The 46,670-nt window shown below is 65.4% G+C and carries 44 protein-coding genes and 1 pseudogene; 25 read left to right on the top strand and 20 right to left on the bottom strand.

Going from position 1 to position 46,670, the window contains the following annotated elements; all coding sequences use genetic code 11:
- Window positions 1-523 precede the first annotated feature (523 nt).
- Complete coding sequence (locus ACO6VM_RS21165; protein WP_110992890.1) at window positions 524-2,017, bottom strand: CoA-acylating methylmalonate-semialdehyde dehydrogenase; 1,494 nt, start codon at window positions 2,015-2,017, stop codon at window positions 524-526.
- A 71-nt stretch (window positions 2,018-2,088) separates the two neighbouring features.
- Window positions 2,089-3,435 (bottom strand): aspartate aminotransferase family protein, encoded by a 1,347-nt coding sequence (locus ACO6VM_RS21160; protein ID WP_401060156.1) that lies wholly within the window; start codon window positions 3,433-3,435, stop codon window positions 2,089-2,091.
- Window positions 3,436-3,553: 118 nt separating this feature from the next.
- Here ACO6VM_RS21160 and ACO6VM_RS21155 point away from each other — a divergent pair, with 118 nt between their 5' ends.
- The 5 genes from ACO6VM_RS21155 (at window position 3,554) to ACO6VM_RS21135 (ending at window position 7,977) form a co-directional block, all read left to right on the top strand.
- The gene (locus ACO6VM_RS21155) at window positions 3,554-4,471 is read left to right on the top strand and encodes a LysR family transcriptional regulator (protein ID WP_347150791.1); all 918 of its coding nucleotides are present in this window, start codon (window positions 3,554-3,556) and stop codon (window positions 4,469-4,471) included.
- Between the two features lie 85 nt (window positions 4,472-4,556).
- Window positions 4,557-5,219: a TetR/AcrR family transcriptional regulator gene (locus ACO6VM_RS21150; protein WP_125465651.1), complete on the top strand. Its 663-nt coding sequence runs from the start codon at window positions 4,557-4,559 to the stop codon at window positions 5,217-5,219.
- 9 nt (window positions 5,220-5,228) lie between these two features.
- Window positions 5,229-5,813 carry an IMPACT family protein gene (locus ACO6VM_RS21145; RefSeq protein WP_125860503.1) on the top strand — a complete coding sequence of 195 codons (585 nt, stop codon included), beginning with the start codon at window positions 5,229-5,231 and terminating at the stop codon, window positions 5,811-5,813.
- A gap of 438 nt (window positions 5,814-6,251) precedes the next feature.
- On the top strand, window positions 6,252-6,938 hold the full coding sequence (locus tag ACO6VM_RS21140; RefSeq protein WP_401060158.1) for an SDR family oxidoreductase: 687 nt from the start codon (window positions 6,252-6,254) through the stop codon (window positions 6,936-6,938).
- A gap of 88 nt (window positions 6,939-7,026) precedes the next feature.
- A complete protein-coding gene (locus tag ACO6VM_RS21135; protein WP_401060160.1) occupies window positions 7,027-7,977 on the top strand; it encodes an adenosine deaminase in 951 nt (316 codons plus the stop codon).
- On the opposite strand, the gene ACO6VM_RS21130 is transcribed toward ACO6VM_RS21135, so the two are convergent.
- Window positions 7,974-8,684 carry an ArsR/SmtB family transcription factor gene (locus tag ACO6VM_RS21130; RefSeq protein WP_401060162.1) on the bottom strand — a complete coding sequence of 237 codons (711 nt, stop codon included), beginning with the start codon at window positions 8,682-8,684 and terminating at the stop codon, window positions 7,974-7,976. The two genes, ACO6VM_RS21135 and ACO6VM_RS21130, sit on opposite strands and share 4 nt — an antisense overlap.
- 509 nt (window positions 8,685-9,193) lie before the next feature.
- Here ACO6VM_RS21130 and ACO6VM_RS21125 point away from each other — a divergent pair.
- Window positions 9,194-9,391, top strand: coding sequence for a hypothetical protein (locus ACO6VM_RS21125; protein ID WP_256671306.1), 198 nt, complete (start codon window positions 9,194-9,196; stop codon window positions 9,389-9,391).
- Here ACO6VM_RS21125 and ACO6VM_RS21120 read toward each other — a convergent pair.
- The gene (locus tag ACO6VM_RS21120; RefSeq protein WP_401060164.1) at window positions 9,342-10,523 is read right to left on the bottom strand and encodes a multidrug effflux MFS transporter; all 1,182 of its coding nucleotides are present in this window, start codon (window positions 10,521-10,523) and stop codon (window positions 9,342-9,344) included. The genes ACO6VM_RS21125 and ACO6VM_RS21120 overlap by 50 nt on opposite strands.
- A 246-nt stretch (window positions 10,524-10,769) precedes the next feature.
- On the opposite strand from ACO6VM_RS21120, the gene ACO6VM_RS21115 reads away from it, so the two are divergent.
- Window positions 10,770-12,542 carry a hypothetical protein gene (locus ACO6VM_RS21115; RefSeq protein ID WP_401060166.1) on the top strand — a complete coding sequence of 591 codons (1,773 nt, stop codon included), beginning with the start codon at window positions 10,770-10,772 and terminating at the stop codon, window positions 12,540-12,542.
- A gap of 51 nt (window positions 12,543-12,593) precedes the next feature.
- Here ACO6VM_RS21115 and ACO6VM_RS21110 read toward each other — a convergent pair whose 3' ends face one another.
- Window positions 12,594-12,791, bottom strand: a complete 198-nt coding sequence (locus tag ACO6VM_RS21110) for a cation transporter (protein ID WP_125860512.1) — start codon at window positions 12,789-12,791, stop codon at window positions 12,594-12,596.
- Between the two features lie 146 nt (window positions 12,792-12,937).
- Here ACO6VM_RS21110 and ACO6VM_RS21105 point away from each other — a divergent pair, with 146 nt between their 5' ends.
- The 5 genes and pseudogenes from ACO6VM_RS21105 to ACO6VM_RS21085 all read left to right on the top strand — a co-directional run bounded on the left by ACO6VM_RS21105 (window position 12,938) and on the right by ACO6VM_RS21085 (window position 18,404).
- Window positions 12,938-13,324 (top strand): hypothetical protein, encoded by a 387-nt coding sequence (locus ACO6VM_RS21105; RefSeq protein WP_125465659.1) that lies wholly within the window; start codon window positions 12,938-12,940, stop codon window positions 13,322-13,324.
- Window positions 13,325-13,378: 54 nt separating this feature from the next.
- Window positions 13,379-15,778, top strand: coding sequence for a heavy metal translocating P-type ATPase (locus ACO6VM_RS21100; protein ID WP_401060168.1), 2,400 nt, complete (start codon window positions 13,379-13,381; stop codon window positions 15,776-15,778).
- Complete coding sequence (cueR, locus tag ACO6VM_RS21095) at window positions 15,775-16,173, top strand: Cu(I)-responsive transcriptional regulator (protein ID WP_347150781.1); 399 nt, start codon at window positions 15,775-15,777, stop codon at window positions 16,171-16,173. The genes ACO6VM_RS21100 and cueR overlap by 4 nt, the downstream gene beginning before the upstream one ends.
- 287 nt (window positions 16,174-16,460) lie before the next feature.
- Window positions 16,461-17,546 (top strand): annotated as a pseudogene (locus tag ACO6VM_RS21090) (HAMP domain-containing protein); the annotation flags it as partial.
- 90 nt (window positions 17,547-17,636) lie between these two features.
- Window positions 17,637-18,404 carry a methyl-accepting chemotaxis protein gene (locus ACO6VM_RS21085; RefSeq protein WP_371923660.1) on the top strand — a complete coding sequence of 256 codons (768 nt, stop codon included), beginning with the start codon at window positions 17,637-17,639 and terminating at the stop codon, window positions 18,402-18,404.
- Window positions 18,405-18,565: 161 nt separating this feature from the next.
- On the opposite strand, the gene ACO6VM_RS21080 is transcribed toward ACO6VM_RS21085, so the two are convergent.
- Together ACO6VM_RS21080 and ACO6VM_RS21075 are read right to left on the bottom strand one after the other, a co-directional pair.
- Entirely contained in the window at window positions 18,566-19,354 is a 789-nt protein-coding gene (locus tag ACO6VM_RS21080; RefSeq protein ID WP_401060170.1) for an AraC family transcriptional regulator, read from the bottom strand.
- A 50-nt stretch (window positions 19,355-19,404) separates the two neighbouring features.
- Complete coding sequence (locus tag ACO6VM_RS21075; RefSeq protein WP_401060172.1) at window positions 19,405-20,682, bottom strand: acetyl-CoA C-acetyltransferase; 1,278 nt, start codon at window positions 20,680-20,682, stop codon at window positions 19,405-19,407.
- Between the two features lie 114 nt (window positions 20,683-20,796).
- Here ACO6VM_RS21075 and ACO6VM_RS21070 point away from each other — a divergent pair, with 114 nt between their 5' ends.
- The 7 genes from ACO6VM_RS21070 to ACO6VM_RS21040 all read left to right on the top strand — a co-directional run bounded on the left by ACO6VM_RS21070 (window position 20,797) and on the right by ACO6VM_RS21040 (window position 27,631).
- Window positions 20,797-22,149: a 3-oxoacyl-ACP reductase gene (locus ACO6VM_RS21070; RefSeq protein WP_422403772.1), complete on the top strand. Its 1,353-nt coding sequence runs from the start codon at window positions 20,797-20,799 to the stop codon at window positions 22,147-22,149.
- Between the two features lies 1 nt (window position 22,150).
- Entirely contained in the window at window positions 22,151-23,002 is an 852-nt protein-coding gene (locus ACO6VM_RS21065) for a MaoC family dehydratase (protein ID WP_401060176.1), read from the top strand.
- Window positions 23,003-23,210: 208 nt separating this feature from the next.
- A complete protein-coding gene (locus tag ACO6VM_RS21060; protein ID WP_125465667.1) occupies window positions 23,211-23,516 on the top strand; it encodes a MazG-like family protein in 306 nt (101 codons plus the stop codon).
- A complete protein-coding gene (locus ACO6VM_RS21055) occupies window positions 23,513-24,262 on the top strand; it encodes a methyltransferase domain-containing protein (protein ID WP_125465668.1) in 750 nt (249 codons plus the stop codon). Before ACO6VM_RS21060 ends, ACO6VM_RS21055 begins: the two co-directional genes overlap by 4 nt.
- 21 nt (window positions 24,263-24,283) lie before the next feature.
- Window positions 24,284-24,919 carry a DUF4136 domain-containing protein gene (locus ACO6VM_RS21050; protein WP_422403771.1) on the top strand — a complete coding sequence of 212 codons (636 nt, stop codon included), beginning with the start codon at window positions 24,284-24,286 and terminating at the stop codon, window positions 24,917-24,919.
- Between the two features lie 20 nt (window positions 24,920-24,939).
- Entirely contained in the window at window positions 24,940-25,500 is a 561-nt protein-coding gene (locus tag ACO6VM_RS21045) for a DUF4136 domain-containing protein (RefSeq protein WP_125860526.1), read from the top strand.
- A gap of 214 nt (window positions 25,501-25,714) precedes the next feature.
- Entirely contained in the window at window positions 25,715-27,631 is a 1,917-nt protein-coding gene (locus tag ACO6VM_RS21040; protein WP_401060180.1) for a pilus assembly protein TadG-related protein, read from the top strand.
- Here ACO6VM_RS21040 and ACO6VM_RS21035 read toward each other — a convergent pair.
- On the bottom strand, window positions 27,616-30,222 hold the full coding sequence (locus tag ACO6VM_RS21035) for an ATP-binding protein (protein ID WP_422403770.1): 2,607 nt from the start codon (window positions 30,220-30,222) through the stop codon (window positions 27,616-27,618). The two genes, ACO6VM_RS21040 and ACO6VM_RS21035, sit on opposite strands and share 16 nt — an antisense overlap.
- Before the next feature lie 26 nt (window positions 30,223-30,248).
- Window positions 30,249-30,692, bottom strand: a complete 444-nt coding sequence (locus ACO6VM_RS21030; protein ID WP_401060184.1) for a TadE/TadG family type IV pilus assembly protein — start codon at window positions 30,690-30,692, stop codon at window positions 30,249-30,251.
- Between the two features lie 75 nt (window positions 30,693-30,767).
- Here ACO6VM_RS21030 and ACO6VM_RS21025 point away from each other — a divergent pair, with 75 nt between their 5' ends.
- Complete coding sequence (locus ACO6VM_RS21025) at window positions 30,768-31,238, top strand: A24 family peptidase (RefSeq protein WP_390966046.1); 471 nt, start codon at window positions 30,768-30,770, stop codon at window positions 31,236-31,238.
- Window positions 31,239-31,348: 110 nt separating this feature from the next.
- A complete protein-coding gene (locus ACO6VM_RS21020) occupies window positions 31,349-32,131 on the top strand; it encodes a response regulator (protein ID WP_401060186.1) in 783 nt (260 codons plus the stop codon).
- Between the two features lie 6 nt (window positions 32,132-32,137).
- Here ACO6VM_RS21020 and ACO6VM_RS21015 read toward each other — a convergent pair whose 3' ends face one another.
- From ACO6VM_RS21015 to cpaB, 8 genes are all read right to left on the bottom strand, one after another.
- The gene (locus tag ACO6VM_RS21015) at window positions 32,138-32,404 is read right to left on the bottom strand and encodes a DUF3613 domain-containing protein (RefSeq protein ID WP_401060188.1); all 267 of its coding nucleotides are present in this window, start codon (window positions 32,402-32,404) and stop codon (window positions 32,138-32,140) included.
- 13 nt (window positions 32,405-32,417) lie between these two features.
- A complete protein-coding gene (locus ACO6VM_RS21010; RefSeq protein ID WP_401060190.1) occupies window positions 32,418-33,119 on the bottom strand; it encodes a tetratricopeptide repeat protein in 702 nt (233 codons plus the stop codon).
- Window positions 33,120-33,130: 11 nt separating this feature from the next.
- Window positions 33,131-34,024, bottom strand: coding sequence for a type II secretion system F family protein (locus tag ACO6VM_RS21005; protein WP_401060191.1), 894 nt, complete (start codon window positions 34,022-34,024; stop codon window positions 33,131-33,133).
- Window positions 34,021-34,902 carry a type II secretion system F family protein gene (locus tag ACO6VM_RS21000; RefSeq protein ID WP_422403769.1) on the bottom strand — a complete coding sequence of 294 codons (882 nt, stop codon included), beginning with the start codon at window positions 34,900-34,902 and terminating at the stop codon, window positions 34,021-34,023. Before ACO6VM_RS21000 ends, ACO6VM_RS21005 begins: the two co-directional genes overlap by 4 nt.
- Entirely contained in the window at window positions 34,899-36,155 is a 1,257-nt protein-coding gene (locus ACO6VM_RS20995; RefSeq protein ID WP_422403768.1) for a CpaF family protein, read from the bottom strand. The genes ACO6VM_RS21000 and ACO6VM_RS20995 overlap by 4 nt, the downstream gene beginning before the upstream one ends.
- Window positions 36,152-37,342 (bottom strand): pilus assembly protein, encoded by a 1,191-nt coding sequence (locus ACO6VM_RS20990; protein ID WP_401060195.1) that lies wholly within the window; start codon window positions 37,340-37,342, stop codon window positions 36,152-36,154. Before ACO6VM_RS20990 ends, ACO6VM_RS20995 begins: the two co-directional genes overlap by 4 nt.
- The gene (locus ACO6VM_RS20985; protein WP_422403773.1) at window positions 37,339-38,559 is read right to left on the bottom strand and encodes a type II and III secretion system protein family protein; all 1,221 of its coding nucleotides are present in this window, start codon (window positions 38,557-38,559) and stop codon (window positions 37,339-37,341) included. Before ACO6VM_RS20985 ends, ACO6VM_RS20990 begins: the two co-directional genes overlap by 4 nt.
- Window positions 38,560-38,668: 109 nt before the next feature.
- Window positions 38,669-39,619, bottom strand: coding sequence for a Flp pilus assembly protein CpaB (cpaB, locus tag ACO6VM_RS20980; protein ID WP_125465680.1), 951 nt, complete (start codon window positions 39,617-39,619; stop codon window positions 38,669-38,671).
- 287 nt (window positions 39,620-39,906) lie between these two features.
- On the opposite strand from cpaB, the gene ACO6VM_RS20975 reads away from it, so the two are divergent.
- The 3 genes from ACO6VM_RS20975 (at window position 39,907) to ACO6VM_RS20965 (ending at window position 41,312) form a co-directional block, all read left to right on the top strand.
- Window positions 39,907-40,089, top strand: coding sequence for a Flp family type IVb pilin (locus tag ACO6VM_RS20975; RefSeq protein ID WP_110992923.1), 183 nt, complete (start codon window positions 39,907-39,909; stop codon window positions 40,087-40,089).
- A gap of 47 nt (window positions 40,090-40,136) precedes the next feature.
- Window positions 40,137-40,544, top strand: coding sequence for a response regulator (locus ACO6VM_RS20970; RefSeq protein ID WP_390966033.1), 408 nt, complete (start codon window positions 40,137-40,139; stop codon window positions 40,542-40,544).
- A 120-nt stretch (window positions 40,545-40,664) separates the two neighbouring features.
- Window positions 40,665-41,312 (top strand): RES family NAD+ phosphorylase, encoded by a 648-nt coding sequence (locus ACO6VM_RS20965; protein ID WP_422403767.1) that lies wholly within the window; start codon window positions 40,665-40,667, stop codon window positions 41,310-41,312.
- Between the two features lie 24 nt (window positions 41,313-41,336).
- Here the strand turns inward: ACO6VM_RS20965 and ACO6VM_RS20960 are convergent, their stop codons facing one another.
- The 3 genes from ACO6VM_RS20960 to pbpC form a co-directional block, all read right to left on the bottom strand.
- Window positions 41,337-41,975, bottom strand: a complete 639-nt coding sequence (locus ACO6VM_RS20960; protein ID WP_401060201.1) for a hypothetical protein — start codon at window positions 41,973-41,975, stop codon at window positions 41,337-41,339.
- A 90-nt stretch (window positions 41,976-42,065) separates the two neighbouring features.
- Window positions 42,066-43,733: a ShlB/FhaC/HecB family hemolysin secretion/activation protein gene (locus ACO6VM_RS20955; protein WP_422403766.1), complete on the bottom strand. Its 1,668-nt coding sequence runs from the start codon at window positions 43,731-43,733 to the stop codon at window positions 42,066-42,068.
- 108 nt (window positions 43,734-43,841) lie between these two features.
- Window positions 43,842-46,190, bottom strand: a complete 2,349-nt coding sequence (pbpC, locus tag ACO6VM_RS20950; RefSeq protein WP_422403765.1) for a peptidoglycan glycosyltransferase PbpC — start codon at window positions 46,188-46,190, stop codon at window positions 43,842-43,844.
- Window positions 46,191-46,258: 68 nt separating this feature from the next.
- Here pbpC and ACO6VM_RS20945 point away from each other — a divergent pair, with 68 nt between their 5' ends.
- Window positions 46,259-46,552, top strand: coding sequence for a hypothetical protein (locus ACO6VM_RS20945; RefSeq protein WP_110735938.1), 294 nt, complete (start codon window positions 46,259-46,261; stop codon window positions 46,550-46,552).
- Window positions 46,553-46,670 lie beyond the last annotated feature (118 nt).

Below are 46,670 nucleotides of genomic sequence, written 5' to 3'. Positions count from 1 at the left end.
GCAATCTCAAATGACTATGTGATTTCTCGCATGGCCACTTGTGATGCTGATAATCTTTTTGACTATCAGTCCGTACTCACAAGCACCCACACGAATTGCTTGATTCAATTTGTTAAAGAGCGTTTGGTTAAGAGCTTTTCGTCTCAACCGAGGCGCGCATTCTACGCTTTCCTCATTTGCTGTCAAGCGTTTATTTTGAAGTTCTTTCCGAGAAACTCGTTTAGCTTCAACCGCTTAACTCGCTGCGATCTCTCGTAGCGGGAGGCGAATCATACAGCGTTACAACCTGCTGTCAACCACCTTTTTCACCGCTGCCGATCGTGAGACCGAAACGCTTCCGGAGCTTTCGAATCGCTTAACTCGTTGAATCTCAAGGAGTTTTGCGTTCTGTTGTCGCTGGAAGTGGGGCGCATTATAAGGGGATCTGAAACCCCGTCAACCTTTAATTTCAAGAAAGCTTCATTTGCCTGAAAACAAAGCGGGGAGGCCTGTCGGCCTCCCCGCTTTTATATAGCAACCGCGCTTACAGGCTCGGGAACGCAAACTGCGAAGCCTCATGGCTGGCCCGCTGCGGCCAACGCTGAGTGATCGCCTTGCGACGGGTATAGAAGCGCACACCATCCGGACCGTAAGCATGCAGGTCACCAAACAGCGAACGTTTCCAACCACCAAAGCTGTGGTAAGCCACCGGCACCGGCAGCGGCACGTTGACCCCGACCATGCCCACTTCGATCTCGTCGCAGAACAGCCGCGCTGCCTCACCGTCACGGGTGAAGATACAGGTCCCGTTGCCATACTCATGATCGTTGATCAGTTGCATGGCCTGCTCCAGGCTGTTCACCCGCACCACGCACAGTACCGGCCCGAAGATCTCTTCCTTATAGATGCGCATCTCGGGGGTGACCTTGTCGAACAGGGTGCCACCGACGAAATAACCATCTTCGTTACCCGCCACACGCAAGCCACGGCCATCGACCACCAGCCGGGCGCCAGCGGCGACGCCGTCGTCGATGTAACCCAACACTTTGTCACGCGCTGCAGCCGTCACCAACGGGCCCATGTCCAGGCCACAGGACGTACCGGCACCGATCTTCAGCGCCTTGATCTGTGGTTCGAGCTTGGCAATCAGGGCATCGGCCACCTGATCACCCACACACACCGCCACCGAAATGGCCATGCAGCGCTCGCCACAGGAACCATAGGCAGCCCCCATCAGCGCGCTGACCGCGTTGTCGAGGTCGGCATCCGGCATCAACACGGCGTGGTTCTTCGCACCGCCCAAGGCCTGGACGCGCTTGCCGCGCTTGGTGCCCTCGGCATAGATGTACTCGGCGATCGGGGTCGAACCGACGAAGCTCAGGGCTTTCACCTCCGGCGCCTCGATCAGCGCATCGACCGCTTCCTTGTCGCCATGCACGACATTGAGGATGCCCTTGGGCAGGCCGGCCTCCAGCAGCAGCTGGGCGATATAGAGGGTAGAGCTCGGGTCACGCTCGGACGGCTTGAGGATGAATGCGTTGCCGCAGGCAATGGCCAACGGGTACATCCACAGCGGCACCATTGCCGGGAAGTTGAACGGGGTGATACCAGCCACCACGCCAAGCGGCTGGAAGTCGGACCATGCATCGATGTTCGGGCCAACGTTGCGGCTGTACTCACCCTTCAGTACTTCTGGCGCAGCGCAGGCGAACTCGACGTTCTCGATACCGCGCTTCAGTTCGCCAGCAGCGTCTTCCAGCGTCTTGCCGTGCTCCTCGCTGATCATCTGCGAGATCTTCGCTTCGTTCTGCTCAAGCAGTTGCTTGAAACGGAACATCACCTGGGCGCGCTTGGCGGGCGGGGTGTTGCGCCAGGCCGGGAAAGCGGCCTTGGCCGAATCGATGGCTTCCTGGACAGTGGCGCGGCTGGCCAGCTCGACCTTGCGCACGGCCTGGCCGGTGGACGGGTTGAAGACATCGGCGGTGCGCTCGCCCTTGGTAACCAGCTCGCCGTGGATCAGGTGCTGAACAATGCTCATGCAGAACTCCAGATAAAGAAGGGAGTGCCAGGCGCGTGACGTTCACGCGCCTGGCATCAGAATCAGAAAGATCAGTCGACTTTGTTGAGGGCTTCGCCCACCGCGTCGAACAGGCGGTCCAGCTCCTGCGGCTGGGTATTGAAGGTTGGCCCGAACTGCAGGGTGTCGCCCCCGAAGCGCACATAGAAGCCGGCTTGCCACAGCTTCATCGCGGCCTCGTAAGGGCGGACGATGGCATCACCGTCACGCGCGGCAATCTGGATCGCGCCGGCCAGGCCGTAGTTGCGGATGTCCACGATGTTCTTGGTGCCCTTCACGCCGTGCAGCAGCTTCTCGAAGTGCGGCGCCAGTTCGGCGGCGGACTGCACCAGGTTCTCTTTCTGCAGCAGGTCCAGCGCGGCGATACCGGCGGCGCAGGCGACCGGGTGCGCCGAGTAGGTGTAGCCGTGGGGGAATTCCACCGCGTACTCAGGGGTCGGCTGGTTCATGAAGGTCTGGTAGATCTCGCCAGTGGCGATCACCGCGCCCATCGGGATGGCGCCGTTGGTGACCTGCTTGGCGATGCACATCAGGTCCGGGGTCACGCCGAAGGCCTCGGCACCGGTCATGGCGCCCATGCGGCCGAAGCCGGTGATGACTTCGTCGAAGATCAGCAGGATGTTGTGCTGCGTGCAGATCTCACGCAGACGCTTCAGGTAACCCTTCGGCGGCGGCAGCACGCCGGCGGAACCGGCCAGTGGCTCGACGATCACCGCGGCGATGTTCGAGGCATCGTGCAGTTCGATCAGCTTGAGCATCTCGTCGGCCAGGGCGATACCGCCCTCCTCCGGCATGCCCTTGCTGAAGGCGTTGACCGGCAGCACGGTATGAGGCAGGTGGTCGACGTCCAGCAGTTGGCCGAACATCTTGCGGTTGCCGTTGACGCCGCCCAGGCTGGTGCCGGCGATGTTCACACCGTGGTAGCCACGGGCACGGCCGATGATCTTGGTCTTGGTGGCCTGGCCTTTCAGGCGCCAGTAGGCACGGACCATCTTCAGCGCGGTGTCGGCGCATTCGGAGCCGGAGTTGGTGTAGAACACGTGGTTCAGGTCACCTGGCACCAGGTTGGCAATTTTCTCGGCCAGCTGGAACGACAGCGGGTGACCGAACTGGAAGGCCGGGGAGTAGTCGAGCGTGGCCACCTGGCGGGCCACCGCTTCGCTGATTTCCTTGCGGGTATGCCCGGCGCCGCAGGTCCATAGCCCCGACAAAGCGTCGAAGATCTTGCGCCCCTTGTCATCGACCAGGTAGTTGCCTTCTGCCGCCACGATCAGCCGCGGGTCGCGGTGGAAGTTGCGGTTGGCGGTGTAGGGCATCCAGTGGGCATCCAGCTTGAGCTGGCTGGCCAGGCCGGAATGGGCGGTTTCGGGCATGTTCATCGGCGGTTCCTCGGAAGACGATTAGGCAACGATGGATGTTGTTGCAGCTAAATTCGCACGGGAATAAAGTCCGGAAAACCCAACATTTCTAATCTTCAGTCAGCAGATAACTAAACATATGAGCCGACGCCCCGATCCCCTCGCCCAAGTCAGTGATTTCGATATTCGTTTGCTGAAGATCTACCGCAGCGTGGTGGAATGCGGCGGTTTCTCCGCGGCAGAGAACGTGCTGGGTATCGGCCGCTCGGCGATCAGCCAGCAGATGAACGACCTCGAGCAGCGCCTGGGCCTGCGTCTCTGCCAGCGCGGGCGCGCCGGCTTCTCGCTCACCGAAGAGGGCCGTGAGGTCTACCACTCGGCCTTGCAGTTGCTCAGCGCCCTGGAATCGTTCCGCACCGAGGTCAACGGCCTGCACCAGCATTTGCGCGGCGAGCTGAACATCGGCCTCACCGACAACCTGGTGACCTTGCCGCACATGCGCATTACCCACGCCCTGGCCGAACTGAAGGACCGCGGCCCCGACGTGCGCATCCAGATCCGCATGATCGCCCCCAGCCAGGTCGAACAAGGCGTGCTCGACGGCAGCCTGCATGTCGGCGTGGTGCCGCAGACCAGCCCGCTGTCGGGGCTCGAGTACCAGCCGCTGTACAGTGAGCGTTCACTGCTGTACTGCGCCGTCGGCCACCCGCTGTTCTACGCCGACGATCAACAGGTCGACGACCAACGCCTCAACAGCCAGGACGCCATCGCCCCGACGTTCCGCCTGCCCGCCGATATCCAGGCGCATTACCAGGCACTGCACTGCACCGCCAGCGCCTCGGACCGCGAAGGCATGGCCTTCCTGATCCTCACCGGGCGCTTCATCGGTTACCTGCCCGACCACTACGCCAGCTTCTGGGTGCAGCAAGGCCGACTGCGCGCGCTCAAGCCAGCGCAACGCTTCTACGACCTGGGCCTGAGCTGGGTTACGCGCAAAGGCCGGCGTCCCAACCTGGTACTGGAAAGCTTCCTCGAGAGCCTGGCTGCGACACGTTGATACTTATCCAGGCCGCAAATGCTTGTCACTTCGGCACAGGCAGGTAATCTGTCGAACATTCGTAACGACCCGTCCGGAATCGTCCATGACCCTAGAAGTCCCTGCGCATCGCTCCCCCGCCTCGGGCAAGCCCGCCGGCCGCATCCGCCAGAAGAACGAGCAGGCCATCATCCAGGCCGCCGAAGACGAATTCGCCCGCCACGGCTACAAGGGCACGAGCATGAACACCATCGCGCTCAAGGCCGGGCTGCCCAAGGCCAACCTGCACTACTACTTCACCAACAAGCTGGGCCTGTACATCGCGGTGCTGAGCAACATCATCGAGCTGTGGGACAGCACCTTCAACGCCTTGAGCGTCGACGACGACCCCGGCGAAGCACTGAGCCAGTACATCCGCACCAAGATGGAGTTCTCCCGGCGCAACCCGCAGGCCTCGCGGATCTTCGCCATGGAAGTGATCAGCGGCGGCGAGTGCCTCACCGAATACTTCAGCGCCGACTACCGTGAATGGTTCCGTGGCCGCGCCGCGGTGTTCCAGGCCTGGATGGAGGCCGGCAAGATGGACCGGGTCGACCCCGTGCACCTGATCTTCCTGCTGTGGGGCAGCACCCAGCACTACGCCGACTTCGCCACCCAGATCTGCCAGGTCACCGGCCGCAGCCGCTTGACCAAGCAGGACATGGAAGACGCGAGCAACAATCTTATCCACATCATTCTCAAAGGCTGCGGCATCAACACGCCCGCCTGACCCGGACCTATGCCTTCTACCCTGCTCGACCTCTGCGAGTTCCGCGAGGAAATCCGCAAGAGCCGTTTCATCACCCTGGCCGGCCCGATCGCCAGCCCCGCCGAGGCAATGGCCTTCATCGAACGCCACAGCGACCTGGCGGCCACCCACAACTGCTGGGCCTGGAAGCTCGGTGGCCAGTACCGCAGCAGTGACGACGGTGAACCCGGAGGCACCGCCGGGCGCCCTATCCTCGCCGCCATCGAGGCGCAGGATTGCGACCAGGTGGTGGTACTGGTGATCCGCTGGTACGGCGGTATCCAACTGGGCACCGGTGGCCTGGCCCGCGCTTACGGCGGCGGCGCCAACAAATGCCTGCAGCAAGCCCCCAAACGACTGCTGGTGCAGCGCAGCGAATTTACCTGCAGCTGTACCTTCAGTGAGCTGGCCCTGGTCAAGCTGCGCCTGGCGGAAGTAGACGGCCTGGTGCTGGACGAGCAATTCACCGCCAATGGCGTCGACCTGCATATCGCGCTGGGCGATACACACCAGCACACCCTGCAACAACAACTGGCCGACCTGAGCCGCGGGCGCATCCTGCTGGAACGCTGCTGAGCGTTGCCCACAACTACTGTGGGCCCGCCTGTGGATAAGCTTGGGGCATTCTTGCCCAAGCCTTGCGCTCCAAGGCCTGCAGCGCTTTGATCATATTTTGATCACAATCATGTGACGGTGAGTCAAGTCACTGAAACCCGGTGAGTTATCCCCAGCCTTGAACACCGGTATGCGCTGAAACCAGCGTTTCAGCGGCAATCTGCTTGCACACAATTACTGTGGAGCAGCCTGTGGATAACCGGTGAGCCAGTCAGCCAAAGCCCGACTCCATCGGCTTCGCAGCAAGCTGTTCATTTTTTGTACAGCCCTCATCAGCCGCACAGGCCTGCGACGCTGTACTGGGATATGCTCCTCATCCACGCCCTGCGCATATGAGGGCGCCCACCCTTTGCCATGGGGCGAGCAGCCACTCGCTTCGCCCAATCAAGGAGCATCGCAATGACCGCGAACAAGACCGCCCTGATCATCGGCGCCTCCCGAGGCCTCGGCCTGGGCCTGGTACAACGCCTGCGCGAGGATGGCTGGAACATCATCGCCACCGTACGTGATCCACAGCAGCCCGGCGCCCTCGGTGAAGTACCAGGCGTGCGTATCGAGCGCCTGGAGATGAACGACACCACCCAGCTCGATGGCCTCAAGCAACGCCTGCACGGCGAGATTTTCGACCTGGTGTTCGTCAACGCCGGCGTAATGGGCCCACTGCCGCAGGACCTGGAGAGCGTCCAGGTACCGCAGATCGGCGACCTGTTCATGACCAACGCCGTGGCCCCGATCCGCGTCGCCCGGCGCCTGGCCGGCCAAGTGCGTGAAGGCACCGGCGTGCTGGCGTTCATGAGCTCGATCCTGGGCAGCGTGACCATCCCCGACGGCGGCGAAATCTGCCTGTACAAGGCCAGCAAGGCCGCGCTCAACTCGATGATCAACAGCTTCGTGGTCGAACTGCAGCGCCCCGACCTGTGCGTGCTGGCCATGCACCCGGGCTGGGTGAAGACCGACATGGGCGGCGAGAACGCCGAGATCGACGTGCTCACCAGCACCCGTGGCATGCTTGAGCAGATCAAGGCCCAAAGCGGCAACGGCGGCCTGCGCTTCATCAACTACAAGGGCGAAGCACTTATCTGGTAAGCCCCGGGCGATACAGGCCCGGGTGGGCGCATTGCCCGACCGGGCCCTGTAGAATAGCGGCCAACCGTACCTGATCGAGATTGCACACATGTATGACTGGCTGAATGCCCTACCCAAGGCGGAACTGCACATGCACCTGGAGGGCTCGCTGGAGCCCGAACTGCTGTTCGCCCTGGCTGAACGCAACAAGATCGCCCTGCCCTGGGCGGATGTGGAAACCCTGCGTAGCGCCTACGCCTTCAACAACCTGCAGGAATTCCTCGACCTCTATTACCAGGGCGCCGACGTGCTGCGCACCGAGCAGGACTTCTATGACCTGACCTGGGCCTACCTGCAGCGCTGCAAGGCGCAGAACGTTATCCACACCGAACCCTTCTTCGACCCGCAGACCCACACCGACCGCGGCATCCCCTTCGAAGTGGTACTGCGCGGCATCGACCAGGCGCTCAAGGATGGCCGCCAACAACTGGGCATCAGCAGCGGCCTGATCCTCAGCTTCCTGCGCCACCTGAGCGAAGACGAAGCGCAGAAGACCCTCGACATGGCCCTGCCCTTCCGCGACGCCTTCATCGCCGTGGGCCTGGACAGTTCGGAGAAAGGCCACCCGCCGAGCAAGTTCCAGCGCGTGTTCGACCGCGCCCGCAGCGAAGGCTTCGTGGCCGTGGCCCATGCCGGCGAGGAAGGCCCGCCCGAATACATCTGGGAAGCCCTCGACCTGCTCAAGATCAAGCGCATCGACCATGGCGTGCGCGCCATCGAAGATGAGCGCCTGATGCAGCGCATCATCGACGAACAGATCCCGCTGACCGTCTGCCCACTGTCCAACACCAAGCTGTGCGTGTTCGACCACATGAGCCAGCACAACATCCTCGACATGCTCGAGCGCGGCGTGAAGGTCACCGTCAATTCCGACGACCCGGCTTATTTCGGTGGTTACGTCACCGAAAACTTCCACGCCCTGCACCAGCACCTGGGCATGACCCAGGACCAGGCGCGCCGCCTGGCGCAGAACAGCCTGGACGCCCGCCTGGTACGTTAACCCACCTGCCGGGCGGGAAGGCTGGCGATAGCGTTAATCTGCTGAAGGCCGAGCGGGGTGATATGCACCGCCCGGCTACCTTCCTGTTCACGTACCCAGCCCGACTGCACGAACAGTTTGAGCAGGGCCTGCCCCAGGCTACCGCCCAGGTGCGGCCCCTGATCGCTCCATTCGCTGCAATGGCAGATCACACAATCACGTGGCTGCCCCGGTGCCAACGCATCGATGTACAACCCCATCGCCTGCAGCCGTAGCCGGCCTTCCTGGCTCACGAACAGGTGCTGCTCGCTGCCTTCCAGCCATCCGGCGGCAAGCAGGCGCTGGTACAGCTCGGCGACCACCTCGCCGCCCAGGTGATCGCCGCACAGGCGCGCCTTGCGCATGGACAGTGGTATCTGCAGTGGCGTGCCGGCGCGGGCTCCGGCACGGCTCTCGAGCTGCACGCTGGCCAACGCCTCCACCGCCGCTATCACCTCCGGGTTGGCAAGGCGGTAGAAGCGTTTGCGCCCGCGAATTTCCAGCCGCAGCAAACCCGCGCCGGCCAGCAGGGTCAGGTGCGAACAGGCCGAGGAGGCGCTCAGGCTGGTCATGCTCGCCAGCTCGTCCGCCGCACGCGGAGTACCATCGATCAGTGCCCATAACATGGCACTGCGTTTGGGGTCGGCCATCAGGCCGGCGGCCTGGCTGATACTGTGGACTGCGTTCATCAACCTGAAGCTCCCTGAAAGTTCTCGTCCGAAAAACCAGAGCGAACCTGCCGGTCTCATCAAGGTGGCCCAGACGAGGGTGTCGATGAATGATCGGCGAATGGTGCGATACCCCTGCGCATCCCTGAGCGCTGGTTCGCCCTCTTGGCAGGGAAGTATCTCTGGCTGGCACTGGCTGCCGGGAGCAGTATAAGCCGCGAGAAAGCACGCGCCCTGCCACTGATGGAGCCCAGCCGTAGGGGGGGCACCTGGCTGTCACGGTCGGCGGCAGGCACCTGGCAAGGCCTTTTCCCCCGCGCAACAGCGTCCAAAGCCTGCAACGGCAATCCGCCCCAGTTGCACCGCCCGACAATACCGACAGTTCCCTACATAACTTTCGGGCATCAAACCAGAAAGCTTCCCGGTTCCTGCCCGCCATGACCGTCAGTCCGAGTACTGATATCGGTCATGGCGAGCGCCCTGGGCGGCGCTAAACTTCATCGGCGCTCGCTCACTGGAGGTGGATCGCGATGAAGATTGTCGTCTGTGCGTCGAACCGAAACCCCAATTGCCCGTGGCAGGTCCAGCTTGATCAGCACGTCGTGAGTTTTCGCAGCGAAAGCGAAGCGCGTGCCTTCGTCGCCCTGCTGGAAACGCGGCTCAATGCCCCCCACCCACTCACGCCGAGCGCCTGGCCTGCAAGCGCCGGGTCAGCACTGCGACACTGACCACCAGCGCGCCGCACAGGCTGATCACCAGCGCCATGGGCACCGCGCTGCCGTCGTGCAGCACGCCAACCAACGCCGCCGCACCGGCGGCGACGCTGAACTGCAGGCAGCCCATCAACGCCGAGGCACTGCCGGCCCGCGCACCTTGCCCGCTCATGGCGCAGGCCGAGGCGTTGGGGATGATGCACCCCAGGCTGGAAATGCACACGAACAGCGGTACCAGCAACGGCCACAGTGCGACCGGGTGCAGTGCCGCCACCACCAGCAGTACCAAGGCAGCCGCCAGGTACAACCAGACCGCGCGGGCCAGCAGGAAGGCCGGGCCACGCTTGGCCAACAAGCGGGCATTGACCTGGGCCATGAGGATGAACCCTGCGGCATTGCTACCGAACAGCCAGCCATAGTGCTCCGGCGGTACGCCGTACAGCTTGATGAAAACGAACGGCGAACCGGCGATATAGGCGAACATCCCGGCAATGGCGATGCCACCGGTCAGCGCATGGCCAACAAACGTCCGGTCAGCCAGTAACCGCAGGTATTGGCGCAAGGCGCCAGACAACGGTTGGCGCGGCATATGCGTCGGCAGGCTTTCCGGCAAGCCCAGGCCAACGGCCAACAGACACAGGCCGCTGAACAGGCTCAAGGCAAGGAAGATCGATTGCCAGCCGGCCACATTCACCAGCACGCCACCAAGCATCGGCGCCAGGATCGGCGCCAGTCCCATCACCAGCATCAATTGCGAGAACACCTTGGCCGAGGCCACCGGGTCGCACTTGTCGCTGACGATCGCCCGCGACAACACCATGCCCGCGCAGCCGCCCAGCGCCTGGACGAACCGCGCCAGTATCAAAGTGTCGAGGTTCGGCGCGAAGGCACAGGCCAGCGACGCCACGGTGAACAGGCCGACCCCGAACAACAGCGGGATGCGTCGGCCAAAGCGATCGGCCACCGGCCCATAGGCCAGCTGCCCAAGGGAGAGGCCCAGGAAATAGGCAGCCAGGGTTGTCTGGACATGTTTTTCATCGGTGGCGAACGCCTGAGCCATGGCCGGGAAGGCAGGCAGGTAGAAGTCGATCGCCAGGGGCCCGAACGCACTCAATGCGCCCAGGATCAGCACCATTCGCAGGTTCATCAGGAATCCATAGCAGGCTAAGCAAGTGCCCAGTCTACCTGTACCGCCCGTGGACGCTATCAAAACCTCGCAAAGCACGGTCGATCCGTCTCGAACAAGCACCTGGGACCTAGCAGAAATGCCAGGTTACACACTTTCGGCTGACTTCTAAGATCGCAATCAACGTCCAGCACCCCGTAAAGGCTTGCGTTACAAGCCTGCATGGCCTGTGTCCCTTTGGCCTATGTCTGACAGCAGGAGATAAACATGAACATGTCCCCCACAGGGCCAGGCACCAAAGCGGTTGCCGAACTGTACTTCACCGACCTCAATGACTCGCCCACCAACCCGCGATTGGGCATCGGCTACGAGCTGCTGAAAAGCCCGATCAGGCTGCATGCGGCAATGCCGACCACACCCCGGATCGGCGATTCGGCCGTTCTGTACTGGAACAACCAGCAGGTGGATCGCATCGATATCAACGCAGGGAACATCGGCAATCCACGGCTGGAGTTCAGCGTCCCCACCCTTTACATCCAACCGCCCCAAGGGTCGGCCTACTACGAATACACGGACACCAATGCCGGCAGCACCACGCCAAGCCCGACGCGGACCATCGCCGTCAATACCCTGGTACCCGGCGGGCCGGGACCCGACCCGGCCCCACCGTTCAACGACAACCTGCAAGCCTGTGTCGTCATCCCGAATCCTGTCACCAGCCTGGGCGCCGCAGTCACCGTACAAGTCCCCCAGTGGCTGAACAAGGAAGTGGGGGATGAACTGGTCGTCACCTGGGGAAGCATTCCGGTCCCTCACCCCAAGGTCACCAACCCTGCCGGTGGCGAGACAGTGACCATCCCGGTGGATGTGCTCATGCAGGCGGGAACACAACCCAGCCTGCCGGTGTTCTATGAAATCCGCGACAGCGTCGACAACTATTCACGCCTGGCCCGATCGACCCTGGTACGGGTGGAGTTGCCCGCGCCCCAGGTCATGGCCAATGGCAGCGTCGTCACGCTGATCGACCTGAACGGGCTCAACCAGCTTGAAGCCAGCATCTCGAACTACGGCATGCAACCAGGCGACTTGGTGACCGTCGTCTGGAACGGGGTGGTCGTGCGCCAGAAAACCGAGCCGGTCGTGGTGATCGCCCCATTACGAATCCCACTCGATCTGGCATGGGCCCAGGAAAACAAGGATCGTCAGGTAACCGTGACCTATGTGGTCACGCGCAGTGGCAGGACGATGTCGTCATCCCCAGTCACGCTCCAGGTCGTGGAGGGTGACGAAGGGCTGTTTCTGCCACCACCCACGGTCAACGACCTGCAGAACGGTGAGCTCGACTACTACTGGTTGCTGGATAACCGCGGTGGCGAGGCCACCATCGTCGTACCCGCCTACACCGGTATGAAGCCAGGCCATTCCGTGAGGGTTACCTGGGCCAACAACATCAATTGGAACACCGAAGCCAGGACCGTCGGCGCCATCGGCCCGATGGAGTTCAAGATCCGTAATACCGAGATCATCGACACCATTGGCGGGTCGGCCAACGTCAACTACACCGTGGTCACCGCCACGGGCGCTCCTCCCGTGGCGTCGACGCACACCGTATGTCGCGTCAAGGACAATCCACCCCCCTTCGAGTCGATGCCTCCGCCCACGCTGCAAGGGCTGAACCTGCGGATTCCCAAAAGCGGGCAGACTGCCTGGGCCGTCAGAGTGCGCTGGCATCACCCGGAGTCGGGCTGGCAACAGGACTCGCCAATACTCCGTTACAGTTACAACGGTCAGCCCTATCTGGATTACACGGTGCCCCAGGCATGGGTAACCGCGAACAGAGGGAGACAGGTCTATATCAGCTACTCCATGAGCGTTGGCACTGACCGAATCCGGATTTCACGCTACCTGCGCTACAACGTCGCGGCAGCGGACGAACCGGCCAGCACCGGCATTTCCCAGGGTAGCGACTCATCGACGCAGGCACTGGCCGACAGCCTGCTATCGACGCTTCAGGCACTCAAGCGTTGGCTCAACAGCTGATCGCTGCAGATGAGGGCCAAGGGTGCAACACTGCCCCTCGGCCCTCGAACTTCAGACGCTGCTTGCCTGATACCCCTCATCGCGGATCGCCGTCAGGATCTGCTCCACACCGAGCGCGCTCTCCACACGCACTTGTGCACCCGCCAGGTCCACTTCGACGCGCGCCTTCGAATCCAGCTCCTGCACCGCACGCGTCACGGCCTTCACACAGTGACCACAGGTCATGCCTTTCACATTGAACACTTGCATGGGTGTTGCCTCCTTCAGGGTTTTGCGCAGTCTCAGGGTTGCCATCGGGGTAAGGTCAAGTTTCGTCTGCAACGGCCGGGCTGGAAATCCGCGCCCCGCTCGGCCAAGCTTCGCCTCTGACGATTTTGCCAAGCAGGAGATTCTTCATGATCAGGACCGCATTGACCCTCGCCGGATTGCTCGGTGCGCTGGCCGTGGTGCCACCGGCCAGCGCCGAGGGCAACTCGGACTACAGCGTGCTGATCATTTCCCGGGAGCGCCTGGAAGTGGCCACCAATTGCGAGATCGGCATCTACCTCAACGATCAGTTGTCCGGCCGGGTATTCCAGGAGCAGTCGACCTCCTTCAACCTGCCCGCCGGCCCGATCGATGTGCGCCTGCGCCTGCTACCTGGGCAGAGCCCCGGTTGCGCCCCCGGCATCGAGGACCAACGCAGCACGCGCCTGACCTTGCAGGCGGGCCAGATCAACAAATACCGCATTGCCATGGGGCACAATGGCCTGGTGCTCAAGCGAGCCAGCCTGGGCTATTGACCTTGCCAGCATGGCAAGGTTGATGCTGCTGGCTTGTCCACGGAGGAAAGAGCCATGCCCGCATCCACCACCTTCGACCTGCCGATCGCCGGCATGACCTGCGCCAGCTGCGCAGGTCGGGTCGAGCGCGCCCTGCGCAAGGTCACCGGCGCAGAACAGGTCAGCGTCAACCTCGCCACCGAACAGGCCCGGGTCCAGGCCCCGGCCGACAGCCTGCCGGCGCTGGTCGACGCGGTGCGCGAGGCGGGTTATAGCGTGCCCACCCGCACCCTCGAACTGCAGATCGGCGGCATGACCTGCGCCAGTTGCGCGGGCCGTGTCGAGCGCGCCCTCGGCAAAGTGCCGGGGGTCGAGCAGATCAGCGTCAACCTGGCCAGCGAACGCGCCCACCTCGAAGTGCTGCAAGCCGTCGATGACGCCGCGCTGATCGCGGCGGTGGAGCATGCCGGCTACAGCGCCACCCTGCCGCGCACCGCGCACGATGACCTGGCCCTGGCGCAACGCCGCTTGCGCAACGAACGCCTGGCCGTCGGTGCCGCCCTGCTGCTGGCGCTGCCATTGGTGCTGCCGATGCTGGTGCAGCCGTTCGGCCTGCACTGGATGCTGCCGGCCTGGGCGCAGTTCCTGCTGGCCACACCAGTGCAGTTCATCCTCGGTGCACGCTTCTACGTCGCCGCCTGGAAGGCTGTGCGCGCCGGGGCCGGCAACATGGACCTGCTGGTCGCCCTGGGCACCAGCGCCGGTTACGGCCTGAGCCTGTACCAATGGGCCAACGCCCATGCCGGCATGGAGCCGCACCTGTATTTCGAAGCCTCGGCGGTGGTGATTGCCCTGGTACTGCTCGGCAAGTACCTGGAAAGCCGCGCCAAGCGCCAGACTGCCAGCGCCATCCGCGCCCTCGAAGCCCTGCGCCCGGAGCGGGCGGTGCGGGTAGTCGATGGCCATGAAGAAGACGTGGCGATCAGCCAGTTGCGCCTGGGCGACCTGGTACTGGTCAAACCTGGCGAGCGCTTCCCGGTCGACGGCGAAGTGCTCGAAGGCAGTAGCCATGCCGACGAAGCGCTGATCAGCGGCGAAAGCCTGCCCGTCCCCAAACAACCCGGCGATGCCGTCACCGGCGGCGCCATCAACGGCGAGGGCCGGCTGCTGGTGCAGACCCGGGCACTGGGTACCGAAACCGTGCTGGCGCGTATCATCCGCCTGGTCGAGGATGCCCAGGCAGCCAAGGCACCGATCCAGAAACTGGTCGACCGGGTCAGCCAGGTGTTCGTCCCCGCCGTGCTGGTGCTGGCGCTGCTCACCCTGGTGGGCTGGTGGCTGGCCGGCGCGCCGCTGGAAACCGCGCTGATCAACGCCGTTGCCGTGCTGGTGATCGCCTGCCCCTGCGCCCTCGGCCTGGCCACCCCCGCCGCGATCATGGCCGGCACCGGTGTCGCCGCCCGCCACGGCATCCTGATCAAGGACGCCGAAGCGCTGGAACGCGCCCATGCGGTCAACCGCGTGGTATTCGACAAGACCGGCACCCTCACCTCCGGCAGCCCGCGCATCGTCCACAGCCAGGCGGCCAGTGGCGACAAGGGTGAGCTGCTGCGCCTGGCCGGGGCCTTGCAACGCGGCAGCGAACACCCACTGGCCAAAGCGGTACTCGACGCCTGCAGCGAACAAGGCTTGCAAGTGCCGCAGGTAAATGACAGCCAGTCCCTGACCGGCCGCGGTATCGCCGGCCAGGTGGGCGGCCGCGACCTGGCGCTGGGCAACCGCCGCCTGCTCGACGAAAGCCAGCTGCAGCCCGCTGGGCTGGCGGCCAATGCCCAGGCCTGGGAGGCCGAAGGCCGCACCCTGTCCTGGTTGATCGAACGCGGCAGCCAACCCCGTGTGCTGGGCCTGTTCGCTTTCGGCGACAGCCTCAAGCCCGGCGCTGCCCCGGCCATCGACGCCCTGCACGCCCGTGGCATCAGCAGCCACCTGCTGACCGGCGACAACCGTGGCAGCGCCAAGGTCGTCGCCGATGCCCTGGGCATCGACGATGTGCATGCCGAAGTGTTGCCGGCCGACAAGGCCGCCACCGTTGCCAAACTCAAGCAGGATGGCGTGGTGGCCATGGTCGGCGACGGCATCAACGACGCCCCCGCCCTGGCCGCCGCCGACATCGGCATCGCCATGGGCGGTGGTACCGACGTGGCCATGCAGGCCGCCGGCATTACCCTGATGCGCGGCGACCCACGCCTGGTGCCCGCCGCACTGGAGATCAGCCGCAAGACCTACGCGAAAATCCGCCAGAACCTGTTCTGGGCCTTCATCTACAACCTGGTCGGCATCCCGCTGGCAGCCTTCGGCTACCTCAATCCGGTGCTGGCCGGCGCCGCCATGGCCCTGTCCAGCGTCAGTGTGGTGAGCAATGCCCTATGGCTGAAAACCTGGAAACCCACCGGCACCGACCAGGAGGCGCCATGAACATCGGCCAGGCCGCCCGCCACAGCGGGCTCAGCGCCAAGATGATCCGCTACTACGAGTCCATCGGCCTGCTGCGCCCGGCCAGGCGCAGCGACAGCGGTTACCGCCTCTACGGCCCGGAAGACCTGCACAGCCTGGCGTTCATCAAGCGCTCGCGTGACCTGGGCTTCTCGCTGGATGAAGTGGCAAAACTGCTGACCCTGTGGCAGGACCGCCAACGGGCCAGCGCCGACGTGAAGGCGCTGGCCACCCAGCACATCGATGCGCTCAACCGGCGAATCGAAGAGCTGGTCAGCCTGCGCGATACCCTCGGTGAGCTGGTCGCCCACTGCCAGGGCGACGACCGCCCGGATTGCCCGATCCTCAAGGACCTGGCCAACGGTTGCTGCCACTGAACCCAGCCCAGTTCGTGGGAGCGGGCTTGCCCCGCGATCGAGGTGGGCCGCGATCGGCCGCTTTGGCGCCATCGCGGGGCAAGTCGCAGCGGCGCACCGCCGCTCCCACGCTCTCTTGCCTCTCAATCGCCATGCTTGGTATGCCATATTAGCCTTGCACCGACCGAATCCCCCTCAAACACTCGTTTGATCCAATAAATACGGGCATTTCCCTTCAAGAAACCCAGACGCTGCCGATGCCCTGAGTACCTGCCTCATGTATCGAAAAAAATAATCTGGGAGCGTGGATGAACATAAAGCAAAAATTGACCTGGGCTTTCGCCGTCATTGCCGGCCTGCCCATCGTCATCGTCGCCACCCTGGTGGTAGTCAATCTGCGTGGTGAAGCCCGCGACGATTTCCTCGACAACAGCAGCCGGGAAATCCGCCAGGTCGGCAACGCCATGAACCTGTTCTTCCAGGGCATCGACCAGAACGTCAACTACATGGCTGCCCAGCCCATGGTTGCCGCCACTGGCAGCAACCTGAACAAGTACAACAGCGCCAGCCCTTCTTACACCCTGGGCGATCAGGACAAGCAAGTACTCGACTTCTTCACCCGCCTTGCCGATGCGCATCCCGCCTACGCCTACCTGTCCTATGGTGTCAGCGATGGTGGCTATGTCGGCTGGCCGGCCGGGCAGAAGTTCGTCAACTATGACCCGCGCACACGCCCCTGGTATCAGTTGGCGATGGCCAACCCCGGCAAGACCCTGCGCACCGGGGCCTACTACTGGGCAGCCGACGATGCGGTGCTGATCAGCACGGTACGTACCGTGGCCAACCAGCTCGGCAACCCAGGCGGCGTGGTCAACATCGACGTATCCCTCAAAGGCCTTACCGAGATCGTCAAAAAGATCAAGCTGGGTGAAAGCGGCTACCTGATGCTGGTCGAAAACAACGGCAACGTGATGGTCGACCCTCGCGATGCCAGCCACAACTTCAAGCAGCTCTCCAGCTTTGGCGATGGCTACGCCGAGCTGGCCAAGGCCGGCAAAGGCCTGGTCGAGGTCGAGATCAACGGCGAGCGCTTCATGGCCAACGTCTACCCTGACGAGCAACTGGGCTGGACCTTCATCGGCCTGATCCACGAAAGCGAAGTGATGCAGACCACCACCCGCCTGACCTGGCTGATCGGCGCCGTGGCGCTGATCCTCGCCGCCGTGTTCGCGGTGGTCGGCGCGGCCTTCGCCAAGCTCATCGTGCGCCCGATCAACAGCGTCACCCATGGCCTGGAAGACATCGCCCAGGGCGAAGGCGACCTGACCCGCAACCTGGAAATCCGCGGCCGCGACGAAACCGCGCAGCTGGCCAGCTGGTTCAACCAGTTCCTCGGCGCCATTCGCAGCCTGATCCAGCACATCGGCACGGCGGCCAACCAGATCCTCAGCACCTCCAGCAGCTCGACCCGGGTCTCCGCCGACATGAGCGAAGCCGCCGGGCGCCAGCGCGAAGCGGTGGACATGGTCTCGACCGCCTTCCACGAAATGGTCGCCACCGCCAACGAAGTGGCGCGTTCGTGCAGCCAGGCCGCGCAATCCGCCGACAGCGGCCAGCAGCAGGCCCGCGACGGCCAGCAGCAGATCGACGCCGCGGTGCAGAGCGTCGACCGCCTGAGCCGTGAAATCGAGCAGTCGGCGCAGTCGATCCAGCAGCTGGAACGCGACAGCAACGCCATCCAGTCGATCCTCGGCACCATCCGCTCGATCGCCGAGCAGACCAACCTGCTGGCGCTCAACGCCGCCATCGAAGCCGCCCGCGCCGGCGAGCAGGGCCGCGGTTTTGCCGTGGTCGCCGACGAAGTCCGCGCCCTGGCCAAGCGCACCGCCGACTCCACCGCCGAAATCGACGGCCTGCTGGGCAACCTGGCCAGCCGCACCGCCGAAGTGGCCGAACAGATGCACGCCAGCATCGAGGTGTCGCAGCAGTCGGTCAGCCGCATCGGCCTGGCCCGCGACAGCTTCGGCCAGATCCGCGAATCGGTCGATGTGATCCGCGACATGAACACCCAGATCGCCACCGCCGCCGAAGAGCAGCACCAGGTGGCCGAGGACATCAACCGTCACATCAGCCAGATCCATGGCGATGCGCAGCTGGTGGCCGAGCTGGCCCAGGCCGCCCGCCAGGACTCCGAGAGCCTGGCCGGGCTGTCCAACGAGCTGGATGCACTGGTGCGACGCTTCCGCACCTGACCGCATCGCGGGGCAAGTCGCATCGGCGCACCGCCGCTCCCACGCTCTGGACTGCCCCCCCAAGGGTTGGATTGGTTTCCAACTTTTTAGGGGGTAGCCACGTGGGAGCGGGCTTGCCCCGCGATGAGGCCCTCAAAGGCGACACAAGACCGGCAGGGCCCTTACAACCTCAACTCACCCGGCGTCGCCCCGAACAACTGCTTGAACGCCGCAATGAAGGCCGACGTGGAGTCATAACCACAGCCCAACGCCGCGTCCGTCACACTCTCCCCCGCCTCCAGCAGCGCCAGCGATGACAAAAGGCGCATGCGCTGACGCCAGTTACGAAAGCTCAACCCCGTCTCACGCTGGAACAGGCGCATCAAGGTCTTCTCCGACACCCCCAGTTGCACCGCCCATTGCTGCAAGGTCTGCGGCTGGTCGGGCGCGGCGATCAGCCCGTTGCACAGCGCCAGCAGGCCGGGATGGCGGGGCAACGGCAGGGAGAACGCGACTTGCGGCAAGTGGCGCAATTGGTCGAGCAGCACCGCCACCAAGCGCGCCTCGACACTGTCGCCTTCGGGGTAGTCCACGGCAAAAGTGCAGAACTGCTTGATCAGCTCCCGCGCCAGCGGCGTCACCTCCAGCACCCGGCACTCCTGCGTGGCCCAGGGGCAGGCATCGCGGCGCACGTACAGGCTGCGCATCTCGGCCTGCATCGAAGTCACCACCTCGTGCTCGGCCCCCGCCGGTATCCACACCCCCCACTGCGGCGGGGCGAAGTAGCTGCCGTCACGGGTATAAACACCAAGCACGCCGCTGATGGCGTAGGAGAATTGCACCCAGTCATGCTGGTGGCGCGTGGTCCAGGAGCCGGCACCGAGGCTTTCGGCACGGGCGTAGAGTGGCCTGGGCAACTGGTCCAGGGCGGGGATGGGGCGCGGGGCGGAGGTCTGTCCGACAGTCGACATGGCTGAGCCTGTTGTTCCTGATCGGACAAGACTAACAGCCCCGCGCCGGTTTAGCGCTCAACGATGGCCGTCACCCCCTGCCCACCCGCCGCGCAGATCGAAATCAGCCCACGCCCCTTACCGCGCCCGGCCAACAGCTTGGCCATGTTGGCCAGGATGCGCCCGCCGGTCGCCGCGAACGGATGCCCGGCGGCCAGCGAGCTGCCCTTTACATTGAGCTTGCTGCGGTCGATGGCCCCCAGCGGTGCGTCCAGCCCCAGGCGCGTGCGGCAGTAGTCAGCGTCTTCCCAGGCCTTGAGCGTGCACAGCACCTGCGCGGCGAAGGCTTCATGGATCTCGTAAAAGTCGAAGTCCTGCAGGCGCAGGCCGTTGCGCGCCAGCAGCCGTGGCACCGCATACACCGGCGCCATCAGCAGGCCCTCCTGGCCGTGGACGAAATCGACGGCGGCGTTCTCGCCATCGACCAGATACGCCAGCACCTCCAGGCCCTGGGCCTGCGCCCAGTCATCACTGCCCAGCAGTACCAGCGAGGCGCCATCGGTCAGCGGCGTGGAGTTGCCTGGCGTCAGGCTGCCCTGGCCGCTGCGGTCGAACACCGGCTCGAGCCTGGCCAGCTGTTCCAGGCTGAGATCGGGGCGCAAGTTGTTGTCGCGGGTCAGGCCCAGGTAGGGCGTCAGCAGGTCGTCGTGCCAGCCTTCAGCGTAGGCCGCGGCCAGGTGCTGGTGGCTCTGCAGCGCCAGTTCATCCTGCGCCGCCCGCTCGATGTGCCAGAGCTGCGCCATGCGTTCGCAATGCTCACCCATCGACAGCCCGGTACGCGGTTCACCGTTGCGCGGCAGTGCGGGTTTCAAATGCCGAGGGCGCAACTTCAGGAAGGGCTTGAGGCGTTCGCCCAGCGTCCGGCCACGGTGGGCCTGCAGGAGGATCTGGCGCAGGCCCTCGTTGACCGCGATCGGCGCATCGGAGGTGGTGTCGACGCCGCCGGCAATGCCACTGTCGATCTGCCCCAGGGCAATTTTGTTGGCGACCAGCAGCGCGGCCTCCAGCCCCGTGCCGCAGGCCTGCTGGATATCGTAGGCCGGGGTGCACGGCGACAGGCGCGAGCCGAGCACACATTCACGGGTCAGGTTCATGTCGTGGGAATGCTTGAGCACCGCCCCCGCCGCCACTTCACCGAGGCACAGGCCGTGCAGGCGATAACGCTCGATGAGGCCCTCCAGCGCCGCCGTCAGCATCGCCTGGTTGCTGGCCCGGGCGTAGGCGCCATTGGAGCGTGCGAAGGGAATCCGGTTACCACCCAGGATCGCGACCCGGCGAGTTGAACGCATGCCTGTAACTCCAGAAGCAAATTGATCCGTAAGCGTAGTTCTTTTCGCCTGGTCGAACGCCCCTGCCACAAACATGGTCCACACTTGCATGCTTGCCTTCAGGGAGATCCGTACATGAGTGATCGCTATCTCGGCTTTGCCAACTCCAACCTCGGCCGGCGCCTGGTCGATGCCCTCGGCCTGCCACGCCCGGCCCCGCTGGAGCGCTGGCAGCCTGGCCGCCTGCGCCCGGTGGAAGGTGCCCTGGTGCTGGGCGGCGGGCCACTGGCCAGGCAGGTGGAGAGCATTGCCCCGCGCCTGACCGGCGAATGCTACAGCTTCAATGACGACAGCCTGCAATCGCCGGCCTGGGTTGCAGGCCTTGGGCCAAAGCCCAAGGCGCTGGTGTTCGATGCCAGCGCGCTGGCCGACAGCGACCAGCTCAAGCAATTGCGCGAATTCTTCCAACCGCTGCTGCGCAGCCTGGCGCCTTGCGCCCACGTGGTGATCCTCGGCCGCCCCCCGCAGGCCACCGACGATCCGCAGGCCAGTGTTGCCCAGCGCGCCCTGGAAGGCTTCAGCCGTTCGCTGGCCAAGGAGCTGCGCAACGGCGCCACCGCCAACCTGCTGTATGTCAACGCCGATGCCGAGGACCAGCTGGAGGGTGCGCTGCGCTTCTTCCTTTCGCCCAAAAGCGCCTTCATCAGCGGCCAGGTGCTGCACCTGGGCGCCTGCAATGCCCAGGTCGGTGACTGGACCCGCCCGCTCGCCGGGCGCCGGGCCCTGGTCACCGGCGCCGCCCGTGGTATCGGCGCGGCCATCGCCGAAACCCTGGCCCGTGATGGCGCCGAGGTGACCTTGCTCGACGTGCCCCAGGCGCAAAAAGACCTCGACGCCCTCGCCGAGCGCCTGGGTGGCCGCGCCCTGGCCCTGGACATCTGCGCCGCCGACGCTGCCACGCAACTGGTCGAGGCGCTGCCCGATGGCCTCGATATCCTCGTGCACAACGCCGGCATCACCCGCGACAAGACCCTCGCCAACATGACCCCGGAATACTGGGACGCGGTGCTGGCGGCCAACCTCAAGGCGCCGCAAGTGCTCACCCAGGCGCTGTTCGAGGCCGGCAAGCTGCACGATGGCGCACGCATCACCCTGCTCGCCTCGGTCAGCGGCATCGCCGGCAACCGTGGCCAGGCCAACTACGCAGCGAGCAAGGCCGGGCTGATCGGTTTTGCCCAGGCCTGGGCTCCGACACTGGCCAAACACGGCGCCAGCATCAACGCAGTGGCCCCCGGCTTCATCGAAACCCACATGACTGCCGCCATGCCCATGGGCCTGCGCGAGGCCGGGCGGCGCCTGAGCTCGCTGGGCCAGGGCGGGCTGCCGCAGGATGTCGCCGAGGCCATCGCCTGGCTCAGCCAGCCGGGCTCGGGGGCGGTCAACGGCCAGGTCCTGCGCGTTTGCGGGCAGGCACTGATAGGAGCCTGACATGACCTTGACCTGGCACGACCTGCACAGCCCCGACGCGCGGGCCAACCTGTACCTGCGCGCCCTGCGCAAACGCAAGATCAGCGCCACGCAGCTCCCCGAGCAAGGCTTGCGCTGCTTCCTGCGGGTCGACCCGAACCACCTGGCGGCCTACCGTCGGCTCTGTCATTTCCCCGACGATGGCCGCCTGCCGGGTACCTACCCGCACATCATGGCCTTCACCCTGCAGTTGCAACTGCTGACCGCCAACGCCTTCCCCTTCCCGCTGCTGGGCATGGTGCATCTGCATAACAGCATCGAAGTGCTGCGCCCGCTCGGCGGCATCGACGGGCTGCGGTTCGCCGTGCATGCACAGAACCTGCAGGCGCACGAGAAAGGCGGCACGTTCGACCTGATCACCGAGGCCGAGGATGGCCTGGGCCTGCTCTGGCGCGAGACCAGCCGCATGCTGGTACGCGGGCTGAAACTCGACGCCAGCGCGCAGCCAGCCAGCGAAAGCGAACCCGCAGAGTTGCCCGAGGCCACCCGCTGGTACGCCGACAGCGATATCGGCCGGCGCTACGCCCGGGTGTGCGGTGACTACAACCCGATCCACCTGAGCACGGCCAGCGCACGCCTGTTCGGTTTCCCCAGGGCCATTGCCCACGGCATGTGGAGCAAAGCCATGGCACTGGCGGCGCTGCAGGGCCATCTACCGAAGGCCGGCTATGGCTTCGAAGTGGACTTCCACAAGCCGGTGCGCTTGCCGTCGGAAGTGATACTCAGCGCCAGTACGGCGGCGCCAACCGGTGAGCTGCGGTTGGATGGGCATGGCGGATTGCTGCATATGGTAGGTCGCTGGCGTTCCTGCTGATCATCGCGGGGCAAGCCCGCTCCCAGGTCAACTGTGGGAGCGGGCTTGCTCCGCGATAAGGCCACCACTGATGTCACTTAGTGGGAGGATGCTTTCCTTCTTCCGTCTGTTGGTGGGGTTCTCCTCCCCCCCCCGATAAGGCCACCACTGATGTCACTTGCTTTACCCTCGACCTCGCCGGAAGCTATGCGCCACGAGGAGAACCCCGATGAACCTGCAAGAACTGACCGAACGCCTGCACCGGATCCGCGACACCAACGACTGGCGCGGCTTCCACAGCCCGAAGAACCTGGCCATGGCCGCCAGCGTGGAAATGGCCGAGCTGGTGGAAATCTTCCAATGGTTGAGTGAAGACCAGTCACGCCAGTTGCCCCCGGAGCAACTGGCCCATGCCGGCCAGGAAGTCGGCGACATCGTCCTCTACCTGTTGCTGCTGTGCAGCGAGCTGGGCCTGGACATGAACGACGTGGTACGGGCCAAGCTGGCCGACAGCGAGAGGCGCTTCGGCAAATGAACGACCGTCACTTCGATGAACTGGCCACCCGTTTCGCCGAGAAGATCTACGGTGGCGCCAAGGGTGCGATCCGCCTGGCGGTACTCCAGGCCGACCTCGCCGACGCCCTGCCCGACCGCCCGCTGCGCATCCTCGACATCGGCGCCGGCCTCGGCCACATGGCCCTGTGGCTGGCCCAGCGCGGCCACCAGCTGACCCTGGCCGAGCCCGCCGAGCCGATGCTCGAAGGCGCCCGTACCCGCTTCGCCGAGGCCGGCGTGCAGGCCACGTTCATCCAGGCGCCGTGGCAGGACCTGCTCGGCCAGCTGACCGAGCCCTACGACCTGGTGCTGTGCCACGCGGTGCTGGAATGGTTGGCCGAACCGGAAAGCATCCTGCCGGTACTGCACCAACTGACCGCCCCCGGCGGCTGGCTGTCGCTGGCGTTCTACAACCGCGACGCGCTGGTTTACCGCAACCTGCTCAAGGGCCACTTCCGCAAGTTGCGCAGCAACCGCCTGGCCGGTGAAAAGCAGAGCCTGACCCCGCAAAAACCACTTGATCCGCGCCAATTGCGGGCGCAACTTGAACCTCTGTGGCAGGTCGAAAGCGAGAGTGGCGTGCGCGTGTTCCACGACTACATGCCCAAGGAATTCCAGGACAAGGCCGAGCTGCTCGACCTGCTGGAAATGGAACTGGCGCACCGCCGTCACCCGAGTTTCGCAGGGCTCGGCCGCTACCTGCACTGGATCTGCCGCCCGCACTGACCCCAACGGCCAGGAGGAACCATGCCGTACCGCTTGCTCTGCCTGGCCCTCTTGCCGTTCGCCCTGGCCGCCTGCCAAAGCAGCAACCCCTACGTGGCCAGTGGCAAGCCCATCCCGCCGGCCCCGCCCCAGGCCGCCAGCACCTTCGATGCCAGCGCCTACCCGACGCCACCGCGCGACTATGGCCGCTACCGCAGCTGGAGCTGGCGCGACAACCAGCAGCCCATCGGCCTGGCCAACGGCGAACCGGGGCAACTGGCCGACGCGGTGAGCAGCGCCCTCGATCAACAAGGTCTGCGCCCGGCCCGGGGTGGCGCGCCAGACTTGCTGGTCAGCGCCGACATCCGCCTGGAGCGGCGCCTGCGCCAGGTGCGCGACTACGACAGCTACGACCCCTACTACGGGCCCTATCCGTACGGCAGCGTCGGCTACGGCGGCTACCGCAACGGCTACGGCGCCTATGGCAGCGTACCGATCGTGCGCACCTACCAGGTCGAGGTCATGGTGGTGCGCATCGACCTGTTCGACGCGCGCAACGGCCAGCCGGTGTGGAGCGCCAGCGCCGAAAGCGGCAGCGACAAGGACTCGCCGCGCGAGCGCGAGAGCGCCCTGCGCGAATCGGTGAGCAAGGCACTGAGCGGCTATCCTCCCAGTTAACTTTTTAACGGAGAACCATCATGTTGCGACGTCTCGTTGTACTGTCCTTCGCGCTGCTGCTCGGTGCCTGTGCGAGCAACAACGTCCAGCAGGATTTCGATGCCAGCCGCGATTTCGCCGCCTACCGCAGCTGGGCCTGGCAGGAGCCCGGCCTGCAGTACCGGCCGGATGACCCGCGGATCAAGAGCGACCTCACCGAGCAGCGCATCCGCCAGGCCGTCGCCGGCCAGCTCGACCAGCGCGGCCTGCGCCCGGTACAGGGCAACGCCAAACCTGATGTGAAGGTGCGCGCCTACCTGATCGTCGAGGACCGCCAGCAGCAGGTCACCACCAACTACGGTGGTGCCTGGGGCGGCTATTGGGGGGGCTACTGGGGCGGCCCGATGTACAACGAGACCCGCAGCGTCGACTACAAGGTGGCGACCATCCAGGTCGACCTGTTCGATGGCCGCGACGGCAAGCTGGTCTGGCGCGGCAGCGCCGAGCAGATCATGAACAACTACCCGCCCAGCCCACAGGAGCGCAACACAGCGATCCAGAAAACCGTGACCCAGGTATTGAGCAACTACCCACCCCATTGAATGAGTGGTGGCCCCATCGCCGGCAAGCCGGCTCCCACAGGTACAGCGCCGCACTGCGGACATGCGCCACACCTGTGGGAGCCGGCTTGTCGGCGATAGGCCGTTACAGACAGTCCACGACCTATACCCCAATCAAGGCAACGTGCCACCACCTTGACTACACTCCCTGCACCGCCGCCGTGCTGCCAGGCCACTGGCCGGCAAAGGAGTGCCTGTGGTTGCCCATCCAGCAATACGCCAACGCGGCGCGATCGGCCTGATGGCCGCACTGACCCTCGGTTTGGCCCTGCTGTTCATGCTGCTCACCGTCGACAGCGGGCGCCTGTACCTGGAGCAACGCAAGCTGCAGCGCATCGCCGACATGGCCGCGCTGGAGGCCGCCGAGCATGGCGGCGTCTGCAGCGGCGCCGGCGTCCAGGCCTCGGTCCTGGCCCGCAACGCCGCCACCCGCAACGGCCATTCCGTCAACAACCCCTTGCTCGCCAGCTGTGGCTACCTGCGCACCGGCGCTGACAACCTGCGGGTATTCAACGCCGATAACAGCCGCCCTGAAGCGATCAAGGTCGAAGTCCGCGAGCAGGTGACCACCAGTGCCGCCGGCGGCCTGTTCAGCCTGATCGATGGCAATTTCTCGCGCACAACCACGCTGCATGCCAGCGCGGTGGCGGCCAAGCCCGCACCGCCACAGGCGATGCTGCGAATTCGTAGCACCCTGGCAACCCTCGACTCGCGCCACTCAACCTTGCTCAACGCCCTGCTCACCAGCCTGGGCGGCAATGTCCAGCTCAACCTGGCCGGCTGGCAGGGCATTGCCGATACCCAGATCAACCTGCTCAAGTACCTCGATCAACTGGCAATCGACCTCAAGCTCAAGGCCGGTGATTACGACAAACTGCTCAACACCGATGCCACGCTCACCGAGTTGCTGAATGCCGCCGTCCATGTCCTGCAGCAGAGCAGTTCGACACTCGGTGTTGCCACCAACCTTGGCAACGTTGCAGTCGGAACCCCCGGCGGCAAGCTGCATCTGGGCGACATCCTGAAAATCCAGAACGGCACGGCGCAGGCCGGCCTGGACAGCAATATCCAGCTGTTGCAACTGGTCCAAGGGGTGATCCAGTTGGCCGTGAGCAAGAATGCCGCCAACGTCGACCTGCCCATCAGCGTACTGGGGCTGGTCAATGGCCGGGTCCAGATGAAGGTAATCCAGCCCGAGCAGGTCTCGGCGGTAGGCAACCCCGCCACCGACGTGATCGAAGTGCATACCGCGCAGGTGCAGGCACTGGTATCGCTCGACCTGCCACTGCTCGATGGCGTGCTTGGGCTGGTGAATGCTGTGACCAGCCTGGCCGCCCCGCTGACCTCGGTGCTCAACGACCTGCTGCACTTGAACCTGGTGGGTGTGGTGCAGTCGCTGACTTGCGCGTTGGGGCTCAGTCAGTGCAAATATGTCGAGGTGAAAGTGGTGCCGGACAAAGCATCACTGCACATCGGCATCGAGGTGGCCAAGGCCGAAAGTCGGGTGACCGACTACCGTTGCCAACCCGACAAGCGCCTTACCGCCACCACTCGCAGTGCCGCGGCCATCGTGACCATCGGCAAGTACAAGGACGCGAACACCTTCTTCGTGAATGGAAGCACGGCGCTCACCCCACTACCGCTCGTTGATATCGGCATCAAGACCTGCGGCCCATTGGGCGCCGCCTGTACCCGCGCGGCTTTCGCCGGGGGTGGCCTTGGGCTCAAGGCCAACGCGCCGATCCTGCAGGCAACGGTCACCCCGCTACTGTTCCAAGGCGCTTCTGCACCACCGGACATCAACCAGCTGCCGTCCTACCTGCGCATGAGCAATCAGGATGTGGTCGGCAGCCTGACCACCACATTTGCGGGCGTAGAGATAGAAGCCTACAAGCCTGGCGTCAGCAATGTGTTCGGTGACCTGATGGCCCTGGTGGCCGGCACCCTCACTACCGTGAAAGGGATCTTGGAGCCGCTGATCAGGGGCCTGCTAAGCCCGCTGATCGACCCCTTGCTCAACGTGGTGCTCAAGACCCTGGGCATCGACCTGGCCAACGCCCAGGTCGGCGCCAACCTCAGTTGCAGCAGCGGGCACGCTCAACTGCTGCTGTGAAGCGGCAGTTCAACCCGGAAGCACGCACCCTCGTCGCTGTTGGCCACCGACAGGCTGCCGCCCATATGGCTGACGATCCCGTGGCTGACCGACAGCCCAAGGCCGGTGCCGACCCCGGCCGGCTTGGTGGTGAAGAAGGGTTCGAAGATACGTTCGAGCAGATGCGGGTCGATGCCGCCGCCGTTGTCTTCCACCAGCAGGCACAGGCGCGAGCCCAGCAAGGTCTGGCGTACACGAATCCACGGCTGCGCGCGGCGCTGTTCGAGCAAGGCGTCACGGGCGTTGACCATCAGGTTGATCAACACCTGTTCCAGTTGGTCCTGATGGCCGAATACCTGCGGTTGCTCGGCGGGCGCCTCGATGCACAGGTTCACGCCCTTGCCGCGCAGCCCCTCCTCCAGCAAGGCGCGGGCCCCTTCTACCGCGCCCCAGGCGCTGAAGCACTCACGCTCGGGCGCCGAACGCCGGCCATACACGCGCATATGCTCGACCAACCGCGCGGCGCGCTCGATCTGGGCCTCGATCCGGCGCAGCTTCTGTTCCATGTACGCAGGCTCGGCAGTGCCGTTCTCCAGGCGTTGCAGCGCATTGACCAGCGCCATGCGCATCACGTTGAGCGGCTGGTTGATCTCGTGCACCAGCCCGGTCGCCAGCTCGCCCAGCGTGACCATTTTCGCCCCCTGCAACAATTGCTGCTGGCTACGCCGCACCGCCGTGTTGTCACGGCCGACAGCCTGGATCTCCAGCAGGCGGCCCTGGGCATCGAACAGCCCGCGATCGGCCCACACCCACCAGGCCTGTTCACGGCCAGGCAGTTGCAGGCAAATTTCCGCGCTGCTCATCGGTTGCTCCGGGGTCAGCGCCTGCAAACGCTGCAGGAAATCTTCACGCTGGCTGGCGGACAGCCACTGGCCCAGGTTCGCGCCCACCAGCTGCTCCGGCGTGCAGTGCAGGTAGTCGGCCAGGGGCCGGTTGCCGAACACCAGGCTCAGGTCCGGGCGGTAGCGGCAGATCATCGCTGGCGAGTCCTCCACCAGCACGCGGTAGCGCTCCTCACTCTGGCGCGTGCGCTCAGCGGCCTCGGTCGCTTCGCTGACATCCAGCCACAGCCCGACCACCTCCCGCGGCTGGCCGAGGTCGTCGCGCAGCAGGCGCGCCTCATCGTGCATCCAGTGGTAGCCGCCAAGCTGATCGCGCAGGCGGTAACGACAGCGCACCTGGCCATCGCGCAACAGGTCGCGGGTGCGCGCCAGCCACAGCGGCCGGTCATCCGGGTGCACGGCCAGGCCAGGCTGGCGCGCCAGTTCGCCGTCGGCCGGCCAGCCCAGCAACGGCGCCAGGCTGGCGCTGAAGAACTCGCTGTGCAGCGCGCCGTCGGCGTAGCGCTGCACGTAGATCACCGCCGGCGAACTGGCGATCAGGTTCTCCAGCCGGGCACGGGCAGTGCCGGCCTGATGTTCCTGGGTCTTGAGCGCGCTGATGTCGAGCAGAAAACCGCGCAACTGCTGCCCCTGCAACTGGCCGACCCATTGGAACCAGCGCTGCGCAGCAATGCCATCGGCCTCGCCCAGGCGCAGGCTCAGGTTCAGCGTCAGCCCCTCGCGCGCCTGTTGCAGCGCTAATTGCGCGGGCTCACGGTCAGCCGGGTGCAGGCGTGCCAACCATTGCCCTTCACCGACCTGGCACGGCAACGCCAGCATCGTGGCCAGCGCCGGGTCGAGTTGCAACTGGCCGTCCAGCGGCCACTCCCACCAGCCCGCCCCCAGTTGCTGCTGGAGGTCGTCGAGGTGGCTGGCCTGGTGCTGCAACTGCTGGTGTCGATGGCGCGCCAGCAGCGGCTCGACCAAGGTCCGCGCCAACGCCAGCGCCATATCGGCCGGGGGCGTCTGCGTGGCCCCGGCGCACAGCAGCCAGGCCTCGGCATCCCGCCCTTGGCGGTAGGGCACCAGGAACAGCGAAAGCCCCCCGCAGCGCGCCAGCAGTTCGGGGTCATCGGTGACCTCGATCAAGGTCTGCGCAGGCAGTTGCCGCAGCCAGGGCTGCAGCCGGCCATCGTCCGGCCAGGGCCACTGGTCTTCGTTGCTGGCGTAATGGCGCCAGCCACCCGGCTCACGCAGCATCAGCCGCAGCGAGGAGGCCTGCCAGTGTTCGGCCAACGCCTGCAACTGCTCGCGGGTGGTCTGCAGCAAGCGCTCGGCGCCGCATTCACGCAGCGCATGGCCAATCTCCACCAGCAGTGGCCGCTGGCGGTCCCAGCGCTGCTCGCGCAGCAGGTCGCCAATATCGAACAGCTGCAGCAGCCAGGCCTCGCCGTGGCGCTGCAACCAGCCACGGGTATGCAGCGCCTGGCCCATGACGGTGTGAAAGTCCAGATCCAGCGGCTGCCCCTGCCAATCGCCGGGTTCGCCTTCGAGCACCAGCCAGCTGTGGCGTTGCAGGTAGTCGTGCACCCGCGCGGCGGAACGCCCTGGCAAGGCCAGCAAGGTCCGCAGCGGGCCCGCCAGGCGCAGCACCCGAGCCTGATCGTCGAGCCACAGTTGCAGGCCCACCGCCGGCACGTTGGGCAGCTCGGGTGCAGGGGACGGCGGCATGCGCCAACGGTCGAACAGGCCGCCCGTCACAGTTGCAGGCTCGACTGGGCCTGCAGGCGCGCAGGCAGCTTGGGCACCTCGCCGATCAGCGGCAGCACCAGCACTGGCAACACCCGCTCCAGCCGATCACGGGGGTAGTCGATGGTGACCGTCAGCAGCTTGTCCGCCCCCACCACAACCCGGGTGTCGCCCGCCACGTTGAAGCCGAGGGCGTCGGGCATCCAGGCCAACTGCCGGCTTATTACCTGGTGCGCCACGCCTTGCACGTCCAGGGCATAGGTGGCGCTTGCCGGGTCGACGGCCACGCAGCGACGCACCGCCTCGCTGCTGGCCTGGTTGAACGACTGCAGCATCAGCATCGGCAGGGCATAACTGACCAGCCCATAGAACACCGCGAAAAAAATCATGAAAACAGCGACAAACTCGATGGCTGCCGCGCCTTTTTGCCGTCCCGCCGGGCTTGCTTGCATGATCGCGTCTACCCTGACTGTGAGACCTGTCTGACAGCATAGAACCGTTCAACGAATAGGGATGGCAATTTGCCAATGCAAAGCATTGTTCTCCTGATGTGGCTTGCCTTGTGCACCGAACAAGATGTCCGTGAACGGCAGATTTCCAACGCCCTCACCCTGGGTGTCGCGACCTGTGCCCTGGCCTGGCTGTTCGCCACCGGCCACACCTGGATCGGCGCCGATGCCAGCGAAGCCGGCTGGGCCCTGGCCATCGTCATGCTGCTGACATTGCCCGGCTACATGCTCGGCCGTTTCGGTGCCGGCGACGTCAAGCTGATGGCCGCCCTGGCCCTGGCCACCAGCCCGCAGTATGTGCTGGGGACCTTCATCGGCGCCGGTATCACCGTGCTGGCCTGGCTGCTGGGCCGGCGCCGGCTGTGGACCTTGCTCAACCCCAAACTGAAAAAACGCCTGCAGAAACTCGCTGAAGAAGTCGGCGACAAGCAGCCCTTTGCGCCTTATGTACTGGCCGGGTTTCTCCTGACGGCAGTCTGGATCCAATGAAGACTGAACGTTCGGATAGGGTGTACAGTCCATGTACTTGATTGCAAAGTGCGACTACTTTTTTGTTGCCGGTGCCCGCGGCCCGGCAGCAAGACCGATACGACAGGGAGTTGATCGTGAACAAGTCCGTCAGTGAAGTGAAAGTGCTGGTTGTCGACGACCAGCCGATGATTGTCGAAGAGTTATGCGACTGGCTGGAAAGCGAAGGCTATCGCTGCGTCCCGGCCCATTCCACGGACCAGGCCATCGAGCAATACATCGCCGACGAAGCCATCGGCCTGGTGCTCTGCGACCTGCATATGCCCGAGCGCGATGGCATCGAGCTGGTCCGCGCGCTGAAGCAGATCGCCGGCAGCCAACGGATGTTCGAGGCAATCATGCTGACCGGCCGCGCCGACAAGCAGGATGTGATCCGCGCCCTGCGCGAAGGTTTCGCCGACTACTACCAGAAACCCATGGATCTGACCGAGCTGCTCGAAGGCGTGCGGCGCCAGGAACTCGCCTTGCTGGAGCGTAAGCGCAACTTTCGCGAACTGGGCAGCCTCAACCAGCGCTTGCAGGGCCTGGCCGAGTCCATCGACGAGCTCTACCAGGACCTGGAAAAAGCCCGCGGCCAGGGCGTGCATCGCCGCGCCACGGACATCGAGGAGGCCGAGCCGGAGCTGCCGTCGGCATTCGAGAAGCTGTCCCCGCGCCAGCTGGAAGTGGCAAAGCTGGTGAGCAAGGGCAAGACCAACTACCAGATCGCCTGCGAGCTGGGCATCACCGAGAACACCGTCAAACTCTACGTGTCACAGGTATTGCGCCTGACCCACATGCACAACCGCACGCAGCTGGCACTGGCGCTGGCGCCCGGCTCGTCGCCGCTGCACCAGCGCTTCACCACCCATTGACGGCCATCAACCGCCATTGTTCGACGAACTGATCTTGGTCCAGCGATAGAAGTCCGGAATCTCGTACTTGTAGCTGTCGAGCCAGCGCTGCATGGACTGGTCGCGCTCCTTGGCGGTCTGCTGCTGGCGCACCGGCGAGGCCTGCCGATTGCTCGCCTGCACCTGCAACAGCGCCTCGGTGGCGGTTTCTGCCCGCGCTTGGCGCAGCGGCTCCTCGGCCTGTGCCAGCAGTGGCGTGGCCAGGCAGGCCAGGGCTATCCAGGATTTGAACATGCTCACCTCCCGTTCAATTGATGGCCGCCGTCGGCGTGCTGCGGGCGGCGAGTGGGCCGCGCCCGCCGGCCCTGAGCTGCTGGGCACGGGCCTGGGCTTCGGCGAACTGCTCAGGTTTGAGCCGCAGGCGCTTGACCAGGTCCTCGGCCTGGTTCCAGTTGTCCTGCAGCAGTGACAGGGCCACCAGGTTGACCGCCGGCAATGGGTTGTCATCCTTCAGTTCAAGGGCAGTGAGGAACTCGAAGCGCGCCTGCTCATCGTTGCCCAGCTTCATCTGCACCAGGCCCAGGTCGTTGCGCACTTTTTCATCAGTCGGCGCCAGGCGTACTGCGCGCTGCAGGTTACGCAGGGCCTGTGTGTCGTCGCCCCGCGCCGCGGCTATCTGCCCCAGGCCATGCTCGCCCTCTGCCGCCAGGCAGCCCCCCAGCAGGCTGCGGTACAGCGGTTCGGCCTCGCTGCGCCCCAGCAGGCGCAGCACCTTGGCCTTGCGCAGGCGCACCTGGTCAAGGGTTTCCGGCAGTTGCTCCAGGTGCGCCAACCCCGCATGCGGGCGGCCTTCGCCAATCATCTGGTCGGCCATGTCCAGGCTCAGTTGCTGGTCGGCTGCGGGCTTGCCGCAGCTGCCGCCGCCGAGCAGGCGGGCCAGACCTTCGGGCGGCTGCCCGGCACAACCGGTCAGCAGCAAAAGGCCCGTCATCAGCACGATCGCTTTCATCCCTCTCCCCCTCAGGATCCCAATGCCCGCGCCAAGGCGGAAAAGCCCGGCCCGGCCAGGACGATAAGCAAGGCCGGGAACAGGAACACCATCATCACCGCCGACATCTTTGCCGACATCTTCGACACCCGCTCCTGCAGGCCGGTCAGGCGCCGGTCATCCAGCAGTTCCTTGAGCGCCAGCAACGACTTCATCGAACCGCTGCCTTGCACCAGCAACTGCTGGAGGATCACGCAGGTGTCGATGAACTCGTCCACCGCCAGCAGCCGTGCGGTCTTTTCCAGTTCCGGCCCCAGCGCCAGCCCCGAGTCGACCCGCTGCAACACCAGCTGCAATTCATCGCAGATGTTCGGCACCAGGCTGCGCCCCTCCAGGGCCAGCACGCGCAAGGCCTGCTCCACCGCAAGGCCGGTCTCGAACAGAATGCGCAGCAAGGGGATCATCAGGCTGACTTCCTGGGCAATCTTGCGTTGGCGCCGCGCCGCCGCCGCGGCGAGCAGGCGCTTGGGCACCAGGTAGCCGGCACCCAGCGCACACAGCACCAGCACCATCCAGTTGCCCCGGCGCTCCCCCGGCAAACCATGCACCATCACCAGCACCAGGCCTGCGGCCAGCAATGGCACTCCGAGTTGCAGCGCGGCGAACAATGCCCGCTGCCGGCTGCGCCGCCAGCCCAGGCGCTCCAACAGCACCTGGGTCTCGCCGTCGAGACGCTGCAGGCGTCGCCCCAGCGGGCTACTGCCCAGCCAGTGCAGCCAGTCGCCCAATCGTTCGTCAGGGGCCAACCGCCCCTGCAGGCGTCGCGCCACCCGCTGCCGGGCGCGCAGCTGCCGCGCGGCCTGCAGCGCCAGCAGGGCAAAGCCGGCCAGCAGGCACAGGGCGCTGAACAACAGGGCAGCGTTCACAGGCGCCTCATCATGCGCCACAGCACCAGGCAACCGATGGCCTGAAGGGCGAAGGCCAGCAGCAACATCGTCTGCCCATGGCTGTCGCGCCACATGCCCAGCAGGTAACCGGGGTTGGCGAGCAGGAAATAACCGACCATGCCCAGCGGCAATGCCCCCAAAATCCACGCTGTGATGCGCGTTTCACCGGTCATCGCGCGCAGCTGGCGGTCGCCCTGCTCGTGCTCGCGGATCAGCTTGATCAGGTTCTCCATCAATTCGCTGGCATTGCCGCCATGGCGCTGGTTGATGCGCAGGCCCAGGGCAAACAGGCGCAGCTCGTCCTGGCGGTACAACTCGGCCAGTTCACTGACCGCATCCTCCAGCGGCACGCCCATGCGCACGTTGCGCCGCACCCGCAGCATCGCCGAGTGCAGTGGCTCGCGCGTGCCATCGATCCCCCCGAGCACCGCGTCGTTCAAGGTACGCCCGGCTTTGAGGCTGCGCACGCTGTAGTCCAGCAGCCCAGGCAGTTGCGCGACGATCTGCTGCACCCGTCGGCGGCAGCGCCAACTGAGGTAGGCATGGCCAAGCAAAGGCAGGCCGAACAGCATCAGCACTGCCGCCACCCAGCCTGCGGCCAGGCCGGCGACCAGCACCAGGCCCAGCCAGGCCAGCAACCCGTAGTGCAAGCTGCGCTCGCCCGGCGTCAGGCCGGCCCGCTGCAGCAGCGGGTCGAGCCAGTCACGCCTGGCACTGGCGCCGCGCACCGCGCGGTAGGCCCGCCCCAGGCGCTGCAGGATGCGCTCCTCACCGCGCTTGTGCAGGGCCACACGCCACAGCAGCAACGCCATGCCCAGGCACAACGGCGCCAATGCCAGCAGCAGCGGGCCGATCACAGCAGGCCCTCGTGGCGGAGCTTGACCCCTGCCGGGTGCGGTGCCTCGCCAAGGAACACATCGCCGCCGCGCCGGTCGAGGCGGAACAAGGTATTGGTGACGTACACGTCGTCACGCACGCCGACCACCTCCAGCACTTCGCTCACACAACGGCGGCCATCGGCCAGACGGGTCAGCTGGATCACCACATCCAGCGCCGCGCAGATCATCTGGCGCAGGGTCTTCTCGGCCACCTGGCGGCCCGTCAGGCCGACCAGGGTTTCCAGGCGCAGCAGGGCATCCTGCGCACTGTTGGCGTGCACGGTGCTCATCGAGCCATCGTGGCCGGTGTTCATCGCCGTCATCACATCGACCACTTCGGCGCCACGGATCTCGCCGAGGATGATGCGGTCGGGGCGCATGCGCAGGGCGTTTCGGATCAACTCGCTGGCCTTGATCTCGCCATGGCCTTCGGCGTTGGGCGGACGGGTTTCCAGGCGCACCACGTGCGGGTGGTGCAGTTGCAGCTCGGCGACATCCTCGATGGTCACCAGCCGCTCCTGGGGCGCGATCATCTGGCTGAGGATATTGAGCAAGGTGGTCTTGCCGGTGCCGGTGCCGCCGCTGACGAGGATGTTGCAGCGCCGGCCCACGGCGCGTTCGAGGAAGTCGTAGATCGCCTGGTCGATGGCCCGGGTGGCCAGCAGGTCGGCACTCTTGAGCATGTCCTGGCGAAACTTGCGGATCGACAGGCACGGCCCGTCCAGCGCCACCGGCGGGATGATTGCATTGACCCGGCTGCCATCGGGCATGCGCGCATCGACCATCGGCGACGACTCGTCCAGGCGCCGCCCCAAGGGCGCCAGGATGCGCTGCATCACGCGTTGCACATGGTGCGCGTCGATAAAACGCAAGTCGGTGTGCTGCAGCAGCCCGCCCCGTTCGACGAACACCCGGTACGGGCCATTGACCAGGATCTCGGTGACACTTGGGTCACGCAGCAGCACTTCCAGCGGGCCGTAACCGGTCAGCTCGTCGACGATCTCTTCGGCCAGGCGCTCCATCTCGTAACGCGACAGGGCCAGGCGCAGGCGCGCCACATAGTCGCCCACCTGCTCCAGGACGAATTGCGCCAGGGCCGGGCGCGCGCCTTCGAGCAGGTTGCGGCCAGTGTCTTCGATGGCATCGATGACATGCCGGTGCAGGGCCCGCTTGAGCACCTGCGGGTCGTTGGCCGCCTGCCGCGGCCCACCAAAGGGTTCTTCGCTGCTCATCGGTTGCTCCACAGGCGGCGCAGCCAGGTGTGGGTGGGGGGCGCCAGGTTTTCCGAGCGCCGCGCCAGGCGCTCGCCAAGTTCGCGCAGTGCCTGGCTCAGCGCTTCGCGCGGGGCCAGCTCGAACAGGCTCAGGCCCTGGTTCTTGGCATTCAGGCGCAGCTCCGGGCTGTAGGGCATGACCTTGAGCAGCTTCAAGCCATAGCGCTTGGCCAGGGCTTCGGCATCCGGCGCCACATGGCGCATGAAGCGGTCGACCAGCAGGCTGGCATGGTCGAGCTTGATGCCGCGATCACGCCACTGCTCGAGCAACTCCAGGTTGCGCCGGCAATCGAGGATGTTCTGGTCGGTGTACAGGATCAGCTTGTCGCAATGGCTGACCAGGGTGCGCAACGCTTCGCTGTCGGCCTGCCCGGTGAGGTTCAGCACGATGTGCTGGAAATGCTGGCGCAAGGCACTGAGCAGCATGTACAGCTCGGCGGCGCTGGTCTGCTCCAGCGCCTCGTCGCTGGCGGCATAGGCGAGAATGCGCAGGCCGCCTTTGTCGCGGGTGAAGGCGCTGTCGATCAGCGTGGCGTCGAGCCGGCGCAGATGGCGCAAGGCATCGCCGAAGTGGAACGACGCCTCCAGCCCCAGCAGCGCCAGGCTGTCGCCACGGGGCAGGCCCAGGTCGAGCAGCAGGGTCTGCTGGCCGCTGTCCTGGACCACCCGCGCCAGGTGGGTGGTCAACAGCGCACCGTCGGCCCCGCGCTGGGCACCGTAGAGCACGCTGAGCCCACCCAGGCTGGGGTTGCTGGCCACGGTCGGCAGGCGTTTGCCCAGGCGCCGTACCAGCCCGGCCACCTCGCTGGCACGCGAACCATAGGCGACGAAGTCGCGGGCGCCAGCGCGCATGGCATGCAGTACCAGCTGGTTGTCCATGCCATCGCCGAGCGCGACGATGGCCAACATCGGCTTGGCCTCCAGTACCCCTTCGATCAGCGCGCACTGGGCGATCAGTTGCTCGCGGTCGAGGCCGATGAACACCAGGTTGCTGAAGGTCATGTCGACCAGCGCCAGCAACTCGTCGAGGCTCGGGCCATTGGCGCCGATCACCTGCCCCAACGGCGCCAGGGCGCCCTGCAACCAGTGCAGGTCGTCCTGGTTGCGGGTCAGGGCCAGGTAAGTCTGGTTGTGGCTTTCGCTCATCGGGACAACCCGCCTTGGCCTTCGAAGCTGCCGTTTTCCATGAAGAACAGGCGACCCCAACTGGGGTCGTAGGTACGCAGCGCCTCGCCTGGCAGCTCCGGCAGGCGCGCGTCGGCGGCCAGCGGCTGGACCAGGTGCGGGGTCACGATCATCAGCAGTTCGGTCTCTTCACGGTTGAGCGCCGATTGGCGGAAGAACGCGCCGATGATCGGCAGGTTGCCCAACCCCGGTAGCTTGTCCACAGACGAGCGCACGTTGCTGCTGACCAGCCCGCTGATGATGAAACTCTCGCCATCGGCCAGGGAAATGCTGGTGTCGGTGCGCCGTACGCTCAGGGCCGGCACCTGGGTGCCGGCGATGGTCACCGCGTTGCTGAAGTCCAGTTCGCTGACCTCGGGCGCCACCTTGAGGGTGATGCGGTTGCGGCTGACCACCGTGGGGGTCAACGCCAGGCGCACGCCAAATTCCTTGTATTCGATCGAGACGTTGTCGCTGCCACTGCTGGGCACCGGGATGGGCACCTCGCCGCCGGCCAGGAAGCTTGCGGTCAGGCCGCTGAGCACGGTCAGGCTGGGGCGCGCCAGGGTGTAGGCGAAACCGCTGTTCTCAAGGGCGTTGATCATCGCCAGGAACCGGCTGCTGCCGCCGCCCCAGACAATGTTGAAGACGTTGTTGTCGAGCGGGATGCCCGGCCGCACATCGGCGTAGGTCACCGGGTTGGTACCGTTCTGGATACCCGGCACATAGCCCGGGCGCACGAAGGTGTTGGGCACCGTGTTGGGCGAACCGAACAGGCTGTTGTTGGAGCCTTTGAAGAACAGCCTGGCGCCGGCTTCCTTGTATTTTTGCCGGCGCACCTCGACGAAACGGATATCGGCCTGCACCTGGATCGGCAGGGCGTCCTGCCCGGCCGAGGGTTGCGCCACCTCGGCCATGTCCGCGCTGGCCCGGCCCTTGACGAACAGCATGGCCCGGTGCGGTCGCGGGGCGCAGTCGGTCCACAGCATCACGCTGGTATTGCCCTGCCCCACCGAGGTCAGCAGCACGGCACGTTCGCCGCTGGGCTGCACATCGGCCACCTTGGGGTCACCCACTGCGGCGCGGATGATGGCCACCGGCAGGCGCAGCTCCTGCTGCAGGCCCTGGTCCATCTCGATCACCGAAGGCAATTGGTCGAATGCCGCGCACCCCTTGCCCGCCGCTTGCGCCACCGGCATCAACAACCACAGGGCGAGACACCACAGCCAGGGCCGCTGCGCGGAGCGACGCGGCGGGCGACGCCAGGAACTACGCAAAGAACTACGCATGAAATGCATCCTTGCCGGGTCAGGGGGTGTTGTTGGTGTCGGCGGCCTGGGCAGCGCCACGAATGATCTGCATGGTGGGCACTGCCGCAACCGCGGCCGGGCCGGCCAGCGGCACCTGGGACAGCTGGCTGAAGCGGTAGAGTTCTCGGTTGGCGGCGTCCACTTGCGCGCCTGCGTCCTGGCCGGACCAGTAACGCGCCAGCAACTGTTCGTCGGCGCTGCGCACTGCCAGGCGCAAGGTGCCGGCCTGGGCGGCCAGCATCAGGCGGCTGGCCAGGGCCTGGGGCACGGCCAAGCCCACGGTGCGAGTAACGGTGCCGCCCATCATCTGCTGGTCACGGCGGGCTTTCTGCTCTTCGGCGGTCTGCGCCGGGCGACCGTCATTGGCCAGGCCCGTCTGCTGGTCGACGCTGAGCACACGCAGGGCCGGCAGCACCACCTGGGCGGAGGATTGCGGGTTGTTGGTCTCTTCGCGCAGGAACAGCAGCACATCGACATAGTCGCCGGGCCGCAGTTGCCCGGCTGCGCCCACCACATCGTCCACCGCCACCGCCACCGCGCGCTCGTGGCTGCGGATCATCCGCGCCAGCGGGCCGCCCGCCTGGAAGCTCGACTCGTCGAGCCAACTGCCGGCCTCCAGCGGCCGCGAACTGCTGCGCCCCAGCACCTGTTCAGGTTGCTGAAAAGCCCCGGCGGGCACCACCTGCAAGCGCTCGACCAGCAGGTCGTCAGCGGTCAACGGGGTATTGGCCGGCACAGCCCTGCGCAGCACCAGGATGGGGGTGCGCGGCGGTTCCGGGGGTTGTACGGGAGCCGGTGCAACGGCGGGGGCCGACGCCTCGGTGGGGGCGGCAGCGACAGGCGTTGGCGCGGTTTGCGCCGGGCGGCTGAGGCGCAGGCCCCAATAGCCGGCCAGCAATGCAGCCAACAGAAACAGGCCAGCGAGGACCATGGTCAAGCGACTGCTCATTTCCGCACTCCCTGCGCCGGGGACCAATGCTGGCAAAAAGTAACTATTTCGCTATTGGAAGTTAGCGCAGCCCTGTCGAATCGCCATTTGTCCGGCTGCGTTTTTTAAGCCATGAAATTGACGCATAAAGAAAACAGGAACTTAGCCTCGCTGATTAAAGTTAATACTTTCGAACTAATGCTTTGTTACATTTGCAGGCTGCCACGGCTTGGCAATCCTGTGATGGCAAAGGGGTGTCACATTTCAAGCCCCGTGACCGGCGCCGACCGTGCGCAAGGAGATCCGCCATGCTGCTCCACCTGATCATCCTCCACTGCAAGAACTTCCTTCAGCGCAAGGACGGCGCCTCCGGTATCGAATACGCGGTGATCGCGGCCATGGTCGCGGTCGTGCTGGCCGGGTTCGTCACCCCCATCTCGGGCGAGGTCAAAGCCATCATGACCACCATCCAGACCGCGATCACCCAGTAACCTTGCGCTGCGTGCATGCCGATTGATCCAGACCTCGGGAGCCGACCATGCCGACCTCTTCCTTGCGTCAACAGATCCTGCTGGTCGATGACGAGGAGGAGGCCCTGCTGGAGCTGGCCGAACTGCTGGAAAACCAGGGTTTCTGCTGCCATACCGCCGTCTCGGTGAGGACCGCCCTGCAACTGCTCACCCGCCACCCGGATGTCGCCCTGGTGATCACCGACCTGCGCATGCCTGAAGAGAGCGGCATCGGCCTGATCAAGCGCCTGCGCGACCATACCGCCCGCCAGCACCTGCCCGTGATTGTCATGTCCGGGCACGCTGATATGGACGACTGCAGCGACCTGCTGCGCTTGCAGGTGCTGGACCTGTTTCGCAAGCCGATCTACCACGCGCGCCTGCTGGAGACGCTGGAGAACTTGTTCCCCAAGCCACTGCTGCATGCGGTGAACTAACGTCGGGCCCGCGGACGAGGCACATCCAGACACTTCTACACAGGCGACAATCATTGGACAGCCCTGCAACAATGGCCGCCCCCTTGCCGGGAGCAACGCCATCAAGGACTGCCATCGCCAATGCTCGCCGAAGCCCAACGTCAGCTCATCGAAACAGCCATTGCCAGCCATGGCCTGCCCACCCGACGCATTGCCCGCGCCACGCACGTTTATCGCGTACAGCACTGCAGCTTCAAAAACCCGATCTACTACAACCGCAACTCGGACAGCCGCTACGGCGACCCGCAGTTGGCCATAGGTGTCTGCTATGTGGCCCTGAGCGATATCGTTGCGGTGGCCGAAACGCTCCAACATGGCCGGGCGGGCAGCGCCAGCCCGGTGCTGTGCAGTGAGATCGCGATGCTGGCCCTGCATGAGTTGAAGGCCACCCGTGAACTTGTCGTGGTCGATGCTGGCGCACTGGCCCGCAATGCTGGCAGCCCCTTGCAGGCGATCGTGGCATCGAAGGGCCAGGGCAGTGTCGGCTATCTATACACCCAACTGCTCAGTGGCGTGGTCATGCGCCATGCCGCGCAGGTGGACGGCATTCTTTACCCTTCGCAGGTCTACCCCATCACCGCGAGTCTTGCTGGCTGCAACCTGGTGCTGTTCGAAGGGCGAGCCGACCAGTTGGCAGCCCTGCGCTGCCGGGCGCTGGATGATCTGCTCTTGAGCACAGGTGAAACCGTCGGCGAAGCACTCTTGCGCACGCAGGTGGCCGTGCAATAACAAACCGGCCACAAGGCCGGTCTGCTATTTGCCCATGCTCAAGCGATGACCAAAGTCGCGAACGATGACCGCGAATGCACCGGGTTCATCAAGCAAGTGGTAGCGAGGGAGCTCGTTGGGCGCCTGCCCTGGGTTGGAATAGTCCATGCTCCCGAGCAGGAAGCCGAGCAGCAGGTTCACCTGCGCTGTATCTCGTGGCTGGACGGCCACAGCCTGCACCAGTTCCGCCACTTGCGGGCATGCCTCGTTGTTGACGAACTGGAAAGCCGGATAGTGTTTGCGCGCCCCTTCGCTATAAGCCAGGACCTGCCCTTGCAATACCCGCTTGTTCAAGGCCTGGCGGGTAATGCCGAGGATCGCGCAGACGGTCTTCGAATCGAGCAGTTCGTAACCCTTGCTGATCTGCTCGAAAGCCAGTGCCTTACCTTTGGCATAGGCAATCTGGTTACGCACCTTGGGGCTGCGCGGCTGTTGCTCAGGGCGTGGCAAGATGGCCTGCAAGGCCTCGAAATAATCGTGCTCGACATCACGCTCGGCCAATGCCGCCAGCTGGGGTTGGGACAACTGCGCCAGAAAATGCTCGAACCCTTCCAGCAGCGCAGTTTTAGTCGCCTCGGATGCGGCATGGGATAGACGGGAGGGGCTGGCTTCGGCGACTTTCATGGCATGGCCTCATCAGTGACGGGGGTAGCAGTGCCGATCAGCCTATAGCGGCACCAACATACCGTCAACCTGTCAACCTGTCTCCTCGTATCAGAGTGGATAGCTGAAACTGAAGCTCAACCTCGGTCGCCGGTTCAGACTGTCCAGCGCAATGTCCGACATCGGCTTGGCCACCTCGACGGCAATGTTGTAACCCCGCCCATCGCCAAAGCGCAGGCCAATCGCGGCAGACGACATATGCGCCGACTGCACCTCCAGTCTGTTGAACCAGGCCCGCGCAGCATCCAGCACGGCATACGGCTGCAGCACTCGAAGCCAATCACCCTCACGCCTGAAGCTGTAGTTGAGCTCGTAGGCCAGCCCCCAGCTCTTGTCACCGGACGCCTGGTCACGCGGGTAACCACGCCCGAAATTCTGCCCGCCGAACACCACCCGCTCACTGTCGGGCAGGCTGTCATTGCTCCAGTAACCCGCCGCCGAGGCCACGCCCTGCCAATGGTCGGTGAAGTTGTCACTCTGCAGCCCAGACAGGCGCAAGCGCAGAAAATCCAGGTCGTGGCCGGCGTTGCTGCGCGCACCGAAATGGTCCAGCCCCTGGTACACCCCGCCACTCACAATGCGCAGGCGCCGAGCCTGGGCCTTGCGCCAATCGACCTCGAACGACAGCGCGCGGACATTGGTCTCGCTGTCCATCTGCCGGGGCGCGCCAAGCCACCGGTAGTCGGTACGGTCCTTGACCATGTAGATACGCCCCACCGCCTCCAGCCACTCGTTGGCAGAGACGATCAGCGGTTGGCTCAGGCCAACCGAATAGCGCTCACTGTCGCGCTGCTGGAGCAAGTCATCGCCATTGTCCAGGCGAATCCGCGTGCGCGGCTCACTGCGATAGCGCGAGGCAGACAACAGCAACTTCGAGCCCTCAGCGTCGACGAACTGGGCGTAGTCCAGGCGATAGTAGTGCGCCTTGTCCTCACCCGGCGGCGTCAGCACGCTGGCGCTCAGTTGCTCGGCGAAACGGGTCTGGGCATTGCTGCTGGCACCTAACAGTGCCTGCAGGTCATCACGGCTGCCGTCGTTGAGTTGGATACTGCCGGTGAACGGTTTGCGCAAGGCCCGGACAACCATCCGGGCGCGCCCGTCGGCAGTGCCCGGTGCCAGGGCCTGCGCCTGGGCAGTGACACCGGGGATGCGGCCGATCAGGCCGGTATAGCGTTCCAGGCTGGCCCGGGTCAGTGGCCGCTCGCTCACCAGTTTGCCCAGCAACTGGTCCAGGTAGCCGCGCGCCGGGCCGATGTCGCCCTCGACCTGGTAATCGCCAATGTAGCCTTCCACCAATACCACCCGCACTCGCCCCTCGCTGAAGTCCTGGGGCGGCAGGAAGGCGTACGAAAGCAGGTAGCCGTCCTGCCGATAGCGCTGGGTAAGTCGGTCAGTCAGCTCGACCAGTTCGCCCAGGCTGACCTGCCGGCCGATCAACGGCTGGTAGTGCTCGCGCAAGTCGCTCAAGGGGTAGACGGTGCCGCCTTCGAAACGCACCTTGTGCACCTGCACCGGCGTGCTCATCGACAGCGGTTGCTGCTGCACCGCACTTGGCGTGGGCAACTGCAGGACAGGCGCAGCGGGACGGTAGGCATCTACCGGCAGGTTCGGCGTGGGCAGCTGTGCTTCGATCTGACTGCTGTCGAGGAAACCCGGCAGCGGGGCAGCGCGGACAAGGCCGCCCCAGCACACCAGCAACATCACCAGCAGTGGACGCATGCGGACGCTCCCTGATCCCGAAGGTACGCGAGTGCCCGTTGCTCACCCCCGCCCCAGCAAGCGTAGGTGCCGGGATTGCAATCAGCCACCAGGCCACGCCCCGCAGGATCACTCGCTAATCTGGAACTCCACCCGCGCGGTTTCGCCGCTCTCGTCCAGCGCACTGAGCTCGATGCGCCCGGCCTGTTCAAAACGTACCAGCAGGCTGTCCTGCCCACGGGTTTCGCCCAGCGGCTGGCCATTCATGAACCACCAGCGCTGCCCGCCACCGCCCAGCGCCGATACCCGCACCTGCAGCGGCTCGCTGTTGGTGGCCGGTCGGCGCAGGTTGTCACCTGGGCGTACACCGACGATCGACAGCGGGGGTGCGCTGGCCGCCACCTGCGGCGGGCAGCTCGGGTCCACGGCCGGCAGCCGCGCCGCCCGCTGTTCGATTCGCGGCAGCCAGGGCTCCAGCGGTGCCGGCCACAGGGCAATGTCACGGGCCTTGGCGCCCGGGCAACCGGCATCGACACGTAGCCCCTGGTCGTTGACCCATACCGTGTCGCGCAGGCCCAGGCCCAGCGGCTGGTCGGCGGCCTGCAAGGTGGGTGGCGTGGTGTTGTCGAGGGTCCAGGCGAAGCGCTGGCGGCGGCAGTTTGGGTCCAGGCGGTTCATCGGCTGGCCCAGCGGCCAGCAGATCGCGGCAACGCCCACCGAGTCCGGTACGGCCTCCACTGGCAGGCGGATGCCGCGCTGGGCATCACGGTTGCTCAGCAGGTCGTGCACCTGCAGCATCAGCGGCGCCGCCGAGGCCAGGCCGAACTGGCCGGGTACTGGCGTGCCGTCGGGGCGACCGATCCAGACACCGATCAGGTAACGCGGGCCGACGCCCACCGACCAGGCATCACGAAAGCCATAGCTGGTGCCGGTCTTCCAGGCCAGTTGCGGGCGCTGCACCAGCTCGGCGTGGGGGTCGCGGTCGGGGCGTGCCAGGCCGCTGAGAATACGCCGGGTGACCCATGCCGAACCCGGCGACAGCAGGCGCTGCTCCAGCAGCGGGTCCTGCGGTTGCAGGCGGATCTTCGCGCTGCGCCCCTCACGGGCAAAGGCGGCGTAGCCGCCGACCAGGTCTTCCAGCCGGCTGCCGGCGCCACCGAGGATCAACGACAGGTTCGGCTCGGCCAAGGGCGGCAACACCAAGGGCACGCCGCCCATGCGCATCTGCGCGGCGAAGCGTTTCGGCCCGTAGGCTTCGAGCAGTTGCACCGCCGGCAGGTTGAGCGACAGCGCCAGTGCCGAGCTGGCCGACACCGGGCCACTGAAGCCCATGGAGAAGTTGCCCGGGCGGTAATCGCCATAGCGCCGAGGCACATCCTGCAGCAGCGACTCGGAGTGGATCAGGCCATCGTCCATGGCCATGGCATAGAGGAAGGGCTTAAGGGTCGAGCCGGGCGAACGCAGGGCATGGATCATGTCGACATGCCCGAAGCGGCGCTCGTCGCCGATGTCGATCGAGCCAAGATAGGCACGTACCGCCATGCTCTGCGTCTCCACCACCAGCAACGCCGCCGAGGTGCGCTCGGGCAGGCGCGCACGCCAGCCCAGCAGCAGGTCTTCCAGGCGCCGTTGCAGGCTGGCGTCGAGGGTGGTGCGGATCAACGGCGGGCTGTCCGGCGTGTTCAGGCGCCGGGCCAGCAGCGGTGCCAGTGCCGGTTCCTGGCGCGGGGCGAGCAGCAAGGGTTCCTCACGCGCCTCGGCAATGCGCTGTGCCGGCCACACCTGGTACTCGGCCAGGCGCTGCAGCACCTTGTCGCGGGCACGCTGGGCGCGCTGCGGATGGCGGTCGGGGCGCAAGCGGCTCGGTGCCTGCGGCAACACCGCGAGCAACGCGGCCTCGGCCGGCGTCAGGTGTTTCGGTGATTTGCCCAGGTAAGCCCAACTGGCGGCCGCCACACCCTGCAAGGTGCCGCCGAACGGTGCGCGGTTGAGGTAGATCTGCAGGATTTCGCGCTTGGGCAGGTGCCACTCCAGCTGCGCCGTGCGCCACAGCTGGCGCAGCTTGCCCGGCAGGGTGCGGTCATGCGGGTCGAGCAGGCGCGCCACCTGCATCGACAGGGTGCTGCCGCCGGACACCACGCGCCCGCCGCGCAGGTTGAGCCAGGCCGCACGGGCCAAGGCCATGGGGTTGACCCCCGGGTGGTGATAGAACCAACGGTCCTCGTAGCCGAGCAAGGCCTCCAGATAGAGCGGCGAAACCTCGTCCGGGCTGACCGGATAACGCCACACGCCATCGGCATCGGCGAAACGCCACAGCGGTGTACCATCCTCGGCCAGCACCACCCGCGCCAGGTCGTCGCCCGGCATCGGCAGCGGCCAGATGCGGTCGGCCAACCACAACAGGGCGATGGCCAGTAACAGGCCAACGGCGCCGCGCCGCAGGGCTCTGATCAGGCGTGGGCGGGCTAAGCTTGGCATCGGGAACCGACCGGGCCGGGTGATGGCCAAAGGCTTGGAACCACCGATTCGTTCATCAGGAAGCAACTATGCATGTAGAAGGTTTTTTCGAGTGGCTGGGCCAGGTACTGGGGTCGGTGATCCGTTTCATCGTCGATGGCCTGAGCGGGTTGTTCAACCTGCTGGCCAATGCCGGTGGCAACTTCATAGATGGCCTGGCACGTACCCTGGGCATGGACACTTCGCTGGTCAGCATCCTCGCCTTGATCGTCGGGCTGATGCTGCTGTACTCGGCGGTGCGCGCGTTCATGCGGGCATCGATCATTCTCGGGATCATCTGGGCGTTGCTGGGGTTGTGGGTGTTGAGTTGGGTGGTGCACTAGCGAGACGCCTGTGGGAGCGGGGGGGGGGGGGGGGGGGGGGGGGGGGGGGGGGGGGGGGGGGGGGGGGGTGGGGGGGGGGGGGGGGGGGGGGGGGAGGGGAGACAAAGTACGCCACATT

Origin of the sequence: Pseudomonas sp. GZD-209, assembly GCF_049310485.1 — a bacterium.
Taxonomy (GTDB): Bacteria; Pseudomonadota; Gammaproteobacteria; order Pseudomonadales; family Pseudomonadaceae; genus Aquipseudomonas; species Aquipseudomonas sichuanensis.
Note: the sequence above shows the minus strand (reverse complement) of the source record. Positions and strands in the feature narration are given on the sequence as shown.

Bases quoted from the DNA above. Each gene is read 5' to 3' on its own strand.
- ACO6VM_RS21165 (WP_110992890.1), bottom strand. From the start codon at position 2,017: ATGAGCATTGTTCAGCACCTGATCCACGGCGAGCTGGTTACCAAGGGC.
- ACO6VM_RS21160 (WP_401060156.1), bottom strand. From the start codon at position 3,435: ATGAACATGCCCGAAACCGCCCATTCCGGCCTGGCCAGCCAGCTCAAG.
- ACO6VM_RS21155 (WP_347150791.1), top strand. From the start codon at position 3,554: ATGAGCCGACGCCCCGATCCCCTCGCCCAAGTCAGTGATTTCGATATT.
- ACO6VM_RS21150 (WP_125465651.1), top strand. From the start codon at position 4,557: ATGACCCTAGAAGTCCCTGCGCATCGCTCCCCCGCCTCGGGCAAGCCC.
- ACO6VM_RS21145 (WP_125860503.1), top strand. From the start codon at position 5,229: ATGCCTTCTACCCTGCTCGACCTCTGCGAGTTCCGCGAGGAAATCCGC.
- ACO6VM_RS21140 (WP_401060158.1), top strand. From the start codon at position 6,252: ATGACCGCGAACAAGACCGCCCTGATCATCGGCGCCTCCCGAGGCCTC.
- ACO6VM_RS21135 (WP_401060160.1), top strand. From the start codon at position 7,027: ATGTATGACTGGCTGAATGCCCTACCCAAGGCGGAACTGCACATGCAC.
- ACO6VM_RS21130 (WP_401060162.1), bottom strand. From the start codon at position 8,684: ATGAACGCAGTCCACAGTATCAGCCAGGCCGCCGGCCTGATGGCCGAC.
- ACO6VM_RS21125 (WP_256671306.1), top strand. From the start codon at position 9,194: ATGAAGATTGTCGTCTGTGCGTCGAACCGAAACCCCAATTGCCCGTGG.
- ACO6VM_RS21120 (WP_401060164.1), bottom strand. From the start codon at position 10,523: ATGAACCTGCGAATGGTGCTGATCCTGGGCGCATTGAGTGCGTTCGGG.
- ACO6VM_RS21115 (WP_401060166.1), top strand. From the start codon at position 10,770: ATGAACATGTCCCCCACAGGGCCAGGCACCAAAGCGGTTGCCGAACTG.
- ACO6VM_RS21110 (WP_125860512.1), bottom strand. From the start codon at position 12,791: ATGCAAGTGTTCAATGTGAAAGGCATGACCTGTGGTCACTGTGTGAAG.
- ACO6VM_RS21105 (WP_125465659.1), top strand. From the start codon at position 12,938: ATGATCAGGACCGCATTGACCCTCGCCGGATTGCTCGGTGCGCTGGCC.
- ACO6VM_RS21100 (WP_401060168.1), top strand. From the start codon at position 13,379: ATGCCCGCATCCACCACCTTCGACCTGCCGATCGCCGGCATGACCTGC.
- cueR (WP_347150781.1), top strand. From the start codon at position 15,775: ATGAACATCGGCCAGGCCGCCCGCCACAGCGGGCTCAGCGCCAAGATG.
- ACO6VM_RS21085 (WP_371923660.1), top strand. From the start codon at position 17,637: ATGAGCGAAGCCGCCGGGCGCCAGCGCGAAGCGGTGGACATGGTCTCG.
- ACO6VM_RS21080 (WP_401060170.1), bottom strand. From the start codon at position 19,354: ATGTCGACTGTCGGACAGACCTCCGCCCCGCGCCCCATCCCCGCCCTG.
- ACO6VM_RS21075 (WP_401060172.1), bottom strand. From the start codon at position 20,682: ATGCGTTCAACTCGCCGGGTCGCGATCCTGGGTGGTAACCGGATTCCC.
- ACO6VM_RS21070 (WP_422403772.1), top strand. From the start codon at position 20,797: ATGAGTGATCGCTATCTCGGCTTTGCCAACTCCAACCTCGGCCGGCGC.
- ACO6VM_RS21065 (WP_401060176.1), top strand. From the start codon at position 22,151: ATGACCTTGACCTGGCACGACCTGCACAGCCCCGACGCGCGGGCCAAC.
- ACO6VM_RS21060 (WP_125465667.1), top strand. From the start codon at position 23,211: ATGAACCTGCAAGAACTGACCGAACGCCTGCACCGGATCCGCGACACC.
- ACO6VM_RS21055 (WP_125465668.1), top strand. From the start codon at position 23,513: ATGAACGACCGTCACTTCGATGAACTGGCCACCCGTTTCGCCGAGAAG.
- ACO6VM_RS21050 (WP_422403771.1), top strand. From the start codon at position 24,284: ATGCCGTACCGCTTGCTCTGCCTGGCCCTCTTGCCGTTCGCCCTGGCC.
- ACO6VM_RS21045 (WP_125860526.1), top strand. From the start codon at position 24,940: ATGTTGCGACGTCTCGTTGTACTGTCCTTCGCGCTGCTGCTCGGTGCC.
- ACO6VM_RS21035 (WP_422403770.1), bottom strand. From the start codon at position 30,222: ATGCCGCCGTCCCCTGCACCCGAGCTGCCCAACGTGCCGGCGGTGGGC.
- ACO6VM_RS21030 (WP_401060184.1), bottom strand. From the start codon at position 30,692: ATGCAAGCAAGCCCGGCGGGACGGCAAAAAGGCGCGGCAGCCATCGAG.
- ACO6VM_RS21025 (WP_390966046.1), top strand. From the start codon at position 30,768: ATGCAAAGCATTGTTCTCCTGATGTGGCTTGCCTTGTGCACCGAACAA.
- ACO6VM_RS21015 (WP_401060188.1), bottom strand. From the start codon at position 32,404: ATGTTCAAATCCTGGATAGCCCTGGCCTGCCTGGCCACGCCACTGCTG.
- ACO6VM_RS21010 (WP_401060190.1), bottom strand. From the start codon at position 33,119: ATGAAAGCGATCGTGCTGATGACGGGCCTTTTGCTGCTGACCGGTTGT.
- ACO6VM_RS20995 (WP_422403768.1), bottom strand. From the start codon at position 36,155: ATGAGCAGCGAAGAACCCTTTGGTGGGCCGCGGCAGGCGGCCAACGAC.
- ACO6VM_RS20990 (WP_401060195.1), bottom strand. From the start codon at position 37,342: ATGAGCGAAAGCCACAACCAGACTTACCTGGCCCTGACCCGCAACCAG.
- ACO6VM_RS20985 (WP_422403773.1), bottom strand. From the start codon at position 38,559: ATGCCGGTGGCGCAAGCGGCGGGCAAGGGGTGCGCGGCATTCGACCAA.
- cpaB (WP_125465680.1), bottom strand. From the start codon at position 39,619: ATGAGCAGTCGCTTGACCATGGTCCTCGCTGGCCTGTTTCTGTTGGCT.
- ACO6VM_RS20975 (WP_110992923.1), top strand. From the start codon at position 39,907: ATGCTGCTCCACCTGATCATCCTCCACTGCAAGAACTTCCTTCAGCGC.
- ACO6VM_RS20970 (WP_390966033.1), top strand. From the start codon at position 40,137: ATGCCGACCTCTTCCTTGCGTCAACAGATCCTGCTGGTCGATGACGAG.
- ACO6VM_RS20965 (WP_422403767.1), top strand. From the start codon at position 40,665: ATGCTCGCCGAAGCCCAACGTCAGCTCATCGAAACAGCCATTGCCAGC.
- ACO6VM_RS20960 (WP_401060201.1), bottom strand. From the start codon at position 41,975: ATGAAAGTCGCCGAAGCCAGCCCCTCCCGTCTATCCCATGCCGCATCC.
- ACO6VM_RS20955 (WP_422403766.1), bottom strand. From the start codon at position 43,733: ATGCGTCCACTGCTGGTGATGTTGCTGGTGTGCTGGGGCGGCCTTGTC.
- pbpC (WP_422403765.1), bottom strand. From the start codon at position 46,190: ATGCCAAGCTTAGCCCGCCCACGCCTGATCAGAGCCCTGCGGCGCGGC.
- ACO6VM_RS20945 (WP_110735938.1), top strand. From the start codon at position 46,259: ATGCATGTAGAAGGTTTTTTCGAGTGGCTGGGCCAGGTACTGGGGTCG.